This is a genomic window from Kribbella capetownensis (assembly GCF_004331485.1).
GTDB lineage: Bacteria > Actinomycetota > Actinomycetes > Propionibacteriales > Kribbellaceae > Kribbella > Kribbella capetownensis.
On sequence record NZ_SJKD01000002.1, the window covers coordinates 57,672 to 112,669 of the forward strand.

Consider the following 54,998-nt stretch of genomic DNA (forward strand, 5'->3'; position numbering starts at 1 on the left):
AGTTGATCAAGTGTTGGCGACAGCCCGCTCTGGCCACCGGACTTCGCAGCCCGTGGCCAGGCGAGGGGTTCTGGAGCGTCAGTGGCGTCGCCACCAGTCGGTGAGGAGAGAGGAATAGATGGCTGAGGCTTCCTCCCAGACGAAGTGGCCGGAGTCGACGACATCATGCGTACTGCTGGGCAGCCGATCGTCCAGGAAGTGGCCGTTGGTGGAGGGGACCGCCGTGTCCCGGGAGCCCGAGATGATCCGGACCGGAGTCTGGATCGTGGGTAGCAGGTCGCGCAGCACAGGCAGATCGGCCGGGTAGGCGCGGACGTAGCGCATCGAGTCGGCGAACCTGCGACCCGAGTAGGACTCGAGATAGTCGGCGCGGATAGGCCCAGGCACGGGGTACGCCGGAGTCAGACGTTCGACCGTCCCTGCGACGATCCGCCGCCCGTCTGTGTGCTCGTATTCATCGACGTTCGGCGCGGTGACCCAGCTGGCCAGTGGCTCGCCGAGCTCGAACGGGATCGACGCAGCGCCGGACCCGACGACGACGGTGTGGAAGCGGTCGGGATGGGCCGAAGCAGCGAACAGGGCCGCGCTGGTTCCGATGTCGGGAGCAACGAGGTGGACCTGGTCCAATTGCAGAGCGTCGAGCAGCTGTACGACGAACTCGGCCATGGCCTGCGGCGACATCAGGTCGGCGCGGCTGTCCGACTGGCCGAACCCCGGTAGGTCGACGGCGACGAGATGATCTTCGCGAGCAAGGTGCGCCCAGATCGGTTCGAAGGCGTAGAGGCTTTCGGGCCAGGGGTTGAGCAGCAGGACGTCAGGCCCGGGCGTACGGCTGTCGGCGTACCTGATCGACAGCCCGTCGACGGTGATGCGTTCGGTGGCGATCTGTGTGGTGACCATGGTCATCTCCCGGACAAGAACTCGGTGACCAGCTCTGCGAACTGGCGGGGGTACTGGAACAGGAATCCGTGTGCGGCGTCGGGATCGATCCGCGGCCGCGCGTCGGGCAGATGGTCGGCGAGGAGTTGGGAATTCACCGTCGGAATCATCATGTCGTTGTTGCCGTTGGCAACGAGAGTCGGCTGGGTGATGGCGGCCAGTCGGTTGAGCCGGCTCGGGTCGGAGATGCCCCACTCGACGATGGCGTCGGACTGGGCGCGGGCGACTTCGGGGCCGTTGTTGGCGGCGTTCGCCACCCGTTCGATGTCGAAGGTCCAGCCGTGCATCTGGTGTCCGCCGCGCGGTCCGGTGCCGGCCAGGACGATCCGGCGAACGGCGCGGTGCCGCAGCACGTCACGCGCCATCTGCGTCACCGTCACCGGAACTTTGCCGGTGGACTGTCCGACGCCGGTGTTGTCGAGCAGGATCACCTCGCGGTGAGCCGCGATCGAGTCAATGAGCAACGGATCCCAGGTGTCGAGGTGGCCGTGGAAGTGCTGGAGGAAGAGCAGCGGTGGTCGCTGCTCCTCGCTCGCGCCGAAGCGTCGGTGGGCGTAGGTAACACCGCTGGAGGTTTCGATCGTCAGGATCGGGGCCGTCAGCGCTGAAATCTCGGCGGCCTGTGTTGTGGTCGGCATGGTTTCACGCCTTGACGTTGCGGGCTTCGATGGCTTTGACGGTGTTGTCGAAGGCCTTGGCCAGGACGCCCTTGCCGATGGTGCCGAGGACGAGCCCGAGGAAGTGGCCTTTGAGGTTCTTGCCCTGGCGTACGACGACCGCGTCGACGGCGGTCGTGCCGTCGGGCTGCGATGTGAAGGTGTAGGTGTGGCCGGAGTTACCGCCCCAGATGTTGGAGTCTGTTGTCTTCATGACGACGCGGTGGGGGTCGGACCAGTCGTAGGAGAGGCGTTCCCAGACGCCGCCGGAGCCTTCAGTGACGTCCGCGTACTGCGGGCCTCGGTCGTGGACCTTGAGGTAGTCGTCGGCGCTGTTGCCGAAGATCTTTGAGCGGCCGGGACCGAAGTCGGTGAGAGCGGCCAGGAACTGTGCGGGTGACGCGGTCGTGTTGCCGTGCAGGTGGATGGTGGACACTTCATGCTCCTTGTCGTGGGTGCCTTGCGAGACCAAGTTCGCGCCGGCACCCCGGCATCACACCAGTGAGATGCACTGGTGTCCTCCCGGGCGTTCCTGTCGCTGTCGGTCGACGGCGTTCCGGACTGCGCACCAGGCACTGGACTAGGGACTTGCCCTGGGGTGATGCGTCAACCAACGGCGGACTGTGGTGACAACCGAACCACTCCGAACGATTGGAAGACTGATGTTCAAGGCAAAGAATCTGCTCGTGGCTGCGGCCGGTGCTGCGGTGCTCCTGACCGGCGCGAGCACTGCACAGGCTGCTCAGACCGGGCAGGCCGCCCAGTCCGGGCAGGTGAAACCGACGATCGTCCTGCTGCATGGTGCGTACGCAGACGGCTCGAGCTGGTCCGGAGTCACCAGCCGGCTCCAGCACGACGGCTACAAAGTGGTTGCGCCGGCCGTGCCGCTGCGCGGGATCGCGTCCGACACGTCGTACCTGAGCGGCGTACTCGCGACCATTCCGGGGCCGAAGGTGCTCGTCGGCCATTCGTACGGCGGTGCGCTGGTCAGCGAGCTCGCGGACACCTCCGGGGTGAAGTCGCTCGTGTACGTGGCCGCGTTCATCCCGCAGGCCGGCGAGACGCTGGGGGCGCTCAACTCGCAGTTCCCGGGCAGTGAGCTCGGCCCGGACGTGACCAACGTGATCAGCTATCCCGGTGGAGTCGACTTGGCGCTGAATCCGGACAAGGCCGGTCCGATCCTGGGCGCGGACATTCCCCCGCGAGAGGGTGCGGTGTTCCTGGCGGCGCAGCGGCCGGTTGCGGCGGCGGCGTTCAGCGAGTCGGTGGAGGAGACCGCTCCGGCGGCGCTGCCGAAGTACGCGGTCATCCCGACCGGTGACAAGGCGATCGCCCCGGCTGCGGAGCGCTTCATGGCCACCCGGGCCGGGGCCACGAAGGTCGAGGTCTCCGGCGCGTCGCACCTGGTCGCGGTATCCCAGCCGGGGGTCGTGACCCAGGTGATCGAGCGAGCCGCCCGTTGATCCCAGCTCGCGCGACAAGCCGGTCGGAGCGTGGACGCTCCGGCCGGCCTCGTGTGTCACCGACCCCAACGCGTTGTCGATCCCACCGCACCTCAACCGCGCCCAGGCGAAGGGTTTCACGCTCGCCGCGACGAAGGTGGTGCTCGACGGAGGCGTCGGCCGGATGCTCGAACTCGCCCGAGCGGATGTCCGGAACATCCCTCGCCCATCGCTGATCCGCTGAGAAGCCTCCAGAGCTGGCCCCGCCGTCCTCTTACCGGCCAATGGTCCTCTTTGGATGCGGCTGGCCGGATGAGGTCTGCCATCGAATGCTCCGGGTCGTCGCCCCGCGCGATCGATGTCTTCCGGCTAGCTGGGTGTCGAGGATGGCCGTTGGCCATGTCGAAACGAGGCCGTTCGAGGTTGAGGCTTGAACAGTCCGGCGGTCGACGGCACCAACCATTAACGGCGAGGAGCATCCATGCAGGAGACGCAGCTCACGACGAGGCCATTGGGGCAGACCGGTCTCGAGATCACGCGCGTGGGGTTCGGCGCGTGGGCGATCGGAGGCGGTGGCTGGGAGTTCGGGTGGGGACCGCAGGACGACGAGCAGTCCATCGCGGCGATCCAGCGTGCCCTCGGGCTCGGGGTCAACTGGATCGACACTGCGGCCGCGTATGGCTTCGGCCGTTCCGAGCAGGTTGTCGCGCGGGCGCTTGAAGGCTTGCGCGTGGATGAGCGTCCGTATGTGTTCACGAAGGCGTCGCTGGTCGAGGGAGCCGGACGGAAGGTGGTGCACAGCCTCAAGCGGGACTCGGTCCTGCGTGAGGCTGAGGCTAGTCTTCAGCGGCTGAAGCTCGATGCCATCGATCTCTATCAGGTTCATTGGCCGATGCCTGAGGAGGACATCGAGGAGGGCTGGGCGGCGTTCGCCGAGCTGAAGGAGCAGGGCATGGTGCGCCACATCGGCGTGTCCAACTTCGACGTCGATCAGATGCGCCTGGTTCAGCAGAGCGCCCCGATCGAGACGCTCCAGCCGCAGTACTCGTTGATCGACCGCGATGTCGACGAGTCCGCCCTTCCCTTTGCCGAGGGCGAGGGGATCGGCGTCATCGTCTACTCGCCGATGGCTTCAGGCTTGCTGACCGGCGCGATGACCCGCGAGCGGATCGCGAACCTGCCTGAAGACGACTGGCGCAAGCACGACCAACGGTTCCGGGAGCCTTATCTCTCAGGGAATCTGGCGCTTGTCGATCGGCTGCAGAAGGTAGCGGACCGCCACGCTACGTCGCCCGGTGCGGTCGCGGTCGCCTGGACGCTGCTCAACCCTGCGGTGGATGGCGCAATTGTCGGCATGCGCCGCCCTGATCAGGTCGACCCGCTGATCGTCGCCGCCGATCTGGAACTCGACGAGACCGACCTGGCGATGATTGAGGGCAAGGCATGACGACAACCGGCAACGATGTTCGCGTCATCGGGTTCGTCGGCCTCGGTCACATGGGCGGCGGGATGGCTGCGCGCCTCCTCGCCGCGGGCTACACCGTCCATGGGATGAGCCGGTCGCGGGCCCGGGTGGAACCGTTGATCGCCGAGGGCCTGCAGTGGCGAGACACCGCGCGTGAGGTCGCGGATGCTGCCGACGTCGTTTTCACCTCCATCCCGGACGACGATGCTCTGAAGGCGGTCGCGTCCGGTCCGGGCGGCATTCTCGCCGGCCTCTCGGCCGGCAAGACGTGGGTGGATATGAGCACCGTGAGCCCGGGCGGGAGTCGCGACCTCGCAGCGCTCGCGGCGGCGAGGAAAGCGACCCTGCTCGACGCACCCGTGTCGGGCAGTGTTCGACAGGTAGAAGCCGGGACGTTGCCCATCATGGTCGGCGGCGATGCGAAGGCGTATGCGCGCGTCGAGCCGATCCTGCGCAATCTTGGCAAGCCGACGCGCGTCGGGTCGAATGGGCACGGTTTGGCGCTCAAGCTTGCGATCAACATCAGCCTGGGCGTTCAGATGCTCGCGCTTGCCGAAGGTCTCCTGCTGGCCGAGCGGTCCGGTGTCGACCGCACGCTCGCGCTGGAGTTGATGACCGGGAGCGCGATCGGTTCGCCGATGCTCAAGGCGCGCGCACCCCTGATCCTCGACCTCCCGCAGGAGGCATGGTTCGACATCGGGCTTCTGCAGAAAGATCTCGTGCTCGCGCTCGACGCGGCACGTGGCCTCGGGATTCCGATCGGGACGGCCGCTTACGCCGACGAAGTACTGACCATCGCACACGCGCTCGGCTATCAGAGCCGAGACATCGCGGCCGTCTTCGAGGTGCTCGACCGTGTGACCTCACAGCGCGAGCCGACGGGTGCCGACTAGCCTCGTTCCGACATACCCACAAACGATGCCAGAGGGAAACCATGGGGCAGCCGTCAACCGGCGTAATGTCCGTAACAGAAGGCGCGATGGCGATAGCGATGCGCCCCGCGCCATGCCGCACCTAGCGGGTCCTGGCTAGGTGGTGGCAACCGCCGCAGCGTTGCACACCGGTGTGCAAAAGCTTGCGGCACCGTGAAACGAGAGTTCAGGAGAACCAGGCGATGACCACACCGCCCCCCGCACCATCAGACCTCGTCCGCCCGTTCCGTGTGGCGATCCCGGATTCCGAGATTGCGGACCTCAAGCAGCGGTTGACCAGGACTCGCTGGCCCGATGCGGAAACCGTCCCCGACTGGTCGCAAGGTGTTCGGGTGGAGAACGCCAAGTCACTCGTCACGTATTGGGAGCGAGAGTATGACTGGCGCCGATTCGAGTCGGAGCTCAATCGTTTCCCGCAGTTCCTGACCACGATCGACGGACTGGATATCCACTTCATCCACGTCAAGTCCAAGAATCCGGACGCGATGCCCGTGATCCTGACGCACGGATGGCCGGGTTCGGTCGTCGAATTCCTCAAGCTGATAGGCCCACTCACCGACCCGGTCGCCTTCGGGGGCGAGGTCGAAGAATCCTTTGACGTCGTCGTCCCGTCGCTGCCCGGATTCGGGTTCTCTGGAAAGCCGAGCGAAGCCGGCTGGACGGTGTCGCGCATTGCCGCCGCGTGGGTCGAGCTGATGAAGCGTCTCGGTTACGAGAACTGGGCGGCTCAGGGCGGTGACTGGGGTTCGGTCGTGACCACAGCCCTCGGCGCCATGCGACCCGAGGGCCTGCTCGGAATTCACCTGAACACTCCATATGCCTTCCCCGCTCGAATACCCGACGCGCTGTCTCCGGAAGAGCACTACGCACTGGACGGCCTCACCCTCTACACCGGCGACCTCGGCGGATCGAACCACCTGCAGGGCACGAGGCCGGAGACCGTCGGCTTCGCTCTGGCGGACTCTCCGGCGGGCCAGGCAGCGTGGATCTACGAGAAGTTCCAATCCAAGACGGACAACCGCGGCCTGGCGGAGGATGCGCTGAGCACCGATGACATGCTGGACGTGATCTCGCTCTACTGGTTCACCAATAGTGCCGCTTCGTCCGGCCGCATCTACTGGGAGAACCGCTCGGCCAGCATGGCCGGCCCGAAGCTGACGCTGCCGGTCGCGGTGACCGTGTTCCCACGAGACATTCCACGCCTGCCGCGAAGCTGGATCGAGGACGCTTACAGCAACTTGATCCACTACGGCGAGGCTGACAAGGGAGGGCACTTCGCAGCTCTCGAGCAGCCCGAGATCCTGATCAGCGAAATCCGAACCGGCCTCAGGAGCCTCCGGCACTAGACACCATGAGGCCGCCGAAGTTGTCGGGTCGGTTCCGTCTTCGAGAGCGGAAACGTAGTGGGTCAACCAGGACGGGCCGAACTGCAGGCCCCGCTCTGGTCACCCCCCTCATGGCCGGCGCGTCGGTTCGGGGAAGGCGCGGCCGGTCTGCACCGCGGCATGCTCGGCGAGGGCGACGAACTGCGCTTGCGGCGAATCGGCCACCTCAGGTCCCGGTCACGGCGATCGGCTCACGTGGCAGCGACTTCACGCGGGATCCATTCCGCCAGGCCACGGGATGCGAGGTGAACACCATCCGCCTCGAGGGCGCAGGCCACTACGTCGCCCAAGAGGCGCCGAATGCACGCGCCATCCTCGGCACCATCGACAACCTCGCGGAGTAGACCGCCACTTGGACCGTCGACGACCTGCTGTGCCCAACAGCCCTGCAATAGCTTCACCCAAAGACCGCTGACTCACACCGGTTGGGCCACTTCAAGGCGACGCGCCCCGGGGCCAACTCAGGTTGACAAAGCCAGGCCGATCGCCCACCGGCTGGTCACCATTGTGATGATGCGCTGCGGACTTCGCATCGGCGACAGGCTGCGCCTGTCGCCCGATTGCATCACCCGCGACGGCGACGGCGCCCCCTACCTGCGCTACGTCAACCACAAGATGCGGCGCGAGGCGCTCGTCCCCATCGACGCCGAGCTCGAACGCGAGCTCGGCGAACAGCGACAACGCGTCCGACCCCGCTGGCCCGACGGCGCACCAGTCCTGTTCCCGCGGCCCACCGACACCCCGGAAGGCCGGCGGCAAAGCCCGAGCAAGCGCTCGGGCTACTGTCTCGAACGATGGCAGTGGCGTCGCTGTCGGCGTGGTGCTGCGATCCGAAGTACCCACGACCGGTACGCCGAGACGCATGAAGATCTGCGCGCGGTCTGGGCGTAGGTCAGTATCCGGCCCGTCGATTCGCCACAGCCTCCACGTCGTGGGGTAGGGACCTCGGCGGGCGCTGGGTCACCCAGGTCGTCTCGGCGACAGCCGAGACCTCGGCGAGAATCGCGCCGCCGACAACGACCACTCGGTGTCCGGCGAAGTCGGATGCCGCTGGTAATCATGATGATGAACCGCACGCGCCCGCACACATTGGCGGAGGGGCTGCGCGCGGCTGGGCATGCCTGCGGTGGGCACACCGTCGTCTATCTGGGAGGCGTCAGTGTGGTCAGGTGTAGATGGATTTGTCGAGGGGCGCGGCGGACGGTTGGTCGTAGCCCTCCGGCCGGTTGCCGCGGTAGCCATTGGTCAGGAGCGGTGAGGAGATGAGGAAGTCGGCGCTCGCGACGTTGCAGGCGATGGTGATGTTCCAGAGTGTGGCGAGTCGGAGGAGGGCCTTCACATCGGTGTCGTGCGGCTGAGCCTCGAGCGGGTCCCAGAAGAAGATGAGTACGTCTATCTGTCCCTGAGCGATCCGCGCTCCGATCTGTTGGTCACCGCCGACGGGTCCACTGAGGAAGCGGGTGATCGGAAGGCCGAGTTCGAACTCGAGCATCGTCCCGGTCGTGCCGGTCGCGTACAGGTAATGCTCGTGCAGGGTCTCCCGGTTGAACTCGGCCCAGCGCAGCAGCTCGGCCTTCTTGTTGTCATGAGCAACCAGTGCGATATGCCTGCGACTGTGATGGTGCGCCATGATCGCTCCTCACTGATCGGCCAACTCCAGCGTGCGGGAGGTTGATGGCGGTCTCGTTACGGCAGATGTCGCCCCGGTGAACCCGGCGGCGCGACCTGTGCTGAAGCTCACTGAGATCGGGGCGCTTGCGGGGGGATGCATCTCCTGTCACCTGGTCTTGGATCGTGAGCTGGTGAAGATCGCGAGATCGATTAGTGGGATGGCCGAGCAGGGCGCCAGGAGAATGGCCACTGCTCGCGACGCTCCGCTGAGTGCGAAGGAGACCGGGGTGCCGCGGCACACGATCTTTTCCGGCAGCGAGACGTTAACGCCAGGCGCACCTTTCGCGAAGCCGCGGTTGCCGATCGGGTCGGTGTGCCATAAGTCTGGCTCGCCGCGCAGGCCGATGAAACGTTGAGTGTCGACTCGGCGATAGAACCATTGAGCGCAGAATGCCGACCTGGGGAGTGGGGAAGTGAATCGTTCTCAGTTGTCGCGCCGACGTCCCGAGAGTCCCGGCTGGGATGCGGATGTAGTGCGCCGCCTTGGATGGCTTGCCGTCTTGGTCACGCTGTCATGGCCATCAACTGATGACCCGCTGATCACTGTGGACGAGGCGTTGAACTCCATCACCAGGATCTCCGACCTGGCTTGCCAGTTGCGCCGGGCAACGACTGAAGCCAGTCTCGAGACACCTGGCCCGGCTCGAGAATGAGATCGGCGCGGTCGACAAGATGGTGCGGCCCGCATCGTTGCACAGCCGGTCAGAACAGGACGAAGTAGAGCAGCCAGAGATACGATGCTGCAACAAAGATGGGGATCGCGGCCATCACCATGGCCGTGCCGGTCAATTCCCAGAGGCTGATCGGGTGGCCGGCGCGCACAGCGATCTTCACCGTATTGCTGGTAGCCGCGTCCGATGTGCGGGACGCGTTGGTCGTCGGTGCTGTTGACCGGCGCGCTGCGGGTGCCCGAGCTCTGCGCGTTGTGACCGAACGCCTCCCGATCCTGAGCACCCACGTTCGCGGGGCGCCGTACATTTCGAGGAGGTCGTGCAGCCCTCAGGCTGACCCGCAGTAACGCCTCTGCGCGCAGTCACTCATACGGTCGAATCGGTACGCCGACTGACCCGGTCATCAGCTAGCTTCCAGTATGAGACCCGTCGCGCTGGCCAAGCACCTGATCGACAGCAATCGATACATGGTTCTCGGAACCGTGGACCCAGACGGTCGCCCGCGGGTGTCGCCGGTGTACTTCTCGCCGGATGGTTACTCGGTCGTCTACTGGGTGTCGTCGCTCGAGTCACATCACTCGCAGAACATTGCCGAGCGGCCCGAGGTCAGCATGGTGGTGTTCGACTCCGTGGCGGAGATCGGCAGTGGGGAGGCGGTCTACTTGATCGCCCGGGCAGAGGTGGTCCCGGACGACGAGTTGGAGGAATGTCTCGACACTGTTGTCTGGACCCGTTTTCCGGGACTCAGGCAGTTCACCGCGGCGGAACTGCGTGATCCAGAGGTGAGGCGGCTGTATCGGGCGCGGATCAGTGAGCACTCCATCCACATCCCCGGCCGGCACTCGGAGTACGGCACGGGCACTGACCGGCGGATGACGGTGGACCTCGGCTGATAGACCACCGGTGGTGGTAGTGTGCACCCCCGTCATCCCTGAGCCGTGCTCGTCTCGTCCAGCGCACTCAGTCCTTTGGCCACCCGATCGGTGTCCGCCGGCGTCATCGTCGAGCCGCAGGCGCACAGTCGCCGAGAATGGCCCCAAGGTCGACCGGCCTTCAGCCGTCAAGGACCGATACTGTGGTGGCGAGCTCCGCTCGATCAGAGGGGTCGTTCACCTGCACATTCTGATCGACTGCCACGCGCAGTCGCCCTCAGGGGTGGTGGCAACGCCGATAGCGGGTGACGTGATGTCATCATGTTCGGTTGGTGGGCCATGCTGCGCGTTGGGGGAGCAGGTACATGAACCTGAATTGGCCGGGGTGCGGGAGCGTCGTGGCAGAGGCGCGAACTCGGGGGCTGCGAGCCGCGGCTTGTGCCGTTGACGCCTGCGTACGACTCTGACCAGCACGGTGGGTATGTCGAGAGCCTCACGCGTGCACTCGAAGACCACTGGGCCCGGAGTCGTGTGAGAGTTCGCTGTGCGGGGCTGTTCGAGGCGAGTTTCCGGCGGCGTTCCGGGCGTTTCGCTTCCTAGTTAATGAAAATGATTGTCGATTCAGATAGAGTGTGCGGCTGTGACCGCCACTCACGCCAGAGCGCGTCTTCTGTCCGTCCTTGTCTGCCTGTTGCTGGGTTGTCTGCCGCTGTTGATTCCTTGGGACGCCGGTGCGCAGCCGGCGCGTGAGGTGCTGCGCGCGGTGCACACCGATGTGCTGCACACGACGTACGACGGGGCGTCGCTGAAGCTGGCGACGCGGATCGGGACGGGGGAGTACCGCGAGGCGGATCCGGCCGGACTGATCTTCAACCTGGAGGATCGCGGGTCGGCGAAGGTCGAGTTGCCGGATGTGCCGGCGTTCGCGTTCCTGGGGAAGCCGGGTGATCCGGTGTGGATTGCGCCGGAGTCGCAGGATCCTGAGTTGATCTGGCCGGGGTGGGACACCGAGACGATTGCGGCTGGGGTGATGAAGGACGATGTCGTCGACCTGACGCTGGTCAGTGCTGACGGCCCGGGTGCGGTGGAGGTGTTCTTCAACTACGACGAGTTCACCGGCGTCGTGCCGCGGGTCTTCAGCTCGGTGGATCCGGCGTACAAGACGTTGCACCAGCCGACCGGGCGGCATGTGCATGCGAATTGGTCGTTCGGTGCCCTAGGCACCTACAAGCTCGTGTTCCAGGCAACGGCGACAACGCAGGCCGGTGCGACGGTGAGCTCCGGGCCGGTCGAGTACACCTTCGTGGTCGGTTCGTACGAGCCACCGACCACACCCCCCACGACGCCACCGACCACGCCGCCGACCACGCCACCAACGACGCCACCAACGACCGCTCCGACGACACGGCCTACCAGTTCGCCGACGCCGCCGGCCTGCGTGACCGCGGTCCTGTCCGTTGGCCATGTCGATGTCGCGGCGCGTACCGTCGGGTCCGCGCTCCGCTTCCAGGTGAAGGACGGGACGCAGGGTACGACGGTCTGGCGGGATCCCGGCACGGTTGCTTTCCAGGTGAAGCCGTCCGCGGACGAGGCCGTGCCGGCGTCGCCGTCGTATCGATTCCTCGGCGCCGCCGGTACGACGGTCTGGCAGATCCCGCAGACGCAGGCCGAAGATCTGCTGTGGGCCGGCTGGAACACCGAGTCGGTCGACTACAGCACGCTGAACGGTCCGGTGCGATGGTCGCTGGACAAGGTCGCCGGGCCGGGCAAGGTCGCGGTCTACCAGTTCGACCAGTTCGGTGAACCGCTGATTTCCTTCGACAGCGCGAAGACGTTGCCACAGTCGATCAGTCTCGCGGGACCGACCCATGCCCACGGCAACTGGGCGTTCACCGAGCTCGGCCTCTACGAGCTGACCTTCACCTACTCGGCGACCACGAAGTCGGGACAGCAATTGAAGGACACCGCCACTCTCCCGGTGGTCGTCGGCTCGGACCTCGGGGCCCTCTGCCCGGGCGGCCCGACGCCAACCTCGGAGCCGACCGAAACGCCGACCACGGGGCCGACGGATACGCCAACCACGACGCCTACCGCATCGCCTACCTCGTCACAGCAGCCGACGCAGGACCCGACGACGGCACCCACGTCCGCGCCGTCAGGGCAGTCGTCCCCGAGTCTTCGTCCGTGCACCACGACCTCGTCTCCCACCCGCACACCGGCGGCCGGCACGACCGGCACGAGCACCGCGTCGACGACCGCGCCCGGTACGACGTTGACCAGTGGGCACGCGGACTACGCAGCACGGATCGAAGGCTCGTCCTTGACGTCTCGCCTGAAGGACGGAACAAAGACCGGCGATCCGGTCTGGAGGGATCCGGCCGCGGTCACGATCCGGCTGAACTCGGCGGCCGGGACCACGGCTCCCGGCGGAGCGTTCTCGTTCCTGGGCGCAACCGGATCGGCCATCTGGCAGATCCCACAGACACAGAAGGCCGATGTCGTCTGGCTGGGCTGGAACACCGAGGAGCTCACGGCCGCCCAGGTGTACGGCGGTGGCGTCGACTGGCGACTAGACAAGGTGACTGGACCCGGCCGGATGGCGGTGTTCGAGTTCGACTCGTTCGGCCGGCCGAAGATCATCTTCAACTCTGCCGACGGGCTGCCGGACAGGTACCGCATCCCGCTGGGAACGCATGCCCATGGCAACTGGGCGTTCACCGCGGCCGGCACGTACACCGCCACGTTCACCCACTCGGCCACGCTCGCGGACGGCAAGCAGTCCGCCGACACCACGACGTTGAAGTTCGTCGTCGGTCCATCCGGTGGTGCCCGTTCCTTCGCGGACGATTCGAGTCCGGCCCCGACCACCGAGGCGACCACCGACTGCAAGCTGGCCATGACCGGCGGATCGATCGGACCGGGCCTGCTCGCCGGGGCAGCAGTCTTCGTTCTGCTCGGAGTCGTGCTGGTGATCGCTACCCGACGAGGTATCCGGTGAAGCGCCTCATCGCGGCGATCTGTGCGGGTGCCTTGGCTGTTGCCGGCTGCTCCGTCGGCACTGGGGCGGGCGACAGCGGCCGTCTGAATGTCGTTACGACCACGGAGATCCTGGCTGACTTGGTGCAGCAGGTGGGCGGTGATCGAGTGAGTGCGTCCTCGCTGGTTCCGGCCGGCGGCGACCCGCATTCGTACGAACCGACGCCGGCCGACGCCAAGCGGGTGGCCAAGGCGGATGTCACGTTCACCAACCACCTGTTGCTCGAACCGCAGTCGTTGATCAAGACGATCGACGCCAACGCGGACAAGGATGCTCCCAATGTCTCGCTGGCGGAGGCGGCCGAGTCGTACGGCGCCCACGTCATCCCGCTGGTGGAAAACATGGGCCTGGATGTGCTGTGGCTCGGGCTACGGGTGCGCGGCACCGGCAAGGCGCGCGGCGCGACTCGGACGTCGTCGGTACGACTGGCGGCGACCAAGCTGGACGGTCCGGGGAAGCTGGTCGCCTACCTGACCGAGTCCCTGGGCCGGCCGGACCGGTACTTCGACTCGACCGACGGACTCGGGCCGGGCGACAGTACGACGCTCCCACCGGCAGCGCACACACATCTGAACTGGGCGTTCACCAAGCCCGGCGTCTACCACCTGACGCTGACCGGCAGCCTCGACAACGGTGGCGGCAAACCGCTCCAGCCGCTCGGTTCCGGCACGTTCACGTTCGCGGTCGGAGTCGAGCCGCACAGCGTCAAGCCGGCCGACGGCGGTACGGCGACAGTCCTCGGCGAAGGTCACACGGACCTCACGGTCGACCTGGACACGGGCCAGGTCTACGCGTACTCCGACGCGAAGAAGGTGGGCGCCACGCAGAGTCAGGTGCCGGCGAGCAAACTCGTCATCGACGTACCGAACAAGGCACTCGTGGCCGTCCCCGACGATCCGCGGTTCGCCTTCCTCGGCAAGCCCGGCTCACGGATCCACCAACTTCCACAGGCTGTGCTCGGCAAGCATGTGCACGGCGAGATCGATCCCCACCTGTGGCAGGACGTCGCCAACGCCAAGGCCTACGTCCAACTGATCCGCGACACGCTGATCAGCAAGGACCCCGACGGCAAGCAGACCTACACCGACAACACCGCCGCATACCTGAACCAGTTGACCGACCTCGACGACTACGTGCGGACGACGCTTGCCACCATCCCGCCGGATCGGCGCCAACTGGTGACGACCCACGACGCCTTCGGCTACCTGGCCTCGGCATACGGGATGACGGTGGCGGGATTCGTCGTACCCAACCCGGCACAGGAGCCGAGCGTCGAGCAGGTCCGCAAGCTGTCCGACACGATCCGCAACCTGAAGGTCGCGGCCGTGTTCACCGAACCGAACCTCGCCCGGCGTGCGTCCGTGCTCGTCCAGGTCGCTCATGACCAGGGCGTCCAGGTCTGCTCGCTGTACGGCGACGCCTTCGACGACCACGCCCGCACCTACGTCGAGATGATGCGCCACAACGCCGACGAGCTGAAGCGCTGCCTGGGGGAGACCCGATGAGAAGAACCGCAGCGGTGCTGCTCACCACCGCGTTCGTGTCTGCCGGTCTGGCGCCGGCTGCCGTCGCAGACTCGGTGCCACCGGCAACCGAGCGGCGAGTGATCGCCAACGGGCACGTCGACCTCGGCCCACAGTTCGTGAACGGGGCGTGGACCATCCAGCTCCGCGACGACACGGGGGACCTCCCGCTCTGGCGCCCGCTGGAGAACGTGGTACTGCAAGCGACCAGCAAGGCACGGGTCGCCGTACCCGACGATCCGTCGTACGCGTTCCTCGGCACACCTGGCGCGCAGGTCTGGGTGATCCCGCAGGTCCAGCAGGCAGGCGTCGTCTGGCCGGGCTGGAACACGCAGGATGCCGAGGTCGCGAAGCGGGTCGACCGCGAGGTGACCTGGTCGTTGGAAGGTGTTAGCGGCCCGGGCAAGTTCACACTGTTCCTGAACTCCGACTTCGGCAAGCCGGCTCCGGTGTTCGACAGCAGCAAACCGTTCCCGCAGGAGACCGGGATCGACGTGAACACGCACGTCCACGGCAACTGGACGTTCGATGCCCAGGGCACCTACCTGCTGGACATCGCGATGACCGCCAAGCTGATCGACGGCACGAGTGTCACCGACCGGCGAACACTGCGCCTGTACGTCGGTCAGGGTGATGCGGCGGCTGCGTTCGCCTCCACCACACCCACGCCGACGACCGCTCCGGCAGCTACCGACACACCGGCGGCGAGCACGTCCGAGAACAACGTCTCGATGACCTGGCTCATCGGGGCTGCGGGCGTGCTCGTCCTGGCTGCCGTCGGCCTCGGCGTCGCCCGGAAGCGGCGCGCATGAGTGACGAGGTGTTGCAGGTCTCCGGCTTGGCCGTCGACCTTGCGGGACGCGAAGTTCTCCACGACGTGAATCTGGTGGTGACGCGGTCGGAACAGGTGGGGCTGATCGGCCCGAACGGTGCCGGCAAGACCACGCTGCTGCGGTCGCTGCTCGGGCTGATCCCGATCCGGGCCGGCAGCATCACCATTGACGGCCGGACACCGGGCGGAGCACGTGGCACCATCGGCTACGTTCCGCAGCGGCACGAGTTCGTCTGGGACTATCCCGTGCGGGTGCGGACCGCGGTGATGACCGGCCGGACCCACCGCATCGGCTGGCTGCGCCGGCCAGGTGCCGCGGATCGGGACGCAGTACGGGAGGCTCTCGAGCGAGTGGACCTCACGGACCTGGCCGACCGGCCGATCGGTGAGCTGTCTGGTGGCCAGCGGCAACGAGTTCTGGTCGCCCGGGCCCTGGCGTTGCAGCCGCGACTGTTGTTGCTGGACGAGCCGTTCACGGGTCTCGACGTGCCGACTCAGGAGATTCTGACCCGGTTGTTCCGCGAGCTGACCTCCGAAGGCACTGCGGTCCTGATGACTACGCATGATCTCCCGGCCGCGGCGGACACCTCGCACCGGCTCTGCCTGCTCAACCGGACCGTTGTCGCGGACGGCTCTCCCGACGAGCTGCGCGATCCCGCGGTGTGGTTGCGCGCGTTCGGCGTTGCCCGGTCCGAGCAACTGCTGCACAGCCTGGGAGTGGCCCGATGATCGAGTTCTTCACCGAGCCGTGGACGCACGTGTTCATGCAGCGGGCGTTTCTGGTCGTGCTGATGTCGGGTGTGGTGTGCGGCGTGATCGGCAGCCATGTCGCGCTGCGGGGGATGGCGTTCATCGGCGATGCAGTGGCGCACTCGGTGTTCCCGGGGATCGCGATCGCGTTCGTCCTGAAGACCAGCCTGGTGCTGGGCGGCATTGTCGCGGGGCTTGTCACGGCCTTGTCGGTCGCCGTGTTCTCGCAGAATCGCCGGCTCAAGGAGGACACCGTCATCGGCGTCTTCTTCGCGGCCGCGTTCGGTCTCGGCATCGTGGTGATGAGCACGGCGCCGGGGTACGGCGGTTCGCTGGAGTCGTTTCTGTTCGGCTCGGTGCTCGGGATCAGCAACTCCGACGTGATCACGGTCGCCGTGGCCGGCGTCGTACTGCTGCTGATCAGCGGCGCACTGCACAAGGAGTTCGTCACCGTCGGACTCGACCGGGAGACCGCACGAGCCGTCGGGCTGCCGATCTTCTGGCTCGACCTCGCTCTGTACGCCATGGTGACGGTCTCGATCGTGATCTCGATCCAGGCCGTCGGCAACATTCTCGTCCTCGCCCTGCTGATCACACCGGCCGCGTGTGCGCGGCTGCTGACCGACCGGATCGGCGTGATGATGCTGATCGCGCCGGCGATCGGCGCCGTCTCCGGCCTGACCGGCCTGTACCTGTCCTACGCGTTCAACCTCGCCGCCGGCGGGTTGATCGTGCTCACCGCGACCGCGGTGTTCATCGCCTGCTGGGTGTTCGCTCCCCGGCACGGCCTGCTCTCCCGCCGTAGCCCAGCGGCGGCTCGGGTGGAACCCGTCCAACCCTGAAAGGAAATTCTATGCGCAAGCCTTACCGCGTGGTCCTGCCCACCGTGGCAGTCCTCGCGCTCGCCGGCGTCGCATTGCCGGCCGATGCGGCATCGAAGGTGGTGCTGGACCAAGGACATGTCGACGTCGTCGGCATCGCCTTCGAGAACGGCGTGTTCGACCTGCACATCCACGACGAGGAGCACGGCGTCGAGTACTCCCCGTCCGAAGTACAGCTGGTCGCCAAGCCGGCGGCGGAGATCGCCGTGCCGGACGACCCGTCGTACAGCTTCCTCGGAACGGCGGGCAGCAGTGCCTGGGTTCTGCCACAGGTCCAAGATCCCGAGCTGCTGTGGCCGGGGATCGGCGCCGAGGAGATCGAGTCCGGCGTGTTCACGAACGACGCGCTGAAGGTCGACGTGGTCGGCGTCAGCGGACCGGCCGATTTCAGCATTTTCACCACCGATCCATTCGGCGCGCCGACCGTCCTCGCCGACAGCGGCGACGGATTGCCAGACACCATCAACACCTCCGCGGGAGGACATATGCACGCCAACTGGGCCTTCGAGGCCCCGGGGAACTACCGACTGAAAGTGCGGGTCAGCGGCAAGGTCGCCGCGACCGGCAAGACCGTTTCCGCGATCGCCACCTACTGCTTCAAGGTCGGCCAGTGAAGGCCGGGCGGCTCGCCGGCAGCCTGATCGCCGGTGTGGTGGCGGCGGTCCTCACCGTGGCTCCAGCGCATGCCGTCACCACCATCTCCTCGGGTCACGTGGACGCGGTCGATGTTGACTGGACCGGCTCCGCGCTGACCCTCGACCTCCTCGACAGCACGGTGACTCCGCCGGTCGACCGGCAGCCGGCTGACGTCGTACTGAACGCAGTATCGGCCAGCAAGACGACGGTGCCGTCCAACTCGGCGTACTCGTTCCTAGGTACGCCGGGTTCGCCGGTGTGGATCCTGCCGCAGACCCAGATGAGCGGGATCGTCTGGCCCGGGTTCGACACCGAGGGCGTGCCGAGCGGCGTGCTGTCCGGGAACACGGTCACTATCAAGCTGGTGTCCGTGAACGGTCCGGCCGACCTGAGCGTCTACACGACCAACTCGTTCGGAACTCCGACCGTGTGGTTCGACAGCGGCAACGGCCTGCCGGACAACCGCTCGATCGCGATCAACACCCACGCCCACGCCAACTGGGCCTTCGAAGCGGCCGGCACCTACACCGCCGTCTTCGAAGTCACCGCGACGACTGCAGGCGGCACGGCAATCTCCACCGGACAGAAGACCTACACGTTCACCGTCCAGCCGTAACCGATCAGGTCCCCCAGGCCGCTCCACCGGCCTGGGGGACCACCTGCCCTATGCTGTCTGCTTCCGCCGGAGCAAGAAGATCCGGCCGCGCCCGTTCCACTCCTGTGTGACGCCGTCGATCAGTTGGTACCCCTGACGACGGTAGAACTCGATCGCCGGGTGATTGTCGGCAAGAGTCCGGATCAGCACCGCCGTAGTCGCCGACGGCAGCCCATCGTGCAGGCGACTCAGTAACGCGCTCGCGATCCCCTGGCGGCGGACGGTCTCGTCGACGCCGAGTTCGGCCAGGTACTCGGTGGTCGCGGGATCGACCGCAAGCTCGCCGAGCAGGTTGTCCAGCTGCCCGTACGCCGCGATCGGCAGCGAGACGCAGTACCCGACGGGCCGTTCGTCGAGCTCCGCGATCACAGTCTCCCGCGACTTCGACACCAGTGGCGGGAACCACTGACTCGCAGCCCGAATCTCACCAGTCCGGTACGAGTACGGCGGACTGTGCTGGATCCGCTCGACCAGGTGCACCAGGGCCTGGTCGCGCTCGGTCGAGGTGAGCTCGGAAAGCTCTGTCAACTTCAGTCCGGACATGACGACTCCTCGTTGTGAATCCGATCGCAACAGTATTCTGAAACGAGTATCGTTTTCAACAAGGAGGGATGCAATGAGCGAATCGACCGGTGGCTATTTCTACGACCGCACTGCCGAGTATGTCGCCTTGTTGCTGCCAGGCGCTTGGGCGGGATTACGGCCGGCCTTGGCGGCGGCCCTGGTGGGGCTCGATGCGACGGCAGGCCCCGTGGTCGACGTCGGCGCGGGGAGTGGCGAAGGTGTTGTCGTGCTGGCCGATGCGCTGCCGGTGGCCGAGATCATCGCAGTCGAGCCGCACGCCGCTCTGCGCACGGCCTTGCTGACCAGGATCTCGGGCGACAGCGCCCTGACCGAGCGGGTGACGGTGCTGGCGGATGACGTGTTGTCCGCGCAACTACCCGATCGAATCTCGGGCCTGATTGCGATGAACGTGATCGGACACCTCACGCCAGGCGAGCGGAGGGCTTTGTGGGCAGTCCTCGGAGTCAAGCTGACCCCTGGCGGCCGAGCTGTGCTGAACCTTTATCCGCCCTATCAGCCGGAGGCCGTGCCGGATGCGCCGATGGGCGAGGCTGTGATCGGCCGCCGGCGTTACAGCGGCTCAGCGGCGGCAGAACCGGGCGGTTGCGACTCGGTGACCTGGCACATGACCTATCGCGTGGAAGAAGACGGCGACGTCGTGACCGAGTTCACCGCGTCGGATCGGTGGTACGTGCTCACTCCGGCCGAGTTGACCGCGGAGTTGGCAGAACACGGCCTTCGCGTCAGTGCCGGCGACGCCGCGGCGGGTGTGCAGATCATTACTCGTTGAGTTATCTGGCCGTCGGGCCCTACCTGAGGTCGGCCCCGACCGTGGCGACTCAGTGGTCGTCGTAGTGGCCCTCGTGGGCCGCGTGGCGGTGGCCGTCGTGGATGTAGTCGGTGTGGTCGCCGTGCGGGACGGCGACGTGGCCGCAGTTGGCACCGTGCTGGTGCTCGTGGCCGGCGTGCTGAGCGTGGTCGGCCGGCTCGCACTCGTCGACGTGCCCGTCGTGGGACTTGTGCAGGTGGCCGTCGTGGACGTAGTCGGTGTGGTCGCCGTGCGGGACGGCGACGTGCCCGCAGTTGTCGCCGTGCTGGTGCTCATGGGCGACGTGTTCGGCGTGGGTCGTGGTCATGCTGGTGCTTCCTCCTGATTGTCTTCCTGCGTATGGCGGATGGCGTCGCTGACGATGTGGGCGACGTGCTCATCGGTGAGGGAATAGATTCGCTCGCGTCCTTGCGTCTCGACCTGGATGAGCCGCATCGCCCGGAGCAGTCGCAGGTGCTGAGAGACCAACGGCTGCGACTCGCCCGTGGCAGTGACCAGTGCGTGCACGGCCGCCGGGCCTTTGGTGAGGTGATCGATGATCGCCAGCCGCACGGGTGCGGACAGCGTTCTGAAGAGCTCGCTCGCTGAAACGTATCGCCGGTCAGCCACGGCAGTGACGTTAATACATAGTCATATATTTATGCAACCTGTCCCGCGGGAGTTTCCCGGAGTGCTTGCCGGGTCCCCTTTCGCGGGTGCTAACGTGATCGCAGAATGGTTTTCATTATCAGTTGGTGAGAGATAGGTGCGCTGTGAGGCTGCGTAGTTCGGTTGGAGTCCTGGCTGGTGCGGCGGCGGTCCTGCTGCTCTCCGCATGCGGTTCGTCCGGCGGAGATGACAACGCCGCCGGTGCGGCCGGCACATCGTCGCCCGCGGCCGCGATTCAGGTCGTGGCGTCGACGAATGTGTACGGCGACATCGTGAAGCAGATCGCGGGTGACAAGGCCGAGGTGACATCGATCATCTCCGACCCCGATCAGGACCCGCATTCCTACGAGGCGAACACGCAGACGCAGCTGGCGCTGTCGAAGGCGAAGGTCGTGATCGAGAACGGCGGCGGCTACGACGATTTCATGGACACGATGCTGAAGGCGTCCAAGAACACGTCGGCCAAGGTGCTCAATGTGGTGAACATCTCCGGCAAGACCGCCCCCGCCGGCGGAGAGCTCAATGAGCACGTCTGGTACGACTTCCCGACCGTCGAGAAGCTGGCCACCCAGCTGGCCGGGACGCTGTCCGAGGTCGACTCCGCGAACAGTTCGACGTACACCGCGAACGCGGCCACCTTCGCCGACAAGGTGAAGCAGCTCGAGGCCACGGAGGCGTCGATCAAGACGACCTCGAACAGTGCCGGCGCCGCGATCACCGAGCCGGTTCCGTTGTACATGCTGACCGCGTGCGGACTGGTGAACAAGACACCGGGGGAGTTCAGCGAGGCGATTGAAGAGGGCACCGATGTCCCGGCGGCGGTGTTGCAGGAGACGCTCGGGTTGTTCAGCTCGAAGCAGGTCAAGTTGCTGGCCTACAACGAGCAGACCTCCGGCCCCGAGACCGAGAAGGTGCTGGCGGCGGCCAAGGCGAACGGAGTGGCCGTCGTGCCGGTGACGGAGACCCTGCCGGCCGGCAAGGACTACCTGGCCTGGATGACCAGCAACGTCGACGCCATCCGCTCGGCACTGTCCTGACCCGTCGATGCTGAATCAGACAACGATGTCGGAGCCTGTCCTGCAGTTCGACGATGCCTCGTTCGGTTACGGGCAGCGTCGGCTCTGGGGCGGCCTCTCGATGGATCTGGCGCCGGGGGAGTTTTTGGCGGTCCTCCGCGCCGGCGGATCGGGAAAGACGAGTCTGCTGAAGGCGGTCCTCGGTCTGCAGCCACTGCTGTCCGGCACTGTTCGAGTCGTCGGTGCGCCACCGCACCAAGGCAGTACGAAGATCGGTTATGTGCCACAGCATCGGCGCATCGACAGCCTCACTCCACTGCGCGCCCGCGATGTGGTCGGTCAGGGGCTCGATGGTCACCGCTGGGGAATCGGGCGACCTGATCGAGCGCGTCGCCGGCAGATCGACGACATGCTCGCGTCGGTCGGCGCGGGGGACTACGCCGACCGGCCTATCGGGGTCCTGTCTGGTGGAGAGCAGCAGCGGGTCCGTATCGCCCAGGCGCTGGTGGCCGATCCGAAGCTGCTGCTGTGTGACGAGCCCCTGTTGTCCTTGGACCTCAGCAGCCAACGCACGGTCTCCGGTCTGGTGGATCGCCGCCGCCGGACGCATGACACCGCGGTCATGTTCGTCACGCACGACATCAACCCGGCGCTGCCGTACGTCAACCGGGTGCTGTACCTGGCCGGCGGACGCTTCCGGATGGGCACGATCGACGAAGTGATGACATCGGCCACGCTCAGCGACCTCTACGAGTCTCCGGTCGAGGTCATCCGTTCCGGCGGTAGGGTCCTGGTGGCAGGCGTTCCCGAGTGGCCGGATCCACACCATGCGCATGACAGTGCGCCGAGTCTGCAGGCTGGTTGAGGATGTCGATCCTGGCCGCAAGTACAGATGTCGATGTCTGGCATCAGATCTTCAACTTCACCGACTACGGTGAGTTGCTGTCCCTGGTCCGCAACTCGATCATCGCCGGCGTGGCGCTCGGCGTCGTCGGCGGACTGATCGGCGTGTTCGTGATGATGCGCGATCTGCCGTTCGCCGTCCACGGCATCAGCGAGCTGTCGTTCGCGGGGGCCTCCGGGGCGTTGCTGTTGGGCATCAACGTCGTGGCGGGCTCGCTGGCCGGCTCGATTCTGGCGGCTGTGCTGATCGGAGCGCTCGGGAGCCGAGCGCGCGACCGCAACTCGATCATCGGAGTGCTGATGCCGTTCGGGCTCGGCCTCGGTGTGCTGTTCCTCGGCCTGTACAAGGGGCGTGCGGCAAACAAGTTCGGCCTGCTGACCGGGCAGATTGTTGCAGTGGATACTCCGCAACTGTCCTGGCTCATCGTCACCGGCGTGGTCGTCCTGCTGGGACTTCTGATCGTCTGGCGGCCGCTGATGTTCGCCAGCTCCGATCCGGAGCAGGCCGCGGCGCGGGGCGTGCCGGTGCGGGCTCTGTCCTTGGTTTTCATGCTCCTGCTCGGCCTCGCGGTCGCCATCTCGGTGCAGATCGTGGGGGCGCTGCTGGTGCTCAGCATCGTGGTCACTCCCGCGGCTGCCGCTCTGCGAGTGGCCGCTGCGCCGTGGCTTGTCCCCGTGCTGAGTGTCGTGTTCGCGACCGTGTCACTCGTCGGCGGCATCCTGCTGGCCCTCGGCGGCAGTTTGCCGATCAGTCCGTATGTGACCACCATCTCGTTCGTCATCTACGTCGTCTGCCGGCTCGTCGGCGCCCGACAGGGGAAGCGCAGCTGGATGCCGCTGCGCCTTCTGCGCCCGGCCCGCGGCTGACCGGCGGGGTTACCCGCCCGAGAGCGGTCGTTGAATATCAGCCCCGGGTGGTCGTCGCAGATCGGGCATCCTTGTGCGGCAGGTCGCCGTCGAGGTGGTCGGCGTGGAACAGTGCCTGGTCGAGCAGCCCTTTCACGTGGTCGTCGGCGGCCGAGTAGTACACGAAGGTCCCCTCGCGCCGCCCCTTCACCAGCCCGGCGAGCCGCAGCTTCGCCAGGTGCTGGGAGACCGCGGTGGGTGCGGCGCCGGCGAGCTCGGCCAGACAGGCCACGGACGACTCGCCCTGTAGCAGCGCCCACAGCACCTTGATCCGGGTCGGATCCGCGAGCAGCCGGAAGGACTCGGCCGCGAGGTGAACCTGTTCCTCGTTGGGCATCTCGAAGTTGTCGATCGACGAGTGCATGCCTGGAGCCTAGCAACACTCTCCTGCTTGCGTACATGCATGCTTGCGCAGATACGATGCTCTGGTGACGGTTGATCTCGAGGCGACGACCACCGCTGTTGGCCCTCCAGTCGGCCGGCTGCGTGGGCGGTGGTGGCGGCGCAGCACGTGGTCGTTGCCCGAGGTCCGATGGGCAGCGACCGCGACCGGGCTGTTCCTCGCGGGCCTGGCCGCCCAGCTCGGCGGTGCTCCGCGGTGGGTGTCCTGGCCTCTCTTTCTCGCCTGTTACGCGTCCGGCGGCTGGGAGCCGGGTGTGGCCGGGCTGCGTGCGCTGCGCGAGAAGCGGCTGGACGTCGATCTGCTGATGGTCGCGGCGGCGATCGGCGCCGCCGCGATCGGTCAGGTTCTCGACGGCGGGCTGCTGATCGTCATCTTCGCCACCTCCGGCGCGCTGGAGGCGATCGCCACGAAGCGCACCGAGGACTCGGTCCGTGGACTCCTCGACCTGGCTCCCGACACCGCTGTCCGGATTCGCCCCTCGCATACCGACGTCGACGGCGAGGAAACGGTGCGGGTGGTCGACCTCGTGGTCGGCGACGTGATCCTGGTGCGGCCAGGCATCCGCATCGGCGCAGACGGGACCGTTGTCGACGGCGCGAGTGAGGTCGATCAGGCGACCATCACAGGAGAGTCGATGCCGGTCGACAAGCAGCCCGGAGACGAAGTGTTCGCAGGAACCATGAACGGATCGGGCGCACTGCAGGTCCGGGTCGACCGGACCGCCGGCGAATCCGTGGTCGCCCGGATCGCTGCGCTGGTCGCCGAAGCCACCCGGACCAAGGCCAAGACACAGCTGTTCGTCGACAAGGTCGAACAGCGCTACTCCGTCGGTATGGTGACCGCGACCGTCGCGCTGTTCGTCATCCCGCTGCTACTGCGGCAACCGTTCACACCGACGTTGCTGCGGGCGATGACGTTCATGATCGTCGCCTCGCCGTGTGCGGTCGTGCTTGCCACCATGCCGCCCCTGCTCGCGGCGATCGCGAACGCCGGACGCCAGGGCGTGCTGGTGAAATCCGCCGTGGTGATGGAGCTGCTCGGCCGAACCTCGCAGATCGCTCTCGACAAGACCGGGACGCTCACGCGCGGTACGCCGTACCTAGCCCGCATCCTCACCCTGCCCGGCTCTGGGCTCAGCGAGGACGAGGCCCTCGGACTCGCGGCCTCGGCCGAGCATCCCAGCGAACACCCGCTGGCTGCGGCGATCGTGGCCGCTGCCCGCGCGCGGCAGTTGCCGCTCGTCCCGGTCGATGCCTTCGCGGCCACAGCCGGACAAGGCGTGCACGCGACTGTGCGCGGCCGCGAAGTTCGCATCGGTTCTCCGGCCGGTGTGCGGAGCAGTAGCACCTCCGCCGCCGCGGAGGCACTGACGGCGCTGCTGCTCGAGGGCGCGACGGTGTTGGTCATGACAGTGGACGGCGAATCCGCAGCCGCGTTCGGAATGGTCGATCAGCTCCGCCCTGAGGCTCCTGACGCGGTCCGCCGACTGACGCGCCTCACTGAGCGGCCGCCGATCCTCCTGACGGGCGACAATCCCACCGCGGCTCGAACCGTGGCCGCGGGCGTCGGGATCCACGATGTGCGCGCCGGACTACGGCCCGATCAGAAGGCAGAGCATGTACGTCGGATGCAGACCTCAGGCGCGAAGGTCACCGTGATCGGCGACGGCATCAACGACGCGCCGGCCCTGGCGGCCGCGGACACCGGCATCGCCATGGGTGGCGCCGGGTCCGACCTCACGCTGCAGACGGCGGACGCGATCATCGTCCGGGACAACCTCTCGACGGTGCCCGCGGTGATCGCGCTGTCGCGCAGGGCCCGGCGCGTCGTCGTGGCGAACTTGATCATCGCGGCGTCTTTCATGACCGTCCTGGCGGTTTGGGATCTGGCCGGACATCTGCCGCTGCCGCTCGGGGTGGCCGGTCATGAAGGATCCACGGTCATCGTCGGACTCAACGGGCTGAGGCTTCTGCGCAGATCCGCCTGGCCCCGCGCAGGCCGGACCGACCGAATGCGCTCGAGAACGTCTCGCCAGGACGCCGGCCGGGTGTAATGGACATGGAAATCATATTCATTTAGTCTGCTGGTACGGCGCCCGTCGACAAGGGAGTCCACGATGCGCGAGAACGGGATGCAGCGGCTGGCCACGGCTTCGGGCCGGATCGGTCTGCGCCGGACACGCCAGCGGTCCGCCGTGCTGGCGGCGTTGCAGAGCTGCGGCGATTTCGTCTCCGCACAGGATCTTCACCGCGTGATCTCGGAAGGAGACACCACCGTCGGCCTGACCACCGTTTACCGGACGCTGCGTGATCTGGAGAACTCCGGGCGGATCGACATGATCCGGGAACAGGACGGCAGCCGGCTGTTCCGGCACCGGCGGGCAGTCGGCCACAGCCACTATCTGGTCTGCCGTTGCTGCCTGCGAAGCTGGCCGGTCGACTCCGACATCGTCGAGGTGTGGGCCGACGCGGCGGCCGAGGCAGCCGGTTTCACCAGCGTCGAACACACCGTAGAACTCACCGGCGTCTGCGCCCGCTGTGCGGCCGCCGTCAGCAAAGGAGAACCACCGTGCCGTCAGGCCTCCGGCCACCAGGCCGATCACCGAACCTCTCCGCACTGAAGGAGTCGGTCCGGCAACTGCTCGACCTCGATGACGAGACGGCGGTGATGATTCGCCAGCTCGACTGCACCGAGCCCGGCTGTCCGCCGGTGGAGACGGTCGTGGCCGTTCTGCCGATGGCGGGCGAGGCGCGCCGCTGGACCCTCCACCGACCGGTCGACCAGATCACTCCGGCCGACCTGCGAGACCTCATCCAGACAGAACCTGAACAAGCCCCCGAAGGAGCCTGAACCTGTCATGACCGACGACACCACCGCTGCCGAGGCCACGGACGACCGCGTCCCGGTCACCGTCCTCACCGGCTTCCTGGGTTCGGGCAAGACCACCCTGCTGAACCGGATCCTCACCGAGCAGCACGGCCTGCGCATCGCCGTCATCGAGAACGAGTACGGCGAGGTCGGTATCGACGACGCCCTCGTGCTGGACGCCGAGGAAGAGATCTTCGAGATGAACAACGGGTGCATCTGCTGCACCGTGCGCGGCGACCTGATCCGCATCCTCGGTGCGCTGATGCGCCGCCGGGACAAGTTCGACCGGATCCTGATCGAGACGACCGGGCTGGCCGACCCGGCGCCGGTGGCGCAGACGTTCTTCATGGACGACGAGATCGCCTCCGAGCTCCGGCTGGATGCCATCGTGACCCTGGTCGACGCGGCCCACGTGCTGCCGCATCTGGACGAGGTCAAGCCCGAGGGTGTGGAGAACGAGGCAGTCGAGCAGATTGCATTCGCCGATCGCATCGTGCTCAACAAGACCGATCTGGTCGACGAGGCCACCATCGAGCAGGTGGTGTCGCGGATCCGGGCCATCAACACGCCGGTGGAGATCATTCCGACCGCTCATGCCGCGGTCGAGCTGGAGCGCGTCCTCGATGTCGGCGCTTTCGACCTGGACCGGGTGCTCGCCGACGATCCGAAGTTCCTCACCGACACCGACCACCAGCACGATCTGAGCGTCACATCGGTGGGCCTCGACGTCGAGGGCGAGGTCGACGGGGATCGGATCAACGAGTGGCTCGGCGGGCTGCTGCGCACCAGGGGAGCGGACATCTTCCGCTCGAAGGGAATTCTGGCAGTGGCCGGATCGGATCAGCAGTACGTCTTCCAGGGCGTTCACATGCTGCTGCTCGCCGAAGGCGGACGCGAATGGCGCGACGCTGAGACTCGCCGCAACCGTCTGGTCTTCATCGGACGCAACCTCGATCGGGACGAGCTCGAGCGTGGCTTCGCCGACTGCCTCATGACGGCAAAGGTGGCGGTGTGAACGCGACGATCACCGCGACCGACTCACTGTGGCGCCAGGAGGTCGACGACGCGCCGGTCTCGCTGAGCGCGGCAGGGGATCTGGTCGCGATCGCCGGGGCTGCCGGTCCGGCCTGGGTGCTGGATCTCGGCACGGGCGAGGTTGTCGGTGAGCTGGCGCTGGACGGCGGCTCACTCCGTGCGTCGTTGTCGCCGGACGCGCAGCACGTGGCGGTGACCGGGCCTGGCGGCTACGCCCTCTGGCGCCGGTCCGATGGTCGCGTCGTGACCGCGGCCACCGGACTCTGGTCGCAGGCCGCGGCCTGGGCCGACGGGAGGGTCGCGGTGGCTTCCGGTCGCTATGCGCGCGTTCTCGATGCCGATGGCAACGAGTTGTGGGCGACCGAGGCGGCGGCCAGTACGGTCACCGACGTGAAGTGGCTGCGCGGCGGCCGTCGGCTGGCGGTCGCGGCGTACGGCGCCGTGCGGTGTCACGAGCGGCATCAGGCGTCACCGGTCGCCACCTATCCGTACGTCGGATCGCACCTCGCGCTGGCCGTCTCGCCCAACGACCGCTGGATCTGCAGCGGCAATCAGGACGCCTCGATCCACATCTGGCGCAGCCGTGATGGTGACGAGCTGACCATGGCGGGTTACCCCGAAAAGGTGTCCCGGCTGGGGTTCGACGACACCGGCCGATGGCTCGCCGCCGACGGTGCGCCGGATCTGACCGTCTGGGACTTCTCCGGCAAGGGGCCTAACGGCACCGCGCCGCGCCTGCTGAACGCGCACGAGACGATCACGGCACTGGCGTGGCGGCCCGGCACGCTCGGGCACCTCGCCAGCGGGGGCGCCGATGGCACGGTCGCACTCTGGCGAGTCACCAACGGACGACCCGAGGCCCGCCAGCGGCCGGTGCGCACGTTCGAGCTGAGCGACGGCGTCGCCGCCCTGGCCTGGGCCGGCCCGCAGGTGCTCGTCACGGCTGCGCGAGACGGCAGCATCGAGGCTCACCGTCTACCGGACAGGAATCAGCTGTAGCCGCTGCCGGTCCGAATGAACGGAACGAGAAAGGTCGCCGCGTACACGAGAGTGGCGGCGGCCAGGATCGCGAAGCTCGGCGGCATGCTGGGGATGTAGGCGCCGGCCACGAGGCCGGTCCACATCTCCAGCACTGCCAGTCCGGCCGCCAGCAAGAGTCCTCGATAGGGCCGGTCGGTGAGACGTTGGGCCGCACCCGCCGGGGCAGCCAGCAGTCCGAGCAACAGCAACGAACCAACTGCTTGGGTCGCCTCGGCCGCGCAGGCCCCGACCACGATCAGGAAACCGAAGCCCAGCAGCCGGACGGGAACACCGCTGGCTGCCGCCACCGCCTCGTCGATGGAGGCGAAGAGCAACGGACGCGCGATCACGACCATCACCAGGCAGATGCCGCCGGCAACAGCTGCGGCCAAGGCGGCCTGGCCGCCGCTGAGTGCGAAGATCGAGCCGAACAACACCCGCACCCCCGCGCTGCCGTTCGCCGCGCTTCGCGACGTCGTGTAGAGGGTCAGGAAGAACACCCCGAGCCCCAGGATCCAGGAGAAGAGACTGCCGATCGCGACGTCGTCGACCTTGGCGGTCCGGCCGAGAATGCCGAAGAGCATCGCCACCGCGACGGTCAGGCCGAACAGTCCGACCCGCAGGTCGAAGCCGACGGCGAGTGCGGCCAGTGCGCCGGTGAACGCCGTGTGACCGAGTACGTCGCCGGTGAAGACCTGAGCCCGCAGTACCAGGAAGTATCCGGTCAGGCCGGCAGCCACTGCGATCGCCGTACCGGCCAGCAGCGCATGGTGGAAGAACGGGTGTCCCAGCGGACCGGCGAGGATCATCCGGCTTCCTCGAGCAATCCGCCCGGACGGCAATCCGTCAGGTCCAGCAGTTGCCGCCCGAACCGGACCAGGCAATAGGTGCCGAAGGCAAACGTCGAGACGTAGAAGCCGACCGGGTACGGCGAGTAGTACGCCGTCAGCAGGCCGAGCCAGGTCACGACGAGGGCGATCGCGACGGCCAGCGGAAGGCTGGCGGCCGGGCGTGCGGTGATTGCCTGCGCGGTGGCCGCCGGGAGGACGAGAAGCGCGAAGACCAGCAGCGCGCCGGTGATCTGGGCGGCCTCCGCGGTGGCTGCGCCGAGCAGGATCAGGAACAGCACAGACAGCAGCCGGACCGGGACCCGACGGGCCGCCGCGAAGTGCGGATCGATCGATGCGAACAACAGCGGGCGGCCGATGACGGCCAGGCCGGCGAGCGCTGCGATCGCGACAACGAAGAGAAGTGTCACCTGGCTGTTGGTGATTCCGAGGAAACTGCCGAACAGCAACGCGTTGACGCCGTTGAGGAAGCCCTTGTAGAGGGCGACGAAGAGGTAGCCGCAGGCAAGCAGGAACGCCTGTAGCGTGCCGGTGAGTGCGGACTCCTCCGACTGCCGGTGCTGTCCGGCGCGGGGGAGCGCCGCGATGACCAGGGCCGCGCCGACGCAGAAGACGAAGTACCCGAGTCCGGCGCTGATGCCGAGCAGGGTTGCTCCCGAGGCTCCCGGGAATCCCACGACGGACAGCGTATGGCCGGCGAACGTCTGCCGGCGCAGGACCATGAACCAGCCGATGGTCGCGGCCATGACGGCCACGATCGTGCCGGCGCGGAAGGCATTGACCATGAACGGGTAGGCCCACGCCTGCTGGATGTCCGCGATCAGGTTCCAGGACCATTCGGGGCCTTCAAGCGGCGGAATGGTGCATCCCTCCCCGCTCGGAGGCGTCGGCGTGCACCGCCGGCGCTGCTGGATCTCCGACGACGACCATCCTGCCGTCGGAAGCGCGGAGTACGTCGACCCGCGTTCCGTACAGGACCGACAGGGTGTCCGAGGTGATCACGTCGCCGGGTGGACCGGAGACGGCCTTGCCGCCGGCGAGGTAGATCACGCGGTCAAGGTGGTGGAGGATCGGGTTCACGTCGTGCGCCACCATCATGACCGCGACCTCCTGCTCGCGGCAGATCCGGCCGATGAGTGTGGCGATCGCGCTCTGGTTGGGCAGGTCGAGACTGTCGAGCGGCTCGTCCAGTAGCAACAACTCCGGGCGCTGGACGAGCGCCTGGGCGATGAGCAGCCGTTGCTGCTCCCCACCTGAGCACTGGCCGATCGGCCGGTTCGCGTACGCCGACGCGCCGACCAGTTCGATCAGCTCCGCGACCCGGGTGCCGGCCGCCGCGTTGCGTCCGCCGCGGCCGGGAAGGGGAAGACCCCACCGGTGGCCGTCGAGTCCGAGGCGGACGATGTCGGTTCCGCGGATGCGCAGCCCTGGGTCGAAGCTGCGGCGCTGTGGAAGGTAGCCGACCCGGCGACCGGCATGCCCCGGCGCCGCATCCAGGACCCGGACCCGTCCCGTTGCTGAGGGCAACAAGCCGAGCAGGACCTTGAGCAGGGTCGACTTGCCGGCCCCGTTCGGGCCGAGGACGGCGGCGAACTCGCCGTGCCGGACGGTGAGGTCGACGCCGCCCCAGAGCGTGCGCCCACCTACACGTACGGCCGCGTCGCTCAGCTCGATGACCGCCGGTCGTTCGTCGGTCATTTCCCGGTCGCCGTCGCTAGTGCCTGCTGGATCGCCTGCAACTGTTGTACCTGCCAGTCCTGGAAGGACGCGCCGGCTGGTGTCAGTGTCTCGGTCACCGTCGCCACGGGGATGCCCTTCGCCTTGGCCGCGGCGACCTGGGCGCGCACGTCCGGCGTTGCGTTCTGGCTGTTGAAGACGTAGACCTTGATCTGCCCGGTGGCGATCTGGTGGTCGATGGCCGCCTTGTCGGCCGCAGTCGGGTCCGAGCCCTCGTTGATGGCGTTGAGGAAGCCGATGGGGGTCAGCACCGGCAGTCCGAGCTGGTCGGCGAGCGGCGACACGATCGACTCGGAGGCACCGATCGGCGTACCGGCGTACTTCGCCTTGATGTCGGCGACGAGCCTCTGGTACGGCGCGAGTGTGGTGTTCTCGAAGGTGGCCCGTTGCTGGTCGAAGTACGCCGCATCCGTCGGGTCGATGGCCTTGTAGTCCTCGGTGATCTTCCCGATCACCGTGTGGACATCGGCGGGGGAGTACCAACGGTGTGGGTTGCCGCCCGGCTTGATGCCGAGCAGATCGCCGACAGTGAGGTCGGTGCGATTGTTCGCCGGTGCCGCGGCCAGTAGCTTCGAGGCCCAGGCGTCGTACCCGATGCCGTTGACGATCGTGTATCGCGCGTCGGCGAACGTGCGCGCGTCCGCGGCGGTCGCCTCGTAGTCGTGCGGATCGGACGCGGGGTTGTTGATGATGCTGGTGACGTTGACGTGGCTGCCGCCGAGCTGGGCAGCGATGCTGCCCCAGAAGTTCTCCGCGGCAACCACCTGGACGGTTTGACCGTTGCCTCCGGCGGAGGCGGTCGGGGGAGCGGTGGAGCAGGCCGCGGTCGACGCGGAGGCAATGGCGGTGAGCGCGCCGATGACGATCCACCGCGCGGTGCGATGGACCCAACGTGCTGGGACAGGACGCATGATGCTCGTTCTCCTCACAACTGGACGGCCCGGGACATCCCGAGCAGTCCTCAGATTACATGAAAACGATTTTCACTATCAATAGACCGAACGACCGCGGGCCCCGGCTCTGTGCGCGGTCACGGCGAGATGGGACGTAGCCGTAGCTCCTGATCGGCGGTGTGGGTGAGGAGCTCACTGTCGTGGGTGATCAGGATGACGACTGCGCCCTCGCCGGCCAGGTCGCGCATGACCCGGGTGATGGAGTGAAGATGGCGGCGGTCGACACCGGAGCTGGGCTCGTCGAAGACCACGATCCGGCGGCCGCTGAGGCGGGCCGCGGCGACGACGAGGCGTTGCTGTTGTCCGCCGGACAGCGAGAGCGGGTGGCGGTCCCGGACAGGGTCGAGGTCGAGATCGCGCAGGAGTGCCTGCAAGCGCTGCTCCTGCCCGGCATCGCGGGATGCGCCGAGCCGCAGCTCCGCCTCGACGGTGTCGGTGAACAGCTGACGCTGGACGTCCTGCATGACGATCGATCCGGCCCGTTGGCGTTGCGATCGGGTGAACCGGCGACCGTCCAGAAGGATCTCGCCTTGGTGTCGTTGCAGGCCGGTGAGGATGCGGGCGAGGGTGCTCTTGCCCGCGCCGTTCGGACCGGTGATCGCGGTGACGACACCGGCGGCCAGGTACGCCGTTTCGATGTCGAGTACACGTCGGCCGTGGAAGGCGCAGCTGACGGCGTGCAGGGTCACGCCGGTGCCGGACGCCGTCATCGAGGTTGTGTCATGGTCGATGCTGGGACCGAGTCCTTGGGCCCGCAGCGGCTTGGGGCGTGGTGGCGGGACGGAGCTCCGCAGTCCTTCGGCGCGGAGGGCGTCGTCGTCGAGTGTCGAGAACTGTTCACCCGACCATTGCCGGTGGACAGCGCCGTCGCGCAGGACGACGACGCGGTCGGCGAGGCCGCGGAGGAAGTGCAGACGATGTTCGGCGATCACGACGGTGGCTCTGTCCGCGCGCAGCCGGGCGAGGGTGGCGGTGAAGCGTTCGATCGCGGCGGCGGAGAGGTTGGAGGTGGGTTCGTCGAACAGAAGGACGGGCGGACGATGGGTAGCCGCCGCGGCGCAGGCGACTTGTTGCTGCTGGCCGCCGGACAGGTCCTGCAGTCGTCGGCCCGCGAAGCCGGTCAGACCGTGCTCGTCGATGCCGGCGGCGACGCGCTCGCGGATCTGTTCGGGTGGTTCGCCGAAGTTCTCCATCGCGAAGGCGAGTTCGGTTTCGGACCTGCCGGTGAAGAACTGGCGACGTGGATGTTGCAGCACGGTGCCGGTCAGGCGGCCGAGCTGATCCAGCGACAGGTCCGCGACCGCTCGCCCGTCCAGGTGGACGGAGCCGTCGAGCCGGCCTTCGTGGAAATGCGGCACGAGTCCGTTCATGAGTCTGAGGGCGCTGCTCTTCCCCGATCCGCTGGGGCCACACAGCACGACCGTTTCACCGCGCTGTACGTCGAGCGTCAGGTCGTCGAGGCTCGGCGTGGTCGCGCCGGCGTACGTCCACCGCACACCTTCGATGTGAATCACCACAGGACTGTGGCCGTGACCAGTGCCGCTACCAGGCCGACGGCCGCGAGGTCTGCGACGCCCAGGCGAGGCGGGTGCATGGCCGTGGGGCGTGTGGCGGATCCGAGGCCGCGCAGGAGCGCCGCTGCGGACAGGTCCTCAGCGACCCGCAGGCTCGAGGCGATGAGCGGAACGGTGAAGCGCTCGATGCTCAGTACCGGGTGCCGGAGCATGCCTGCCCAACCGCCGACACCGCGCAGACGCATGGCGTCCCTGACGGCGCGAGCCTCGGTAGCGATGGTCGGGAGGAAGCGGAGCATTACGGCCGCGGACGTGGTGATCGCCCGGGGGATCCGGGCGGCGCGCAGCGCGGCGGTGAGCTCGGTCGGCGTGGTGGTACGCAGCAGGTGCAGGGCGACGCCGCCGACGGCCGCGAAGCGCAGCAGATACGCGGCAAAAGCAGCGACGAAGCCGATCACGGGGTACGGCAGCGCCATCGGCAGCAGATAGGCGGCGGCCGCGACGGCCGCGGACGTGAGCGGCAGAAGGACGGCGCGCGCCCAGGCGCCCTCGCTGAGTGCGAGCAGCACACCGAGGACGATGGCCGCAGGAATGAACGGCGTACCGCCAGGCGCCATGACGACCAGACTGCTCGCCAGGACGAGGATCGCCTTTGTCCGCGGATCCAGACGCCGGGCGCGACCAGCGGGTCGACCCGCCGTGCGCTCAGCCAGGGCGAGCGGGGCTGACGTCACGCAAGTCCCGCCTTCTCGAAGTGCTTGCGCAGCAGCCGCAGGCCGAGCAGCCCGCCGAGCAGGCCGAAGAAGATCGTGGAGACGTCGAACGCAGCGACTACCGCGGGGGAGAGCAAGTCCTCCATCTGCCGGGTGTAGTCGGCGCCCATGTTCTGCATCGAAGGGCTGGAGAAGTAGTCGTGACGGGCGTAGAAGATCGGCAACATCGGTCCGACGTACCAGGCTGAGTAGGCGGCGTAGGCGAGCACGCTCAGCCGGCGGGATCGGTAGCGTCCCGACCACAGGATTGCTTCCGCGACGAGGGCGCAGACGATCGTGACCGCGAAGCTGATCGGCGGATGGCCGCCGAGTAGGAGGAGCCCGCCGGTGATCACCGCGAAGATCGTGACCACGCCGGCATGGTGCACCCGGGTGAGAAACAGCATGAAGGGGATCCCGCAGGCAACGATGCTCGCGGGCAGCGAGACGAGCACGGCGACCGGGCTGGCGAAGCCGATCATGTTGATGGCGTAGAGGACGACAAGATAGAGCGCGGCGAAGATGCCGATGTTGATGAGGTCCTTCGGACTCATCCGGACGTCGAGACGGCGCTCGGTGGAGGTGGTCGTGGTCATCGTGATTCCTTTCAGCGGAGTTGCCAACCGCGGGCGCGCACGCGCTCGTTCCAGAAGCGCGCGTACGTACCGCCGGTGGCGAGCAGGGTCTCGTGGTTGCCGTCCTCGGTGATCCGGCCGCGCTCGATGACGAGGATCCGGTCGGCTGCGACGACGGTGGACAGGCGATGGGCGACGACAATGACGGTGCGATGGCGGGCGAGCTCACCGATCGCGTCGGCGACCGCGGCCTCGTTCGCCGGATCCAGCGCAGAGGTGGCCTCGTCGAGCAGCACGACGGGCGCGTCCTTCAGCAGCGCGCGTGCGATCGAGACGCGCTGTTTCTCCCCGCCGGACAGAGTGGAGCCGGCCTCGCCGACGCGGGTGTCCCAGCCGTGTGGCAACCGGCCGACGACATCGTCGAGCCGCGCGATGCGAGCCACCCGGTCGAGGTCGGCGTCACTCGCGTCCGGGGCGGCCATCCGCAGGTTGTCCGCGATCGTGCCTTCGAACAGGTACACGTCCTGGAACACCTGCGCGGTCAGCCGGGATACGCCGGCACTGCCCAGGTCGCGAACGTCGTGACCGCCGATGCGTACCGAGCCCTCGCTGACGTCGAAGAACCGGCTGATGAGCCTCAGCAGGGTGCTCTTGCCCGAGCCGGACGGCCCGACGACGGCGGTGAGGCTGCCGGCCGGAATCATCGCGTCGATGCCGTCGATGACGGTCGTGCCTTCGTCGTAGCCGAAGCGGACTCCGACCAGCTCGACGTCAGCGCCCGAAGGTCGTGCCGGCAGGACCGGCTCGGGCAGCGGTGGCACTGCCAGTAGCGTCCGAACCCGACCGATGGCGTCGGCATTGACCTGAACGTGCCCAGCCAGCTCGCCCAGCTGTGAGATCGGCTCCAGCATGCGCAGGGTGACGATCAGTACGCCGATCATGACCGCGAGGGCGATCGTGCCGCTCAGAGTCAGGGCGACCGTGAGGGCGATGACAGCGGTGACAACCAGTTGCAGGGTTCCGAAGAACGCGATCAACGCCCACGCGCCGCGGATCGTGAGCCGCGACTGGGAGCCTTCCTGGCGGACGAGTGACTCCTCGAGGGTGCCGAGCTCCGGCCGGTCGAGTACGCCGTACGCACGCAGCGTCGCCTGCTGGCGGGCATACTCGACGATTCGCGAGGCGGTCGCGCCGATGTCGTGCTCGTAGGCGTCGTCGTTGCGGCGCACCACGACCATGAGGAGCCGCAGCGCCAGCCCGCACAGCGTCGCCCCGGCGGCGAAGGCGAGGCCGATCCGCCAGTCGAGGAAGAAACTGCCGACGATCATGGTGGCCGGCGCGGTCAGCCCGACGACGACGTGGCGCAGCAGGTGTGCCGGGATGTTGGCGACGTCCATGGTGCCTTTGCCGAGCATCCGCCCGATCGGGCCGGTGCGGTCGCCGCGGAACCAGCCGATCGGAAGCGTCGCGAGATGGTTGCCGATCCGCTCGTGGAAGCTGGTCAGCACATCCGTCCCGACGAGGTAGCCCAGCGACGTACTCCGGGTCAGCAGCACGTGGTGAGCGGCGACCACGGCAACGATCGCGACCAGCCAGAGCCAGAGCCGGCTCCAGTCGACCGGTGCCTCGGTCAGCGTCGCGAGGAGCGGCACGACGAAGAGGAAGCCGAGTCCTTGCAGGACGCCCTGTCCCGCCTGGGCCATCAGCATGGTGCGCAGGTGCCGCCGGCCGCGCTCGTCGAGGAGCTCGAACAGGTAAGGAACCATGGCGATCATCAGCGAGCCTCCACCTTGGTCACCGCGCTGGTACGGGCGTGCTGATCGTGCTGCCACATCCGCGCGTATAAGCCTTGAAGAGCGAGCAGCTCGTCGTGCCGGCCCTGCTCCACCACGCGTCCCGCGTCCAGCACGAGGATCCGGTCCGCGTTGCGGATGGTGCTCAGCCGGTGCGCGATGACCAGGACCGTGCGATCTCGCGCGACCTCGCTGAGCGCATCCTGGATGCGTGCCTCGTTCTCGGGGTCGGCACTCGCGGTGGCCTCGTCGAGGACGAGCACCGGACGGTCGGCGAGGATTGCCCGGGCGATGCACACTCGCTGGCATTCACCACCGGACAACTCCGCGTCCTCCCCGATCACCGACTCCAGACCGCGGGGGAGCTCGTCGAGACGGTTGAGGATCTGTGCCTTGCCGGCCGCAGCGCGGACGGCCGCGTCATCGGCATCCGGCCGCCCGAGCCGGATGTTGTCCCGGATGCTCATCCGCAGCATTGCCGCGTCCTGGAACACGAAGGCCACGTGCCGGTACAGCTCGGAGGGGTCAATGGTGCGCAGATCGGCCCCGTGCAGCTCGACCGACCCCTGTTGCGGGTCGTCGAAGCGAGGCAGCAGTTTGGCCAGAGTGGACTTGCCGGATCCCGACGGGCCGACCAGCGCCGTCACGGTGCCACGTTCGAGCTCGAGGTCGACACCGTCCAGCGCGACTGTTTCGCCGTACGCGAACCGTACTCCGCGCATCCGGATCACGGGTCCGGGCGCGTCCGCGTCGGGTACGACCGGATGTGTGGCGACGGGCAGCTCAGGCGCGGAGAGCAGGCTGCGGATGTCCCGAGCCACCGCCAGTGAGGTGACCAGCGGATGCACCGACGTCATGAGCGTCATCAGGCCAGTGGTCGTGACGGTCCCGAACACCAGGAACGAGATGAAACTTGCCAGCGGCAAGTGACCCGCCGCGGTAAGAACGCCTCCCACAGTCGTCAGGACCACGAGCACGCTCGCCGGGGAGACAAGGATCTCCGCGATCACGCTGGCGCGGCTCGTCGATCTCGCCCAGTCCAGGAAGAAGCGCGCGAAGTTGCGCGACACTTCCTGGAACCGCCGGCTGGCAACACCTGGCGGCCCGAACGCCTTGACGACCCCGATGCCGTTGACGAACTCGACCGCGGCTGCACTCAACCGGGTCAGCCACTCCATGAACACCGGGTACTTCGTCCCCGCGCCGGCCATCGCCCGCTGGTACACGATCATGCCGACGACCAGCGGAAGGAGGCTGACCAGCGCCATCCGCCAGTCGACGACGAACAGATAGCCGATCGCGACCACTGGAGGAACTGCGGCCGCTGTCACCTCCACCACGGAGTGGGCGATGAGCTGGTGGAGCGCTGCGACATCATCCTCGACGACCTTCTTCACCGTGCCCGAGTTCCGGTCCGTGAACCAGCCGAGTGGCAGCCTGCGCAACTTGCCGAGCAGCTCCCTGCGGATGCCGAACGACACCCGGATATCGGCCAGGTGGGCGAGCAGCCCCGCGCCGAAGGTGCCGAACTGCTTCACGACGAGGGCCATGAGGGCGACAACGATGACCGGCCATACGTCGGTATCGCCACGCAGCAGCCGCCTGCTGATTTCCACTACAGCGACCAAGGGCGCCATCCCGGCCAGCGCGCTGACACCGGTCAGCACCGCGCAGCCGATCAAGGTGGCCCGAGCCGCCGACAGCACTGATGGCGCCTCGTGCGCCGTTGGGACTCTGGATGTGGGCATCGGGCCACCCTCTCGAGACGTTGGCGGATCTCGAATGGATAGTAATGATAATCGTTATCATTTGTCACTACGGTCGTCGGCGCCAAGGTGTGCCTCGAAGACCGACGGGCTGCGCCGCTGATGGGCGGCCAGGCGTTGCAGGCCTGCGGGGATTTCGTTTCTGCCCAGGAGCTTCACCGTGTGATCTCCGACGGAGACACGTCCGTCGGCCTGACGACGTTCTACCGAACGGTCCGCGAACTGGCGCACGCCGGCCGGATCGACGTGATCCGCGAGCAGGACGGCAGCCGGCTCTACCGGCATCGACCGGCTGCCGGACACGGCCAATGCCTGGTTTGTCGTTGCTGTCTGCGGAGCTGGCCGGTCGACTCGGAGGTTGTCGAGGTCTGGGCCGACGCAGCCGGGGAGGCGGCCGGTTTACCAGTATCGAACACACCGTCGAACTGACCGGCGTCTGCGCCGCTGCACCGCCGACGCGACCGGGCCTACTCGTAGGGGTTGACCGGCATGGCGACCGGTTTGAGGGTTTCGACAGTGAGTGCGGCGACGTCCCCGTCGGGGCGCTTGGTGGGTTCGGCCCAGAGTCCGGTGACGGTGACCCATTGGTTCTTCGGAGGTGCGGCCTGGCCGCGGGCCTCGACCATGTACGCCGTACCGTCGGCGACGCAGCAGGTGATGCCGATGCGGGTCACGTACCAGACGCCGTTCTTAGCAGGTGTGACGAAGCCGGTCAGCTGGTATCTCCGGCCCTTCATGGTGTCCTGTTGCCACACTGCCCAGATGGCGTAGTCGGTGACCGGGACTGCGACCGGCGGGGCACCTTGGGAGTTGTCGGCCATCCAGGCGTTGCTCTTCGGGTTGGCCGGTTTCGACGACACCGGCGACTGGCGTTCGGCGGCGTCGGCGCCGAGCGCAGGCGGGTCGATGACGAGCAGCGCGAAGATCGGGATGAGCAGGAGCCAGGCAGTGCGCGGCAGGCCGTGGTGTCCATGTCCGTGGTCGGCGTGCGCACTGTGATCGATCTCTTCGTCGCGCCGACCCGCGGGCCAGGGAGCGTCCCGCCACGCGTCTTCCGGCATGGCCACAGGTTGTTCCTGTTGGGCCGGCTTCTTGCGGCCGTCGACGAGCACGTCGGTGACGGCGAGAGCGATCAGGACCACACCGGCTGCCAGCAGCATCCAGCGCATGCCGGGCTTGACGTATCTCAGGTAGGTCCCGGAGGTTGCAAGCTCCATCACGGCGGCCCCGATGAACACGATCACGAGTGCGGCGACACTGCGTCTCATAGCAACCACCATCCGACGAGCAGACTGGCAGTCAGTGCGACCACGAATGTCGCCGGCGCGAACCGTACGGCGAACTTCGGCCCGAAGGTCCCGGCCTGCAACGCGATCAGCTTCACGTCGACGATCGGCCCGACGACCATGAACGCGAGCCGTGCGGTGAGCGAGAACTGCGACAGGCTGGCCGCCACGAACGCGTCCGCCTCGGAGCAGATTGCCAGCAGTACGGCGAGCAGTCCGAGGATCACGACCGACAGCAGCAGATTCCCGGCGACGTGATCGAGCCAGGTCCGGGGAACGACCACGTTCAGCGTGGCCGCGGCCGCCGCGCCGATCACGAGGAACCCACCCGCGTGCAGGAAGTCGTGCAGCATTGCGGACCGGAACACGTCGAACTTGCCTGCATCGTGCGCGTGGCGGTTCTTCGGCATCTTGAACCAGGACCCGCCCTTCCCGGTCAGCAACCACAACCAGCCGAGCACCATTGACACCGCGAGCGAAGTGACTGCCCGGGCGATCACCACCTGCGGCTTGCCGGGGAACGCGACCGCGGTCGACGTGAGCACGACCGGGTTGATCGCGGGCGCGGACAGCAGGAACGCGATCGCCGCGGCCGGCGTGACACCGCGGCTCATCAAGGCCGCCGAGACAGGGACCGACGCGCACTCGCATCCCGGCAGGACGACGCCGGACGCGCTGGCGACCGGTACGGCGAGGGCCGGATGCCTGGGAAGCGCCTTCGCGAAGAACGATGCCGGCACGAACGCGGTCAGCGCAGCCGACAGCAGTACGCCGAGCACGAGAAACGGCATAGCCTGGATTGTGACGCCGACGAACATCGTCGCCCACGTCCGGATCCCACCGGCGGTGAACCAGCCGGTGAAGAGCCGCCGCCCGAACAACGCCGTACCGACCAGCAGGATCAACGTCGCGGTGAAGGCGACCGAGGACCCCGTGGACTCTTTCGCGGTCCCGTCGGGCTTCTCCGCGACCTCAGTCGGAGTACTCACGGGCCGCATCTTGACACAACTCACCGCGCCCGCACGACCACTCGGCGCACCACAAGGTGAGAATCAGCGTCATTCCGGCAGATAGTGAACCCAACCCCCCGCAGCTTCTCGGATGGCGGACGCCGGGGTCAACGACCCGTGACCGTCCGGGTACGGACCGGTGAAGTCAGGGTCGGCGGACAGCCCGGCGTACGGCGAATCAACGGACCGCGATGCTGTCGGCCAGTGGTGCGACGATCGACTCGGAAGGGCCGATCGGCGTCCCCGCGTACTTCGGCTAACGACGGCGATCAACTGGTTGTACGGGGCAAGCGTCTTCGTCTCGACGGTGGTCGGCAACCGATCGAAGTCCGGTGCGTCCGCGGGATCGAGCGTCTTGTAGTCGGTGCTGATCTTCTCGATCACCCGGTGGACGTCGGCCGGGGAGCACCAGCGATGCGGGTTCCCGCCGGGCTGGATGCCGGGCAGGTCACCGACCTTCAGTTCCTTGGGCGTCGTGCTCGGCGGTTGTGGGACCGTCCAGCACGAGGATCACGTGGATCACTTGCACGACGGCCACCGGCACTATCAGCACGGCGATCACGTGCACGAACACCGGGCAGTGTCGACAGCGGCCGTTCACAAGATCAGGATTTCGGGCTGACTCGGATCAGGTGGCCGAAGGCGACGGAGCGGTCCGGGGAGTGGAAGAGGTCCTGGCAGGTGGTGAGAGTGATGGTCGAGGTCGTTGGTGCCTCGTCGGGCTTGCCGGGGACGGGCTGGAGGACCCAGGTTGCGGAGGGCGTGACGGTGAGGTCGCGCGGCGAGCCGTCGAGGGTGTAGGAGTAGACCGCGTCCGCGGTTTCGACGATCACGTGGTCGCCTTTCCGTAGGTCGAGCAGTTTGCGGAACGGTGAGCCGTGGGTGACCCGGTGGCCGGCGATGGCGAAGTTGCCTGACTGACTTGGCAGCTGCGTCTGTGGATAGTGGCCGACACCGCGTGCGAGGTCATCCTGACCTACCCCTTGCACGACAGGTTTCTCCCAGCCGGCGCCGAATTTCGGGATCCGGAGCAGTGCGAATGGTGCCCCGGTCGACGGCTTGAGCTGAGTGGGCGTTTTCCACTGCTCACGCAGTGACTTCTCGCCCTCGGCCATGTTGTGGTTCGCGGTAAGTCCGGTGCCGACGTACTGCCAGCCGACCCACCCGAGCAACGCGAGCCCCGATGCCAGCAGGATGATCCCGAGTCCCCGCAACACTCCACGCATACGTCTCTGTCCTCGCACGTTGTGTCGATGGCTGACCTGGAGCAGCCGTACGACAACGATAACGGTTGTCAGTTTCTATTCTGCTCATCAGATCGGCCAAGCTGCGGAGGGCGGCGGCAGGTGGCAGGCCGCCGTCGACGAGACCGGGCCGTTGCCGCTGCGTATCGTGGCCGGTCGCTCTCATCCGAATCCGGCCGTCCTGACGACCTGGGTGGTGCCGTCTTGGCTGCCGCCACGCCCGGTCGTAGTGTCGGACAGCCCGCTGGCGCCGTGGACCAGCGCTGCGGCGGCGCTGTCCTCGATCCTCGCTGCGGCGGTCGGGGGCGCCCTGGTTCGTCGGCATCGCCGTGCCCGCGCCGTCGTCGTACCCTCCGATTCTGTGGAGCGGGAGCCGTCCGCCGCCGCTGGTTGACCGTCGTACGGTGGCGGTATGTCGCGGCGGAGTTGGGTCGAGCAGATCATGGGGCTGCCGATCAGCGTGCTCGCGCGCGGGAAGGGTGCCGAGTCCAAGCAGGCGGACGCGGCGGTGCGGAAGGTTTTCGCGGAGTTGGTCGAGGTCGATCGCGTGTTCTCGCCGTACAAGGCGGACAGTGCGCTGAGTCTGCTGGCGCGGGGGGAGGATGGTTGGGATCGTGTTGATCCGGTGGTTCGGGAGGTTGCTGAGCGGTGTGTTGCCGCGCAAGAGCTGACCCGTGGGTTGTTCGACGCTCAGGTGCCTGGCAGCACGTGGGATCCGTCCGGGCTGGTCAAGGGATGGGCAGTCGAGCGGGCCGGTGAGCGCTTACGGGAGGTCGTTGACGTGGACTGGTGCCTGAATGCGGGCGGTGATGTGCTCGTGGTGAGTCCGAGCAAGGAGCCGTTCAGGGTCGGCCTCCAGGACCCGCGCGATTCGGGGCTCCTCCTCGTGCTGGTGCCGATCACGACGAGCGCCGGCGAATGGCTGGAACACCAGCTGACCCCGAACCCGCTCATTCACCGGCACACCGAGCTGGGTGACACGGCCATCTACGCGGCGATCGCGGTCGCGGTCCTGGCGGTCGTCCTCTGGTGGCGCCAGCGCGAGAGCACCGGGCGGACGCCGGTGAAGCGGACCTTTCTCGCGCCCGCGTCGAGCCTCCTGACCGCCTCGCTGACCGTGGTCGCCGTCGTGGTCTCGGCGGTCGCCGTGTACGACGTGGTCCGCATCGGCGACTCCGGCGCCAAGGCGAGCTGGAGCAACTGGGCCGCGCACCGCTGAGGTGCTCAGACGATCGTCGAGCAGACATACCGTTCAACCAGCTTGAACGGTACTCCCTCGACTGGACAGTCGACAGTAGGAGGAGAACAGCGCCGATCAGGAGGAGGGACAGGCAACTGGCTGCTGGGGTGCCCAAGGCAACGATAGGGTGGCGGATCGCGAGGGGCATGACGATGGTGATCGAGGCGAGAACGTCGCGGCCGGAATGTGGGCATGGTCAGCGTCTGCCGTCTTCATTGCGATTCTTGGTACGCCGGACAACGGTCAGTGGGCGCTCGCGCCCGACAACGCGACTCGGTGCACCGGTGGCCGACAGTCCAGGCGACGTACAAATCATGTACGGCATCGACAGCAGACGACACCTGCCCTAGCAGACTCTGGGGTGACTACCCGGCCATGCCGGTTCGTCGCCCGTCCGGATCGGCAAACGGCGCAGCGGACCAGCAGCAGAACGACGTCTGGGTGAGGTCGCCGGTGACAAGAAGCTGGTGGTCAATCTTGGCGGATGACGATGTCCTGTTGCGTGAGGGGTTGGCCAGTCTGCCGTGGGAGCTGATGCAGCGTGCGCGCGACCTGTTCCACTGCGACTACGCCGAGTTCGACCGGACCCAGCCGGCCCTGCGACTGTTCGTCGTCGAGCAGGACCTGAGCGAGACGCGGGAGTTTCTCGATCGCGACGTCCAGGACCCGTACTTCTGGGCCTCTATCGATCCGACGATGCCGCCAACTACCCCGATCGCACCGGGGACATCGCACACGTGATCAGGCTGAGCGGCTTCGTCTCCGACCGTCAGCTGCGAGCCAGCCCGCTGTACGTCGAGTACTGCAGTGCGGCGATGTTCCGGGCTGTGTCGGTCAGCTTTCCTGACGAACCCGGATACGTGTCACGGCTGATGCTTTGGCGCGGCCCAGGCCGCGACTTCGACGAGCGCGACCGCTTGATGCTGACCCTGCTGCGGCCGCATCTGTACGCCGCCTACCGGACCGCTGAGCGCCGCCGCCGCTCATCCACGGCCCTGACCTCGCGCCAGCTCGAGCTCTTGCAGTACCCAGGGATACACGAACTCGGGGCAGTCCCGAACGGTGCCGGCTGGTCGAGGTGAATCTCGCAGCGGGGCGCTTCTACCGCAGGGCGTTGCTTCGGGCAACCAATAGTTGGGCTCGTTCGTACCTGAGGCGTGGCGGGGCTGGTGAACTACTCCCACCCCTCTGCTGGTCAACGACCCGTTGCACGCCGTGGCGATCGAGCAGATCAGCAGACGCACGATGTGCCGCTGGGCGGGAACCCGCTGTGCAACTCCCCCCTGTCGGCTGCCAAGCCCGAATCCTGGGCCAATACGCCGCGACGGACACGGCGATCGTGCTGGTGGCGGATCACGAGGCCGGGAAACGCGCGGCGGTCGGGTTCTTGGACGATCTGCGTAGATTCTGCGGGTCATGGCTGTCGAGCTTCCGGCTGATCAGTCCGCGCGCGCGGTGTACATGTCGGCCGACGGACTGCAGGACCTGCACAACGCGCTGATGCTCACGCGACCGCTGTCCGACTGCCGCGGAACGCGCGAGCGCTCTCGGTCCTCCTCCGCCTTGCCAGCCGCGGAGCTGCCCCGACCCGATGGAACTCCGTCACTCTGAGGGCGGTCAAGGCCAGCGCGGTCGACGCCAGACATGGTGCTCAGGTGCGCTCCTGGGCGACCTGCCGGGGCCGCGGGCAATGAAATCGCAGGACTCCGATGGCCGAGACGACCACGGGCCGGAACAGTGGCGAAGGGTGGAGCGTAGAAGACGTGACGCATCTGTGGGAATTGGCTGAGGGGAAACGCCAACGCGGTTATGAACGTGAGGCTGGACCGCAGCGAGGAAGCGATGCGGGCGCCACGGCCGCGAAGGATCTCGGCGTGTCCACATCGCTGCGTACTCCCATTCCTCGTCGCGACTGAGCCGGCAACGAACGAGGGGCAGTGGTTCTGTTGCCTGCAGGCTCCAGGAGAAGGACGGGGAGGGTTCGGTGCGTCGCTGGTCGCGTCGAGTTGCACCTCGTCGACGGTGACGGCGACCGTCGTGCGGCGAAGGAGCGCACGAATCCGTACCAGCAACTCGGGGACATCGAAGGGCTTGGTGAGGTAGTCGTCCGCGCCGGCCTCGAAGCCACTGACCTTGTGATGTACGCCGCCCAGAGCGGTGAGGATCAGCACCGGACCATGCACTCCGTGCGCACGCAGAGCCAGGCACACGTCGCGCCCGTCGGCATCGGGCAGGCCGATATCGAGGACCACCGCATGCGCGGCGGGGACGAGTTGCGCGAGGAGTTCTGCTCCCGTTTCAGTGGCGACGACCGAGTAGCCGTCACCTTCCAAAGCCCGCCGCAACAACTCGCGCAACGCACGATCGTCCTCGCAGACCGCGACTGTCGCCATGCTGAGAACCGTAGCGGCGCGCATTTTGAGGAGCCTGAGCGGCGTCAGTCCGGCAGCAGCATCCGGGCACGTGGCCGACATCACGGAGCTGGAGCCCGCTGTGGCCTTCTCAGCTGGCTCTCAGCGGCTGACACCTACGGTCGACGTCGTATCGTCGCCTCGCATTATCGGAGTATCTGGATGAATCCGCTGGACCCGAACAGTCTGCTGACGCATCTCGGACCGGCCGCGGTGTTGGTGGTGATGTTCGCCGAGACGGGGTTGCTGATTGGGATCTTCCTGCCAGGCGACTCTCTGTTGTTCACGGCGGGTCTGCTGACGACTACGGGGGTTCATCTGTCGTTGCCGCTGACGCTCGTGTTCCCTCCGCTGGGTGCGGTCGCCGGTGCCCAGGTCGGGTATCTGATCGGTCGACGGGCTGGCCCGTCGTTCGTCGATCGTCCGGATCGTCCCCGCCTGGCACGTCTGGCCGAGCGCAGCCGGCGACAACTCGAGTCGTACGGCGTCGGCCGCGCAGTGGTGCTGGCCCGATTCATCCCTGGTGTCCGCACTGTCATCCCGATCGTCATCGAGGTTCTGCAGCACCGCCGCCGCGACGAGTCTCGATCAGATGGATCGCCGTCGCGAGAACGCTGAGCCAGGTGAAGGCCATCGTCCATCCGGCCAGGACGTCCGTGGCCCAGTGATAGCCGAGGTAGATGCGGCTCAGTCCGATGGCGATGCTCAAGCCGATGGCGACCGTCGTGCCGACAATCTTGATGCTCCGGGCGGCTTTGGAGTACCAGAGCATGCCGGCGAGGAGCAGGAAGAACACTGTTGAGCTCAGTGCGTGTCCCGACGGAAACGAGAATCCGTGATTCACGGTGCCGAGTACCTGTTCGGCGTCTGGACGGTGCCGGCCGATCAGGACCTTGAGCGAGTAGGTGAGAGTCGCCGCACCGATCATGCCGACCGTCAGGATGACAGCCGGCTTCCACCGTCGCGTGAGTATGCGCAGGAGTGCCGCCACCACGATGGTCAGCCCAGTGAGGACCGGTACCTCGCCGATGAAGGTGAGGCCCCGGGCAGCGGTGCTCAGCTGCGGCGTACGACGCTCGATGAAGCTCCTGGTCACCGAGGGGTCGAAGCCTGCGAGGGCGTCGCCCTCTACTGCAGCATCGGCCAGGACCACGAACGCGATGATGCCGAGTGTGATCGCGAGTAGTCCCAGGATGGTTCGCCACGGCAAGTGCGCGGCTATGGCCCGGGCGCTCGCTCGGAGGCTGGTCACGCAGGATCAGCCGCCGTCCGGATCGAGGCGGTAGCCCATACCGCGGACTGTCTCGATGGCGTGCCGGCCGAATGGTGCGTCGAGTTTGATCCGCAGATAGCGGATGTAGACCTCGACGACGTTTGGGTCACCGTCGAATGCCGGGTCCCAGACGTTCTGGAGGATCTCGGACTTGCTGACCGTGTCTCCGCGGTGCCGCATCAGGAACTCGAGCAGACCGTACTCGCGTGGTGTCAGAACGATCTCGCGCCCGCTCCGCTCGACCCGCCGCCTGGCCGGATCGAGGATGAGGTCGCCTGCGGTCAGTACGACGGGTCGCTCCGGGCCACCACGACGGATGAGCGCGCGCAGCCGGGCGACCAGGATCAGGAAGCTGAACGGCTTGGTCAGGTAGTCGTCCGCGCCTAGGTCGAATGCGTCGGTCTGGTCGTACTCGCCGTCCTTCGCGGTGAGCATGAGGACCGGGGTCCAGACGTTCCTCGACCTGAGCTCTTCGAGAACTTTGTAGCCGTTGAGCTTCGGCAGCATGATGTCGAGAACGATGACGTCGTAGGTCTGTTCGGTCGCGGCCCAGAGGCCGTCCTCGCCGTTGTGGATGACCTCGACCACGAAGCCGGCGTCGGTCAGGCCGCGCCGGACCGTGTCGGCCAGCCGGACCTCGTCCTCGACGATCAGCACCTTCATGCTGCTCAGTGTGATCCCCATCTACTGAGAATGAGCTGAGCGGATCCGGCCGCGTCACCGGTCAATGGATTGGCAGCGTCACGGTGGCGGTGGTTCCGCCTCCGTGCCGGGAAGCGAGGCCGACGCTGCCGCGGTGTGCCTTGGCTATCTCGAGAACGATGGACAGGCCCAGCCCTGAGCCGCCACTCGCACGGGCCCGGCTGGTGTCGAGGCGGACGAAGCGTTCGAAGACGCGGTTGCGATCGGCCTCGGGGACGCCGTCTCCGTCGTCTTCGATGGTGAGCACGGCGTGGCCGTCGATCTCTGCCGTGCTGAGCCGGACCGTGCTGTGTGCGGCCCGGGCTGCGTTGTCGACGAGGTTTCGGATGAGTTGGCTGAGTCGTAGCGGATCTCCGACGAGCCGGACCGGGTGCACGTCGGTGGCGACTGCGAGGTCGCGGGCGGCCTCGCGTAGACGCCGTACTTCGGCCTCGACCAGATCGTCGAGATCGACGTCCGTCCGGTGCATCCGCAGGCCGGCGTCATCGGCCTTGGCCAGAAGCAGGAGGTCCTCGACCAGCCGTCGCATGCGATCCGTCTCAGCCTCCATCACCTGACGGAGCTCGTGCCAGGCGCGCCCGGTCGTGTCTGCGTCAATGACTTCCAAGGCAGCTGTGAGCGTGGCCAGTGGCGACCTGAGTTCGTGGCTGGCGTCGGACACGAAGCGGCGCTGTGTCGCCTGACCGGACTGCAACCTGTCGAGCATCTCGTTCATCGTCACGGCCAGCCGGGCGATCTCGTCCTGGGTCTCGGGAACGGGCACCCGTTCAGTCAAATCGCTGGACTCGATGCCCTGGACGCGCGAACGGATTCGCTCGACGGGGCCGAGCGCCTGCCCGACCAGGATCCAGCCGGCGACGCCGACAACGATCAGCAGGATCGGGAATCCGACGAGGAGGTACTTCGTGACGGTCGTGACCGTCTCACGTTGAGTCTCGACGGACGACGCCACGACCACGATATAGCTCTGCCCGGCATACTCGACACCCCGCGCGAGAATCAGATAGTCATGATCGTCGTCGATCAACGGCATCTCCCCGACCTCAGCTCGGGCGATGTCGCCCGGCGTCGGTCGCAGATCGGTGAGCGCCAGGCCGTCGGCGCGAGCAGACGACGCGGCAACGACCCGCCCTGACCTGTCGAGGACTTGAATCAGCTGGCTGGACCGGGTCGACTCGGCAAGGTCGTTGCTGAGCGTGGCGACTCCCTCCTCGCTCACCTGGCTGGCGACCTCTGCCGCGCGGCCGTCAGCCGCGTCGGACACGCTCGTGATCAGCGCCCGCTGGAGCAGGAGCAACAGAACGGCGGCGCCGAGCGCCATCGCCGCTGCGACCACGATGACGGCTGCCGCGGTGGATCTGCTGCGCACGCTCGCGCGACTCAGTCGCTGACTCGCGTCACGCAGTGCGGACAATGCGCGTCCTCCTTGCCCTCTGATGAGGTGTCGGCGCGCCCGAGGTTCCACACGACCATCGTCGCAGGTCGGACAGTCAGACCGCGGACGGGCCGAGGCGTGTGTCAAGTCTCACCGGCGGGCGCTGAGAACAGGCTGAGAGGGTCAACGCAGCGACGCGAACACGTCGTCCAGCAGGGTGCCGGGGGTGCGCCCGTGCTCGACGTACCACTCGTATCCGAGCATGCGCCGGAAGAGCCACCGCGGGAGGCCGAGCAGCAGACCGAGGGTACGGGCGCCGCTGTCGGAGCTCGCCTGGCTGGCGTGCGCTTGGAACGACCCCCGCTTCTGATCCGTGAATGGACGGACGTCGACGCGGTGCGTGATCATCGACGTGGGCGAGTACGCCTCGTCGTAGTCGGCGGCTTTCACGGCAGGCAGCACGCCGGGGATCGCCTCGACGATCCGGACGAGACGCCGGATCAGGCGGCGGTCGATGGTTGCCTCCAGCACCAATGGCGTCCCGGCGCGGTGAGCGGCGTAGGAACCGACGGCATGGACCTGGCGATGATCCGGATGGCCGTACCCGCCGGAGGGGTCGTAGATCGTCAGCGCGTCGGCCTGCTCCTCACGCAGCAACTCGATCAGGGGCGCAGCGGCGTCCGCCGGCGGATGCCGGCTGAATGCCCCCTCTCGAGGCTGCCCGGACGACCCCGAGTCCATGAATCCGAACCGCACGACTCGCGCACAACCCAATGCCGCTGCCGACCGGTCGAGCTCATCCCTTCTGGACGCCGCAAGCCGCCCAGGAGATCCGTACGACGACGCTGCGGCTCCAGCCGCACCGTCGGTGGCGACGGCCAGCACGACACGATGTCCCTCCGCCGAGAGCCGCGCCAGGGTTCCGCCCATCAGCAGGGCCTCATCGTCGGGATGCGCGTGGAAGGCCACAAGTGTGAACGGGCCTGGATGCGCCATGGCTCGAGCATCGCACCTACGGTGGCTGTCGCCTAGTTGCTCTCAGCACCCTCTCAGCGACTGCCTTCCAGGCTTGATCCCGATCGGTCAGGTCGAGGCTCGGTAGAGGTGATGATGAACGGCGCGAGACAGCGACGGGTGATTGTGACCGTGCTGAGCGGAACGCTCACCACGGCGCTGGTGGTGTTCCTGCCACGCGCGGTTGGTGCGACGTGGAGTGCAGTCGGGGCTGTCCTCGGTCAGCTGTCGTTCGGGTCGGTCGCGGTCCTTGCCGTCGTTTGGATCGCCGGGCTCTGGTCTCATTCGTTCGTTCTGGCTGCTTCATTGCCAGGGCTGTCGAAGCGCCGGGGACTGACTCTCAGTCTGACCGGCAGCGCCGTTGCCAACGTGCTGCCACTCGGGGGAGCGGCCGGCACGGCACTGAACTTCGCGATGATTCGTCGGTGGGGCTTCAGTTCGACGGCGTTCGGCGGCTTCCTCGCGGTCACGACGCTGGTGAACGTCGCTTCGAAGCTCGGAGTGATCGCGGTCGCCCTGGGGTTGGTGCCGATCCTCCACAGCATGTCTGTGTTCGGGGCCGAGAGTCTCCTGTTCGTCCCCGTCCCTCTCGTGGCGCTCGTCGCGGTCTGGATACTGGTCGACGAGCGAGTCGCCGTGGGCATCGGCTCGGGGCTGGACAAGGCCATTGGTCTGGTCAGACCGTCGCGGCTCAGGGAGCGGATTCCTCGGCACCGAACCTCGATGCTGCGGGTACTGCGTGCGGGTTGGCGCGCGATGGCTGCCGGAATGGTCGCCTACCTCGGCCTGCAGTTCGCGCTCCTGTGGCTCTGTTTCCAGGCGCTCGGCATTCCGCTGAGCCTGCCGGTGCTTTTGACCGGACTCGCCGTGGAACGGCTGCTGACCCTTGTTCCGGTCACGCCAGGAGGTGCCGGCGTGGTCGAGGTCGGGACAAGCGCGGCCCTGGTCTCGCTCGGCGGAGATCCGGCCGGTGTAGCTGCCGGGCTCCTGCTCTTTCGTGGTTTCACGTACCTGATGGAGATTCCGGTCGGTGGAGTGCTCCTCGCGATCTGGTCGTGGCTCCAACGCCGAACGCCGAGTCAGAGCAACCAACTCGACTCGGTGGCGGGATGAAAGTCGCTCTGGTCAGTGACTGCTACCTCCCCAGGCTGGGCGGGATCGAGCTTCAGGTACACGATCTCGCTGCAGAGCTGATCCGCGCCGGGCACGAGGTCACGGTCTTCACGACCACCGACGGATCCTCAGCGGCAGGGGACGTTCCCGTCGTTCGGCTACCCGCCGTCCGCGGGATTCCTCTGCCTGCGGCGGTTCAGCATCTCCACAGCCACCTCGAGAGCTTCGATGTCGTCCATGCCCACTCGTCGTTGATCTCCCCGCTCGCGTGGCGAGCTGCACGGATGGCCGAGAACGCCATCATCACGATGCACTCACTGCCGAGTCCGTCCATGCCATGGCCGGCGACGCAGATCGATCGGTACGTCGGCGGTGCCCGATGGACCGCGGTCAGTCAGGCAGTCGCCACGGTCCTTCGGCAGGCGCTGACTGGCCGCTCCGTCGAGGTTCTGCACAACGGGATCGATCCGGCCTTCTGGCGACGGTCGCGCAGTGCGACCGGGCCGATGACCATCGTGAGTACGATGAGGTTGACCCGGCGCAAGCGTCCGATCGCCTTGCTGCGGACACTCGAGGCTGTCCGCGATCTCGTACCGGGCCATGTGCCCCTGCGCGCATCGATTGCCGGCTCCGGGCCGCAGGCGAGGGCCGTGGCCGGCGAATCCCGCCGGCGCGGGCTCAGCGGATGGGTGGATTTCCCGGGAAGGCTGACACGCTACGAGATCCGGGGGCTGTACGCCTCGGCCGACCTGTACCTGGCACCAGCTGAGCTCGAGTCCTTCGGTATCGCTGCGCTCTAAGCGAGGTGCGCCGGCCTACCCGTGATCGCCATGTCCTCCGGAGGCGTCGGCGAGTTCGTTCGATCAGGGCTCGAGGGCCACCTGGTCGAGAGCGACTCGCAGATGGCGGCGACGACGGCAGCGCTTTTGGTAGATCCCGTGGCGCTGTCGCGCATGCAGCAACACAATGAGCAGACGGATCCAGTCATGACCTGGAGCCATGTCACCGATCAGCATCTGGCGGTGTATCGGACTCAGCATGCTCTCAGCGCACTCGCCGTACGGTCGGCATCATGACCCTCGACGACGCGAGCACCCTGGCGCTGTCCGGTTGAGGGAGGGCGGTCTGTCGCCCCTCCCGGGTACGACGGCCGGCCGACGACGCCGCCCTCGTGGATTTGGTGCTTGCCGAGCCGAGGATCACGATCCGTGGTGCGGGGAAGAGTTACGGCGATGCGGCCCTTCCGTGCGGCGGCATCGTGCTGGACATGATGTCCCAGGCACGCATCGTGTCCTTCGACCAGAGCAGCGGAGTCCTCGTCGCAGAGGCCGGCGTGCTCTTGAAGGACATCATCGAGCAGACCCTGCCGCTCGGCTGGAACCTGCCGGTGATACCGGGCACGGAGCGCATCTCGGTTGGCGGCGCGATCGCTGGCGATGTCCACAGGAAGAACCACCCGGGCGCCGGGAGTTTCGCCCGGCATGTCCTGTGGCTGGCGTTGTTGCGCTCGGACGGGACGATCACCGAACTGTCGCCTGCCAGGGACGCGGACGGCTTCTGGAGCACCGTAGGTGGGATGGGTCTGACCGGCGTCATCGTGCGCGCCGCGCTGCAGCTACAACGGGTGGACACCGGCTGGGTGATCCGGAACCGGCTCCGAACGAGATCGCTGGACGAGTCCCTTGGAGCGATGCAGGACCTTGCGATCCGCCAGGAGGCTGATCCGGCGCAGTTCGCGATCGCCTGGCTGGACGCGCGAGCAAGCGGTGGATCCCTCGGTCGCGGGATCGTGGATGAGTGCTATCCCGCTTCCAGCCGAGACCTTCCCAACTCTGTCGCACCGTTTCCGGAGCGACGTGATCCGATGGTGCGGACCAGACGGTCGCTTCCAGGTCCGGATGTTGTCTCGAGAGCAACAATCGCATCCGCGCCCGGGCGTCCTGACGACGACCTGGGTGGTGCCGTCAGCGCTGCCGCCGCGTCCGGTCGTCGTGTCGAACAACCCACTGGCGCCGTGGACCAGCGGACGACGAGTGGCCTGAGATGCTGAATTCCTTGCCTGGGTACGGCGGCCTGGGAGTGCTTGCCGACGGCAATCTGTTCGCGACCGCGGGCTGGGGAGTGGGATGACGGCGCGGATCCTGCTGATCGAGGACGACGCGGACCTGTCCCGTCTGCCGTCACGAAGCACCAGCGCGACAGCAGGACGGTTCGGTATACCTCATTCTCACCCACCACCAACCGTCACCTAATTAACGACACGGACCACTAGCGGCCGCCTGTACGCCGAGCTGGAGCGGCAACCCCGAACCGGTGCGGCCGGCGCGTGACCCCTGCATCCCGCGTCGGCACTGCCCACCGAATCCTTCCCTCAGTCGACTCATCGACGCTAGCCCCTCAATGACACTTGAAGTCAAGAGTGGATCGACCACCCTGCAGCACGTTGGTCCGCTCCTGGCCATTCATAGCTGGTCTCGCGCAGCAAATCGGTGACCTCGCCTGACTCCTTCCGATACCGGTCGTACATTCGGCGAGTGCTGATCGCTGCCAGCCCTGAATGGCCATTTCCAGGAAGCGCCCGCGAGGCCCTCTGCCCAGGCTCGGATCACGGCCAGGCTAGGAGGTGAGCAGCGGGGTACTAGCTGCGCCGGTACCGGAGGTAGACGACTTGCGAGAAGGTCCGCGTGTTGATGAGCTCAAGGTCGAGCCTCTTCGGCAGTGATGGGAAGTACGGCGTACCGCCTCCGAGCACGACGGGATTCACGAACAGCCGGTACTCATCGATGAGGTCCTTTTCGGCAAGGGATGCGGCGAGCCTGGCACCGCCTACGGACACGATGCCGGCGCCGGGTTGACTCTTCAACTCGGCCACCTCGTCGGCGACATCGCTTCGTGCCAGGCGGGCGTTGCCTTCGACCGTGGTCAGGGTGGTTGAGAAGACCACTTTCGGGATGGCCTTCCAGATGCGGGCGAATTCGAGTTCCCGTGGGTCGGTGTGGGTCTGTTCGGCCGTCTCCCAGCCCAGCATGTCCTCGTAGAGCCCTCGCCCGCACAGGTGCCCGGTGAGCTCTCGAGTCTGGTCGTTGTGAAAGCCCAGTAGCTCCTCGTCAGGCGCGGCCCAGTCGATGGCGCCGTCCGGTCCAGCGATGTGACCGTCCAGGGACACGGACATGGAGTAGATCAACGTTCGCATCGGATTCCTTACTCGCGGCGAGGGGCACGTTCTGCGCGTGGTCTGCGCTCGAAACAGACTGTATGGTGCCGGAGGTATGACCGTCTCTGCCGATTCGGCCAAAGATCGGGTCCGAGCGGCCACCACCGGATTGGTCGAGCTGCGGGAAAATGGTCGGTGGGTGGGCGGCAGCCACCTGTACGACGGTGGTGAGCAGCTAATCACCGGCTGGCACTTTCACGACGTGCACGAGATCGAATACGCCTGCCGTGGGGTGGTGGAGGTCGAGACGGAAGCCGGTCATTACCTGCTGCCGCCCCACCAAGCGGCATGGATCCCGGCCGGCCTGCATCATCGGACGACGTTGAACGCTGGTGCGCAGATCCTCGCGGTGCTCTTCGAGCCAAACCTCGTTCCAAGGGCCGGAGACCGGGTTCGAATCATTGCCGTGTCCACACTGCTTCGCGAGATGATGCTCCACTCGGCGCGATGGCCGATCTCGCGTGCCGAGTCCGGAGTGGAAGCAAACTCGTTCTTCCAGACCCTCGGGTATCTGGTTGCGGAAGCGCTGGACGACGAGATGCCGTTGAACCTGCCAGTCTCGACCGACCCGCTTGTCATCGCGGCCACGGACTACACCCGTGATCACCTCGACCAGGTGGCAATCAGTGACGTGACACG

Annotated in this window: 59 protein-coding genes and 2 pseudogenes (1 of these 61 only partly in view); 33 read left to right on the forward strand and 28 right to left on the reverse strand. The window is 67.0% G+C overall.

All coding sequences use genetic code 11. The features are described from left to right. Window positions 1–78: 78 nt before the first annotated feature. The 3 genes from E0H75_RS10480 to E0H75_RS10490 are packed head-to-tail and all read right to left on the reverse strand — an operon-like array spanning window position 79 to window position 2,031. On the reverse strand, window positions 79–900 hold the full coding sequence (locus E0H75_RS10480) for an alpha/beta fold hydrolase (protein WP_165553610.1): 822 nt from the start codon (window positions 898–900) through the stop codon (window positions 79–81). A 2-nt stretch (window positions 901–902) separates the two neighbouring features. Continuing rightward, complete coding sequence (locus E0H75_RS10485) at window positions 903–1,577, reverse strand: alpha/beta fold hydrolase (RefSeq protein WP_131513276.1); 675 nt, start codon at window positions 1,575–1,577, stop codon at window positions 903–905. Between the two features lie 4 nt (window positions 1,578–1,581). Continuing rightward, window positions 1,582–2,031: a hypothetical protein gene (locus E0H75_RS10490; protein ID WP_131513278.1), complete on the reverse strand. Its 450-nt coding sequence runs from the start codon at window positions 2,029–2,031 to the stop codon at window positions 1,582–1,584. 226 nt (window positions 2,032–2,257) lie between these two features. On the opposite strand from E0H75_RS10490, the gene E0H75_RS10495 reads away from it, so the two are divergent. The 6 genes from E0H75_RS10495 to E0H75_RS43565 all read left to right on the forward strand — a co-directional run bounded on the left by E0H75_RS10495 (window position 2,258) and on the right by E0H75_RS43565 (window position 7,710). Continuing rightward, window positions 2,258–3,058 carry an alpha/beta fold hydrolase gene (locus E0H75_RS10495; protein WP_202872947.1) on the forward strand — a complete coding sequence of 267 codons (801 nt, stop codon included), beginning with the start codon at window positions 2,258–2,260 and terminating at the stop codon, window positions 3,056–3,058. Window positions 3,059–3,131: 73 nt separating this feature from the next. After that, on the forward strand, window positions 3,132–3,281 hold the full coding sequence (locus E0H75_RS42990; RefSeq protein WP_165553612.1) for a hypothetical protein: 150 nt from the start codon (window positions 3,132–3,134) through the stop codon (window positions 3,279–3,281). 237 nt (window positions 3,282–3,518) lie between these two features. Next, window positions 3,519–4,484: an aldo/keto reductase gene (locus tag E0H75_RS10500; RefSeq protein ID WP_131513280.1), complete on the forward strand. Its 966-nt coding sequence runs from the start codon at window positions 3,519–3,521 to the stop codon at window positions 4,482–4,484. Further along, window positions 4,481–5,395 (forward strand): NAD(P)-dependent oxidoreductase, encoded by a 915-nt coding sequence (locus E0H75_RS10505; RefSeq protein ID WP_131513282.1) that lies wholly within the window; start codon window positions 4,481–4,483, stop codon window positions 5,393–5,395. The genes E0H75_RS10500 and E0H75_RS10505 overlap by 4 nt, the downstream gene beginning before the upstream one ends. Before the next feature lie 221 nt (window positions 5,396–5,616). Continuing rightward, window positions 5,617–6,780, forward strand: coding sequence for an epoxide hydrolase family protein (locus E0H75_RS10510; RefSeq protein WP_131513284.1), 1,164 nt, complete (start codon window positions 5,617–5,619; stop codon window positions 6,778–6,780). 546 nt (window positions 6,781–7,326) lie between these two features. After that, window positions 7,327–7,710, forward strand: coding sequence for a hypothetical protein (locus E0H75_RS43565; RefSeq protein ID WP_202872948.1), 384 nt, complete (start codon window positions 7,327–7,329; stop codon window positions 7,708–7,710). A 274-nt stretch (window positions 7,711–7,984) separates the two neighbouring features. On the opposite strand, the gene E0H75_RS10525 is transcribed toward E0H75_RS43565, so the two are convergent. Beyond that, window positions 7,985–8,449 carry a methylglyoxal synthase gene (locus E0H75_RS10525; protein WP_131513286.1) on the reverse strand — a complete coding sequence of 155 codons (465 nt, stop codon included), beginning with the start codon at window positions 8,447–8,449 and terminating at the stop codon, window positions 7,985–7,987. A 743-nt stretch (window positions 8,450–9,192) separates the two neighbouring features. Further along, window positions 9,193–9,324 (reverse strand): hypothetical protein, encoded by a 132-nt coding sequence (locus tag E0H75_RS44595; protein WP_272948898.1) that lies wholly within the window; start codon window positions 9,322–9,324, stop codon window positions 9,193–9,195. A gap of 256 nt (window positions 9,325–9,580) precedes the next feature. Here E0H75_RS44595 and E0H75_RS10530 point away from each other — a divergent pair, with 256 nt between their 5' ends. The 8 genes from E0H75_RS10530 to E0H75_RS10565 all read left to right on the forward strand — a co-directional run bounded on the left by E0H75_RS10530 (window position 9,581) and on the right by E0H75_RS10565 (window position 18,308). Next, the gene (locus E0H75_RS10530) at window positions 9,581–10,054 is read left to right on the forward strand and encodes a pyridoxamine 5'-phosphate oxidase family protein (protein ID WP_131513287.1); all 474 of its coding nucleotides are present in this window, start codon (window positions 9,581–9,583) and stop codon (window positions 10,052–10,054) included. 619 nt (window positions 10,055–10,673) lie between these two features. Then, a complete protein-coding gene (locus tag E0H75_RS10535) occupies window positions 10,674–13,031 on the forward strand; it encodes a choice-of-anchor M domain-containing protein (protein WP_131513288.1) in 2,358 nt (785 codons plus the stop codon). Then, on the forward strand, window positions 13,028–14,575 hold the full coding sequence (locus E0H75_RS10540; RefSeq protein WP_202872949.1) for an anchored repeat ABC transporter, substrate-binding protein: 1,548 nt from the start codon (window positions 13,028–13,030) through the stop codon (window positions 14,573–14,575). The genes E0H75_RS10535 and E0H75_RS10540 overlap by 4 nt, the downstream gene beginning before the upstream one ends. Continuing rightward, window positions 14,572–15,405: a choice-of-anchor M domain-containing protein gene (locus E0H75_RS10545; RefSeq protein WP_131513289.1), complete on the forward strand. Its 834-nt coding sequence runs from the start codon at window positions 14,572–14,574 to the stop codon at window positions 15,403–15,405. Before E0H75_RS10540 ends, E0H75_RS10545 begins: the two co-directional genes overlap by 4 nt. Beyond that, entirely contained in the window at window positions 15,402–16,154 is a 753-nt protein-coding gene (locus tag E0H75_RS10550; protein ID WP_131513290.1) for an anchored repeat-type ABC transporter ATP-binding subunit, read from the forward strand. Before E0H75_RS10545 ends, E0H75_RS10550 begins: the two co-directional genes overlap by 4 nt. Continuing rightward, window positions 16,151–17,017 (forward strand): anchored repeat-type ABC transporter permease subunit, encoded by an 867-nt coding sequence (locus tag E0H75_RS10555; RefSeq protein ID WP_131513291.1) that lies wholly within the window; start codon window positions 16,151–16,153, stop codon window positions 17,015–17,017. Before E0H75_RS10550 ends, E0H75_RS10555 begins: the two co-directional genes overlap by 4 nt. A gap of 11 nt (window positions 17,018–17,028) precedes the next feature. Continuing rightward, complete coding sequence (locus tag E0H75_RS10560) at window positions 17,029–17,670, forward strand: choice-of-anchor M domain-containing protein (protein WP_131513292.1); 642 nt, start codon at window positions 17,029–17,031, stop codon at window positions 17,668–17,670. After that, window positions 17,667–18,308 carry a choice-of-anchor M domain-containing protein gene (locus tag E0H75_RS10565; RefSeq protein ID WP_131513293.1) on the forward strand — a complete coding sequence of 214 codons (642 nt, stop codon included), beginning with the start codon at window positions 17,667–17,669 and terminating at the stop codon, window positions 18,306–18,308. Before E0H75_RS10560 ends, E0H75_RS10565 begins: the two co-directional genes overlap by 4 nt. A 48-nt stretch (window positions 18,309–18,356) precedes the next feature. Here E0H75_RS10565 and E0H75_RS10570 read toward each other — a convergent pair whose 3' ends face one another. Further along, the gene (locus E0H75_RS10570) at window positions 18,357–18,890 is read right to left on the reverse strand and encodes a GNAT family N-acetyltransferase (protein ID WP_131513294.1); all 534 of its coding nucleotides are present in this window, start codon (window positions 18,888–18,890) and stop codon (window positions 18,357–18,359) included. A 73-nt stretch (window positions 18,891–18,963) separates the two neighbouring features. On the opposite strand from E0H75_RS10570, the gene E0H75_RS10575 reads away from it, so the two are divergent. Continuing rightward, entirely contained in the window at window positions 18,964–19,701 is a 738-nt protein-coding gene (locus E0H75_RS10575; protein WP_131513295.1) for a class I SAM-dependent methyltransferase, read from the forward strand. Window positions 19,702–19,750: 49 nt separating this feature from the next. On the opposite strand, the gene E0H75_RS10580 is transcribed toward E0H75_RS10575, so the two are convergent. Further along, window positions 19,751–20,047, reverse strand: a complete 297-nt coding sequence (locus E0H75_RS10580) for a hypothetical protein (protein ID WP_131513296.1) — start codon at window positions 20,045–20,047, stop codon at window positions 19,751–19,753. Continuing rightward, window positions 20,044–20,349, reverse strand: coding sequence for an ArsR/SmtB family transcription factor (locus E0H75_RS10585; protein ID WP_165553614.1), 306 nt, complete (start codon window positions 20,347–20,349; stop codon window positions 20,044–20,046). Before E0H75_RS10585 ends, E0H75_RS10580 begins: the two co-directional genes overlap by 4 nt. A 143-nt stretch (window positions 20,350–20,492) precedes the next feature. Here E0H75_RS10585 and E0H75_RS10590 point away from each other — a divergent pair, with 143 nt between their 5' ends. Genes E0H75_RS10590 through E0H75_RS10600 form a run of 3 tightly spaced genes read left to right on the forward strand, consistent with a single transcriptional unit; the run spans window position 20,493 to window position 23,174 of the window. Beyond that, the gene (locus tag E0H75_RS10590; RefSeq protein WP_131513298.1) at window positions 20,493–21,425 is read left to right on the forward strand and encodes a metal ABC transporter solute-binding protein, Zn/Mn family; all 933 of its coding nucleotides are present in this window, start codon (window positions 20,493–20,495) and stop codon (window positions 21,423–21,425) included. A gap of 25 nt (window positions 21,426–21,450) precedes the next feature. Continuing rightward, entirely contained in the window at window positions 21,451–22,269 is an 819-nt protein-coding gene (locus E0H75_RS10595; protein ID WP_131513299.1) for a metal ABC transporter ATP-binding protein, read from the forward strand. 2 nt (window positions 22,270–22,271) lie between these two features. Continuing rightward, on the forward strand, window positions 22,272–23,174 hold the full coding sequence (locus E0H75_RS10600) for a metal ABC transporter permease (RefSeq protein ID WP_131513300.1): 903 nt from the start codon (window positions 22,272–22,274) through the stop codon (window positions 23,172–23,174). A gap of 37 nt (window positions 23,175–23,211) precedes the next feature. On the opposite strand, the gene E0H75_RS10605 is transcribed toward E0H75_RS10600, so the two are convergent. Next, window positions 23,212–23,577, reverse strand: coding sequence for an ArsR/SmtB family transcription factor (locus E0H75_RS10605; protein WP_131513301.1), 366 nt, complete (start codon window positions 23,575–23,577; stop codon window positions 23,212–23,214). Window positions 23,578–23,641: 64 nt separating this feature from the next. Here E0H75_RS10605 and E0H75_RS10610 point away from each other — a divergent pair, with 64 nt between their 5' ends. The 5 genes from E0H75_RS10610 to E0H75_RS10630 all read left to right on the forward strand — a co-directional run bounded on the left by E0H75_RS10610 (window position 23,642) and on the right by E0H75_RS10630 (window position 28,518). Then, window positions 23,642–25,669 (forward strand): heavy metal translocating P-type ATPase, encoded by a 2,028-nt coding sequence (locus E0H75_RS10610; RefSeq protein WP_165553616.1) that lies wholly within the window; start codon window positions 23,642–23,644, stop codon window positions 25,667–25,669. 63 nt (window positions 25,670–25,732) lie between these two features. Continuing rightward, complete coding sequence (locus E0H75_RS10615) at window positions 25,733–26,236, forward strand: Fur family transcriptional regulator (RefSeq protein ID WP_202872950.1); 504 nt, start codon at window positions 25,733–25,735, stop codon at window positions 26,234–26,236. Next, entirely contained in the window at window positions 26,185–26,466 is a 282-nt protein-coding gene (locus E0H75_RS10620; protein ID WP_131513302.1) for a hypothetical protein, read from the forward strand. Before E0H75_RS10615 ends, E0H75_RS10620 begins: the two co-directional genes overlap by 52 nt. Window positions 26,467–26,473: 7 nt before the next feature. Next, window positions 26,474–27,499: a CobW family GTP-binding protein gene (locus tag E0H75_RS10625; protein ID WP_131513303.1), complete on the forward strand. Its 1,026-nt coding sequence runs from the start codon at window positions 26,474–26,476 to the stop codon at window positions 27,497–27,499. After that, entirely contained in the window at window positions 27,496–28,518 is a 1,023-nt protein-coding gene (locus tag E0H75_RS10630; RefSeq protein ID WP_131513304.1) for a WD40 repeat domain-containing protein, read from the forward strand. The genes E0H75_RS10625 and E0H75_RS10630 overlap by 4 nt, the downstream gene beginning before the upstream one ends. Here E0H75_RS10630 and E0H75_RS10635 read toward each other — a convergent pair. The 9 genes and pseudogenes from E0H75_RS10635 to E0H75_RS10675 form a co-directional block, all read right to left on the reverse strand. Then, a complete protein-coding gene (locus E0H75_RS10635; protein WP_131513305.1) occupies window positions 28,509–29,348 on the reverse strand; it encodes a metal ABC transporter permease in 840 nt (279 codons plus the stop codon). The two genes, E0H75_RS10630 and E0H75_RS10635, sit on opposite strands and share 10 nt — an antisense overlap. Next, window positions 29,345–30,172: a metal ABC transporter permease gene (locus E0H75_RS10640; RefSeq protein WP_131513306.1), complete on the reverse strand. Its 828-nt coding sequence runs from the start codon at window positions 30,170–30,172 to the stop codon at window positions 29,345–29,347. Before E0H75_RS10640 ends, E0H75_RS10635 begins: the two co-directional genes overlap by 4 nt. A gap of 61 nt (window positions 30,173–30,233) precedes the next feature. Then, a pseudogene (locus tag E0H75_RS10645) lies at window positions 30,234–31,067 on the reverse strand (metal ABC transporter ATP-binding protein); the annotation flags it as partial. A 14-nt stretch (window positions 31,068–31,081) separates the two neighbouring features. Then, window positions 31,082–32,035, reverse strand: coding sequence for a metal ABC transporter solute-binding protein, Zn/Mn family (locus E0H75_RS10650; RefSeq protein ID WP_131513309.1), 954 nt, complete (start codon window positions 32,033–32,035; stop codon window positions 31,082–31,084). Window positions 32,036–32,154: 119 nt separating this feature from the next. Beyond that, window positions 32,155–33,591, reverse strand: a complete 1,437-nt coding sequence (locus tag E0H75_RS10655; RefSeq protein WP_131513311.1) for an ABC transporter ATP-binding protein — start codon at window positions 33,589–33,591, stop codon at window positions 32,155–32,157. Next, window positions 33,588–34,325 (reverse strand): energy-coupling factor transporter transmembrane component T family protein, encoded by a 738-nt coding sequence (locus tag E0H75_RS10660; protein WP_202872951.1) that lies wholly within the window; start codon window positions 34,323–34,325, stop codon window positions 33,588–33,590. The genes E0H75_RS10655 and E0H75_RS10660 overlap by 4 nt, the downstream gene beginning before the upstream one ends. Further along, the gene (locus E0H75_RS10665) at window positions 34,322–34,939 is read right to left on the reverse strand and encodes an MptD family putative ECF transporter S component (protein ID WP_131513313.1); all 618 of its coding nucleotides are present in this window, start codon (window positions 34,937–34,939) and stop codon (window positions 34,322–34,324) included. Before E0H75_RS10665 ends, E0H75_RS10660 begins: the two co-directional genes overlap by 4 nt. A gap of 11 nt (window positions 34,940–34,950) precedes the next feature. Then, window positions 34,951–36,693, reverse strand: a complete 1,743-nt coding sequence (locus E0H75_RS10670) for an ABC transporter ATP-binding protein (RefSeq protein ID WP_131513315.1) — start codon at window positions 36,691–36,693, stop codon at window positions 34,951–34,953. Further along, window positions 36,693–38,459, reverse strand: a complete 1,767-nt coding sequence (locus tag E0H75_RS10675; RefSeq protein WP_202872952.1) for an ABC transporter ATP-binding protein — start codon at window positions 38,457–38,459, stop codon at window positions 36,693–36,695. Before E0H75_RS10675 ends, E0H75_RS10670 begins: the two co-directional genes overlap by 1 nt. Window positions 38,460–38,579: 120 nt before the next feature. Between E0H75_RS10675 and E0H75_RS10680 the strand changes: the two genes are divergently transcribed. Further along, window positions 38,580–38,906: a transcriptional repressor gene (locus E0H75_RS10680; protein ID WP_202872953.1), complete on the forward strand. Its 327-nt coding sequence runs from the start codon at window positions 38,580–38,582 to the stop codon at window positions 38,904–38,906. 38 nt (window positions 38,907–38,944) lie between these two features. Here the strand turns inward: E0H75_RS10680 and E0H75_RS10685 are convergent, their stop codons facing one another. The 4 genes from E0H75_RS10685 to E0H75_RS10700 all read right to left on the reverse strand — a co-directional run bounded on the left by E0H75_RS10685 (window position 38,945) and on the right by E0H75_RS10700 (window position 41,999). Next, on the reverse strand, window positions 38,945–39,745 hold the full coding sequence (locus E0H75_RS10685; RefSeq protein ID WP_131513316.1) for a TIGR03943 family putative permease subunit: 801 nt from the start codon (window positions 39,743–39,745) through the stop codon (window positions 38,945–38,947). Next, window positions 39,742–40,752, reverse strand: a complete 1,011-nt coding sequence (locus E0H75_RS10690) for a permease (protein WP_238162946.1) — start codon at window positions 40,750–40,752, stop codon at window positions 39,742–39,744. Before E0H75_RS10690 ends, E0H75_RS10685 begins: the two co-directional genes overlap by 4 nt. A 69-nt stretch (window positions 40,753–40,821) precedes the next feature. Next, window positions 40,822–41,157, reverse strand: coding sequence for a hypothetical protein (locus tag E0H75_RS42995; protein WP_165553598.1), 336 nt, complete (start codon window positions 41,155–41,157; stop codon window positions 40,822–40,824). A gap of 221 nt (window positions 41,158–41,378) precedes the next feature. Beyond that, window positions 41,379–41,999, reverse strand: coding sequence for a class E sortase (locus E0H75_RS10700; RefSeq protein WP_131513320.1), 621 nt, complete (start codon window positions 41,997–41,999; stop codon window positions 41,379–41,381). Between the two features lie 430 nt (window positions 42,000–42,429). Here E0H75_RS10700 and E0H75_RS10705 point away from each other — a divergent pair, with 430 nt between their 5' ends. The 3 genes from E0H75_RS10705 to E0H75_RS10715 all read left to right on the forward strand — a co-directional run bounded on the left by E0H75_RS10705 (window position 42,430) and on the right by E0H75_RS10715 (window position 44,339). After that, window positions 42,430–43,236, forward strand: a complete 807-nt coding sequence (locus E0H75_RS10705) for an FAD:protein FMN transferase (protein WP_131513322.1) — start codon at window positions 42,430–42,432, stop codon at window positions 43,234–43,236. A 498-nt stretch (window positions 43,237–43,734) separates the two neighbouring features. Then, window positions 43,735–43,998, forward strand: a complete 264-nt coding sequence (locus E0H75_RS10710; protein WP_131513324.1) for a hypothetical protein — start codon at window positions 43,735–43,737, stop codon at window positions 43,996–43,998. Further along, window positions 43,995–44,339 carry a hypothetical protein gene (locus tag E0H75_RS10715; RefSeq protein ID WP_131513326.1) on the forward strand — a complete coding sequence of 115 codons (345 nt, stop codon included), beginning with the start codon at window positions 43,995–43,997 and terminating at the stop codon, window positions 44,337–44,339. Before E0H75_RS10710 ends, E0H75_RS10715 begins: the two co-directional genes overlap by 4 nt. Window positions 44,340–44,696: 357 nt before the next feature. Here the strand turns inward: E0H75_RS10715 and E0H75_RS44970 are convergent, their stop codons facing one another. Continuing rightward, a complete protein-coding gene (locus E0H75_RS44970) occupies window positions 44,697–45,731 on the reverse strand; it encodes a response regulator transcription factor (protein ID WP_420323293.1) in 1,035 nt (344 codons plus the stop codon). Window positions 45,732–45,893: 162 nt separating this feature from the next. Between E0H75_RS44970 and E0H75_RS44975 the strand changes: the two genes are divergently transcribed. After that, the gene (locus tag E0H75_RS44975) at window positions 45,894–46,286 is read left to right on the forward strand and encodes a DedA family protein (RefSeq protein WP_420323294.1); all 393 of its coding nucleotides are present in this window, start codon (window positions 45,894–45,896) and stop codon (window positions 46,284–46,286) included. On the opposite strand, the gene E0H75_RS10730 is transcribed toward E0H75_RS44975, so the two are convergent. The 4 genes from E0H75_RS10730 to E0H75_RS10745 all read right to left on the reverse strand — a co-directional run bounded on the left by E0H75_RS10730 (window position 46,216) and on the right by E0H75_RS10745 (window position 50,014). Next, entirely contained in the window at window positions 46,216–46,920 is a 705-nt protein-coding gene (locus tag E0H75_RS10730) for a phosphatase PAP2 family protein (RefSeq protein WP_131513330.1), read from the reverse strand. The genes E0H75_RS44975 and E0H75_RS10730 overlap by 71 nt on opposite strands. A 6-nt stretch (window positions 46,921–46,926) precedes the next feature. Beyond that, window positions 46,927–47,625, reverse strand: a complete 699-nt coding sequence (locus tag E0H75_RS10735; RefSeq protein WP_238162948.1) for a response regulator transcription factor — start codon at window positions 47,623–47,625, stop codon at window positions 46,927–46,929. 40 nt (window positions 47,626–47,665) lie between these two features. After that, window positions 47,666–49,057, reverse strand: a complete 1,392-nt coding sequence (locus tag E0H75_RS10740; RefSeq protein WP_131513331.1) for a sensor histidine kinase — start codon at window positions 49,055–49,057, stop codon at window positions 47,666–47,668. A 144-nt stretch (window positions 49,058–49,201) separates the two neighbouring features. After that, a complete protein-coding gene (locus E0H75_RS10745; protein ID WP_131513333.1) occupies window positions 49,202–50,014 on the reverse strand; it encodes a PIG-L deacetylase family protein in 813 nt (270 codons plus the stop codon). 138 nt (window positions 50,015–50,152) lie between these two features. Between E0H75_RS10745 and E0H75_RS10750 the strand changes: the two genes are divergently transcribed. The 4 genes and pseudogenes from E0H75_RS10750 to E0H75_RS10765 form a co-directional block, all read left to right on the forward strand. After that, the gene (locus E0H75_RS10750) at window positions 50,153–51,145 is read left to right on the forward strand and encodes a lysylphosphatidylglycerol synthase transmembrane domain-containing protein (protein WP_165553618.1); all 993 of its coding nucleotides are present in this window, start codon (window positions 50,153–50,155) and stop codon (window positions 51,143–51,145) included. Continuing rightward, entirely contained in the window at window positions 51,142–51,945 is an 804-nt protein-coding gene (locus tag E0H75_RS10755) for a glycosyltransferase family 4 protein (RefSeq protein ID WP_131513338.1), read from the forward strand. The genes E0H75_RS10750 and E0H75_RS10755 overlap by 4 nt, the downstream gene beginning before the upstream one ends. A 21-nt stretch (window positions 51,946–51,966) precedes the next feature. Further along, window positions 51,967–52,221, forward strand: coding sequence for a glycosyltransferase (locus E0H75_RS10760; protein WP_131513340.1), 255 nt, complete (start codon window positions 51,967–51,969; stop codon window positions 52,219–52,221). Window positions 52,222–52,304: 83 nt separating this feature from the next. Continuing rightward, window positions 52,305–53,195: pseudogene (locus E0H75_RS10765) on the forward strand (FAD-binding oxidoreductase); the annotation flags it as partial. Window positions 53,196–53,783: 588 nt separating this feature from the next. Here the strand turns inward: E0H75_RS10765 and E0H75_RS10770 are convergent. After that, on the reverse strand, window positions 53,784–54,338 hold the full coding sequence (locus E0H75_RS10770; RefSeq protein WP_131513344.1) for a dihydrofolate reductase family protein: 555 nt from the start codon (window positions 54,336–54,338) through the stop codon (window positions 53,784–53,786). Between the two features lie 76 nt (window positions 54,339–54,414). Between E0H75_RS10770 and E0H75_RS10775 the strand changes: the two genes are divergently transcribed. Further along, a protein-coding gene (locus tag E0H75_RS10775; RefSeq protein WP_131513346.1) for an AraC family transcriptional regulator crosses the window boundary here: on the forward strand, window positions 54,415–54,998 show its 5' portion. The gene runs 262 nt beyond the window's last position; 584 of the gene's 846 nt are visible here — the first part of the coding sequence; it begins with the start codon at window positions 54,415–54,417; its stop codon lies off the right edge, out of view.

Excerpts from the sequence above, each read along its gene's own strand:
- E0H75_RS10480 (WP_165553610.1), bottom strand. The coding sequence starts at position 900 with ATGGTCACCACACAGATCGCCACCGAACGCATCACCGTCGACGGGCTG.
- E0H75_RS10485 (WP_131513276.1), bottom strand. The coding sequence starts at position 1,577 with ATGCCGACCACAACACAGGCCGCCGAGATTTCAGCGCTGACGGCCCCG.
- E0H75_RS10495 (WP_202872947.1), top strand. The coding sequence starts at position 2,258 with ATGTTCAAGGCAAAGAATCTGCTCGTGGCTGCGGCCGGTGCTGCGGTG.
- E0H75_RS10500 (WP_131513280.1), top strand. The coding sequence starts at position 3,519 with ATGCAGGAGACGCAGCTCACGACGAGGCCATTGGGGCAGACCGGTCTC.
- E0H75_RS10505 (WP_131513282.1), top strand. The coding sequence starts at position 4,481 with ATGACGACAACCGGCAACGATGTTCGCGTCATCGGGTTCGTCGGCCTC.
- E0H75_RS10510 (WP_131513284.1), top strand. The coding sequence starts at position 5,617 with ATGACCACACCGCCCCCCGCACCATCAGACCTCGTCCGCCCGTTCCGT.
- E0H75_RS10525 (WP_131513286.1), bottom strand. The coding sequence starts at position 8,449 with ATGGCGCACCATCACAGTCGCAGGCATATCGCACTGGTTGCTCATGAC.
- E0H75_RS10530 (WP_131513287.1), top strand. The coding sequence starts at position 9,581 with ATGAGACCCGTCGCGCTGGCCAAGCACCTGATCGACAGCAATCGATAC.
- E0H75_RS10545 (WP_131513289.1), top strand. The coding sequence starts at position 14,572 with ATGAGAAGAACCGCAGCGGTGCTGCTCACCACCGCGTTCGTGTCTGCC.
- E0H75_RS10550 (WP_131513290.1), top strand. The coding sequence starts at position 15,402 with ATGAGTGACGAGGTGTTGCAGGTCTCCGGCTTGGCCGTCGACCTTGCG.
- E0H75_RS10555 (WP_131513291.1), top strand. The coding sequence starts at position 16,151 with ATGATCGAGTTCTTCACCGAGCCGTGGACGCACGTGTTCATGCAGCGG.
- E0H75_RS10560 (WP_131513292.1), top strand. The coding sequence starts at position 17,029 with ATGCGCAAGCCTTACCGCGTGGTCCTGCCCACCGTGGCAGTCCTCGCG.
- E0H75_RS10570 (WP_131513294.1), bottom strand. The coding sequence starts at position 18,890 with ATGTCCGGACTGAAGTTGACAGAGCTTTCCGAGCTCACCTCGACCGAG.
- E0H75_RS10575 (WP_131513295.1), top strand. The coding sequence starts at position 18,964 with ATGAGCGAATCGACCGGTGGCTATTTCTACGACCGCACTGCCGAGTAT.
- E0H75_RS10580 (WP_131513296.1), bottom strand. The coding sequence starts at position 20,047 with ATGACCACGACCCACGCCGAACACGTCGCCCATGAGCACCAGCACGGC.
- E0H75_RS10595 (WP_131513299.1), top strand. The coding sequence starts at position 21,451 with ATGTCGGAGCCTGTCCTGCAGTTCGACGATGCCTCGTTCGGTTACGGG.
- E0H75_RS10600 (WP_131513300.1), top strand. The coding sequence starts at position 22,272 with ATGTCGATCCTGGCCGCAAGTACAGATGTCGATGTCTGGCATCAGATC.
- E0H75_RS10605 (WP_131513301.1), bottom strand. The coding sequence starts at position 23,577 with ATGCACTCGTCGATCGACAACTTCGAGATGCCCAACGAGGAACAGGTT.
- E0H75_RS10615 (WP_202872950.1), top strand. The coding sequence starts at position 25,733 with ATGCGCGAGAACGGGATGCAGCGGCTGGCCACGGCTTCGGGCCGGATC.
- E0H75_RS10625 (WP_131513303.1), top strand. The coding sequence starts at position 26,474 with ATGACCGACGACACCACCGCTGCCGAGGCCACGGACGACCGCGTCCCG.
- E0H75_RS10635 (WP_131513305.1), bottom strand. The coding sequence starts at position 29,348 with ATGATCCTCGCCGGTCCGCTGGGACACCCGTTCTTCCACCATGCGCTG.
- E0H75_RS10640 (WP_131513306.1), bottom strand. The coding sequence starts at position 30,172 with ATGGTCAATGCCTTCCGCGCCGGCACGATCGTGGCCGTCATGGCCGCG.
- E0H75_RS10650 (WP_131513309.1), bottom strand. The coding sequence starts at position 32,035 with ATGCGTCCTGTCCCAGCACGTTGGGTCCATCGCACCGCGCGGTGGATC.
- E0H75_RS10665 (WP_131513313.1), bottom strand. The coding sequence starts at position 34,939 with ATGACCACGACCACCTCCACCGAGCGCCGTCTCGACGTCCGGATGAGT.
- E0H75_RS10670 (WP_131513315.1), bottom strand. The coding sequence starts at position 36,693 with ATGATCGCCATGGTTCCTTACCTGTTCGAGCTCCTCGACGAGCGCGGC.
- E0H75_RS10675 (WP_202872952.1), bottom strand. The coding sequence starts at position 38,459 with ATGCCCACATCCAGAGTCCCAACGGCGCACGAGGCGCCATCAGTGCTG.
- E0H75_RS10680 (WP_202872953.1), top strand. The coding sequence starts at position 38,580 with ATGGGCGGCCAGGCGTTGCAGGCCTGCGGGGATTTCGTTTCTGCCCAG.
- E0H75_RS10685 (WP_131513316.1), bottom strand. The coding sequence starts at position 39,745 with ATGAGACGCAGTGTCGCCGCACTCGTGATCGTGTTCATCGGGGCCGCC.
- E0H75_RS10700 (WP_131513320.1), bottom strand. The coding sequence starts at position 41,999 with ATGCGTGGAGTGTTGCGGGGACTCGGGATCATCCTGCTGGCATCGGGG.
- E0H75_RS10705 (WP_131513322.1), top strand. The coding sequence starts at position 42,430 with ATGTCGCGGCGGAGTTGGGTCGAGCAGATCATGGGGCTGCCGATCAGC.
- E0H75_RS44970 (WP_420323293.1), bottom strand. The coding sequence starts at position 45,731 with ATGTCGGCCACGTGCCCGGATGCTGCTGCCGGACTGACGCCGCTCAGG.
- E0H75_RS44975 (WP_420323294.1), top strand. The coding sequence starts at position 45,894 with ATGTTCGCCGAGACGGGGTTGCTGATTGGGATCTTCCTGCCAGGCGAC.
- E0H75_RS10735 (WP_238162948.1), bottom strand. The coding sequence starts at position 47,625 with ATGGGGATCACACTGAGCAGCATGAAGGTGCTGATCGTCGAGGACGAG.
- E0H75_RS10745 (WP_131513333.1), bottom strand. The coding sequence starts at position 50,014 with ATGGCGCATCCAGGCCCGTTCACACTTGTGGCCTTCCACGCGCATCCC.
- E0H75_RS10755 (WP_131513338.1), top strand. The coding sequence starts at position 51,142 with ATGAAAGTCGCTCTGGTCAGTGACTGCTACCTCCCCAGGCTGGGCGGG.
- E0H75_RS10770 (WP_131513344.1), bottom strand. The coding sequence starts at position 54,338 with ATGCGAACGTTGATCTACTCCATGTCCGTGTCCCTGGACGGTCACATC.